Origin of the sequence: Sulfurospirillum arsenophilum NBRC 109478 (assembly GCF_000813345.1) — a bacterium.
In the GTDB taxonomy this organism is placed as follows: domain Bacteria; phylum Campylobacterota; class Campylobacteria; order Campylobacterales; family Sulfurospirillaceae; genus Sulfurospirillum; species Sulfurospirillum arsenophilum.
Map to the genome: position 1 here is coordinate 400795 of NZ_BBQF01000001.1, position 57671 is coordinate 458465.

54 protein-coding genes, 1 tRNA gene and 1 pseudogene (2 of these 56 only partly in view) are annotated in these 57671 nt (G+C 40.5%); 38 read left to right on the forward strand and 18 right to left on the reverse strand.

All coding sequences use genetic code 11. The features are described 5' to 3' along the window. The 9 genes from rpoB to SAR02S_RS02095 all read left to right on the forward strand — a co-directional run. A protein-coding gene (gene rpoB / locus SAR02S_RS02055) for a DNA-directed RNA polymerase subunit beta (RefSeq protein WP_041956453.1) crosses the window boundary here: on the forward strand, positions 1–188 show its 3' end. The gene continues 3970 nt to the left of window position 1, outside the view; 188 of the gene's 4158 nt are visible here — the last part of the coding sequence; its start codon lies beyond the left edge, outside the window; its stop codon occupies positions 186–188. Continuing rightward, on the forward strand, positions 166–4689 hold the full coding sequence (gene rpoC, locus SAR02S_RS02060) for a DNA-directed RNA polymerase subunit beta' (RefSeq protein WP_041956454.1): 4524 nt from the start codon (positions 166–168) through the stop codon (positions 4687–4689). Before rpoB ends, rpoC begins: the two co-directional genes overlap by 23 nt. Before the next feature lie 84 nt (positions 4690–4773). Then, on the forward strand, positions 4774–5151 hold the full coding sequence (gene rpsL, locus SAR02S_RS02065; protein WP_012856158.1) for a 30S ribosomal protein S12: 378 nt from the start codon (positions 4774–4776) through the stop codon (positions 5149–5151). Between the two features lie 73 nt (positions 5152–5224). Next, positions 5225–5695 carry a 30S ribosomal protein S7 gene (rpsG, locus tag SAR02S_RS02070; protein ID WP_041956458.1) on the forward strand — a complete coding sequence of 157 codons (471 nt, stop codon included), beginning with the start codon at positions 5225–5227 and terminating at the stop codon, positions 5693–5695. 79 nt (positions 5696–5774) lie between these two features. Next, on the forward strand, positions 5775–7853 hold the full coding sequence (gene fusA, locus SAR02S_RS02075; protein ID WP_041956460.1) for an elongation factor G: 2079 nt from the start codon (positions 5775–5777) through the stop codon (positions 7851–7853). Between the two features lie 222 nt (positions 7854–8075). Beyond that, positions 8076–9035, forward strand: a complete 960-nt coding sequence (locus tag SAR02S_RS02080) for a methionine ABC transporter ATP-binding protein (RefSeq protein ID WP_041956462.1) — start codon at positions 8076–8078, stop codon at positions 9033–9035. A 43-nt stretch (positions 9036–9078) separates the two neighbouring features. Then, a complete protein-coding gene (locus SAR02S_RS02085; RefSeq protein WP_156961426.1) occupies positions 9079–9717 on the forward strand; it encodes a methionine ABC transporter permease in 639 nt (212 codons plus the stop codon). 128 nt (positions 9718–9845) lie between these two features. Beyond that, on the forward strand, positions 9846–10667 hold the full coding sequence (locus SAR02S_RS02090; protein WP_041956467.1) for a MetQ/NlpA family ABC transporter substrate-binding protein: 822 nt from the start codon (positions 9846–9848) through the stop codon (positions 10665–10667). Between the two features lie 119 nt (positions 10668–10786). Then, positions 10787–10863: transfer RNA gene (locus tag SAR02S_RS02095), tRNA-Arg, on the forward strand. 3 nt (positions 10864–10866) lie between these two features. Here SAR02S_RS02095 and SAR02S_RS02100 read toward each other — a convergent pair. Then, positions 10867–11706 carry an aldo/keto reductase family protein gene (locus tag SAR02S_RS02100; RefSeq protein WP_041956470.1) on the reverse strand — a complete coding sequence of 280 codons (840 nt, stop codon included), beginning with the start codon at positions 11704–11706 and terminating at the stop codon, positions 10867–10869. A 122-nt stretch (positions 11707–11828) separates the two neighbouring features. Between SAR02S_RS02100 and SAR02S_RS02105 the strand changes: the two genes are divergently transcribed. Next, a complete protein-coding gene (locus tag SAR02S_RS02105; RefSeq protein ID WP_041956473.1) occupies positions 11829–13097 on the forward strand; it encodes a nitroreductase family protein in 1269 nt (422 codons plus the stop codon). Here SAR02S_RS02105 and SAR02S_RS02110 read toward each other — a convergent pair. Then, positions 13073–14425, reverse strand: a complete 1353-nt coding sequence (locus SAR02S_RS02110) for an MATE family efflux transporter (protein WP_041957248.1) — start codon at positions 14423–14425, stop codon at positions 13073–13075. The genes SAR02S_RS02105 and SAR02S_RS02110 overlap by 25 nt on opposite strands. 206 nt (positions 14426–14631) lie before the next feature. On the opposite strand from SAR02S_RS02110, the gene torA reads away from it, so the two are divergent. The 5 genes from torA to SAR02S_RS02135 all read left to right on the forward strand — a co-directional run bounded on the left by torA (position 14632) and on the right by SAR02S_RS02135 (position 21801). Continuing rightward, entirely contained in the window at positions 14632–17178 is a 2547-nt protein-coding gene (gene torA, locus SAR02S_RS02115; RefSeq protein ID WP_084218430.1) for a trimethylamine-N-oxide reductase TorA, read from the forward strand. Beyond that, positions 17178–17738: a hypothetical protein gene (locus SAR02S_RS02120; RefSeq protein ID WP_041956475.1), complete on the forward strand. Its 561-nt coding sequence runs from the start codon at positions 17178–17180 to the stop codon at positions 17736–17738. Before torA ends, SAR02S_RS02120 begins: the two co-directional genes overlap by 1 nt. Positions 17739–17868: 130 nt before the next feature. Further along, positions 17869–18552, forward strand: a complete 684-nt coding sequence (locus SAR02S_RS02125; RefSeq protein WP_052433503.1) for a response regulator transcription factor — start codon at positions 17869–17871, stop codon at positions 18550–18552. Beyond that, positions 18542–20140: an ABC transporter substrate-binding protein gene (locus SAR02S_RS02130; RefSeq protein WP_041956480.1), complete on the forward strand. Its 1599-nt coding sequence runs from the start codon at positions 18542–18544 to the stop codon at positions 20138–20140. Before SAR02S_RS02125 ends, SAR02S_RS02130 begins: the two co-directional genes overlap by 11 nt. Further along, positions 20137–21801, forward strand: coding sequence for a sensor histidine kinase (locus SAR02S_RS02135; protein ID WP_041956482.1), 1665 nt, complete (start codon positions 20137–20139; stop codon positions 21799–21801). The genes SAR02S_RS02130 and SAR02S_RS02135 overlap by 4 nt, the downstream gene beginning before the upstream one ends. A gap of 43 nt (positions 21802–21844) precedes the next feature. On the opposite strand, the gene SAR02S_RS13720 is transcribed toward SAR02S_RS02135, so the two are convergent. The 4 genes and pseudogenes from SAR02S_RS13720 to SAR02S_RS02150 all read right to left on the reverse strand — a co-directional run bounded on the left by SAR02S_RS13720 (position 21845) and on the right by SAR02S_RS02150 (position 24425). Beyond that, a complete protein-coding gene (locus SAR02S_RS13720; protein ID WP_439645571.1) occupies positions 21845–22186 on the reverse strand; it encodes a CZB domain-containing protein in 342 nt (113 codons plus the stop codon). Positions 22187–22267: 81 nt separating this feature from the next. Next, positions 22268–23296, reverse strand: a pseudogene (locus tag SAR02S_RS02140) (methyl-accepting chemotaxis protein); the annotation flags it as partial. After that, positions 23268–23774, reverse strand: coding sequence for a PAS domain-containing protein (locus SAR02S_RS02145; protein ID WP_041956486.1), 507 nt, complete (start codon positions 23772–23774; stop codon positions 23268–23270). The gene SAR02S_RS02145 and the pseudogene SAR02S_RS02140, both read right to left, overlap by 29 nt. Before the next feature lie 174 nt (positions 23775–23948). After that, positions 23949–24425: a hypothetical protein gene (locus SAR02S_RS02150; protein ID WP_041956488.1), complete on the reverse strand. Its 477-nt coding sequence runs from the start codon at positions 24423–24425 to the stop codon at positions 23949–23951. A gap of 88 nt (positions 24426–24513) precedes the next feature. Between SAR02S_RS02150 and SAR02S_RS02155 the strand changes: the two genes are divergently transcribed. From SAR02S_RS02155 to SAR02S_RS02190, 8 genes are read left to right on the forward strand one after another with little or no spacing between them, the layout of a single operon-like run. Next, positions 24514–26079, forward strand: a complete 1566-nt coding sequence (locus tag SAR02S_RS02155) for an NADH-quinone oxidoreductase subunit G (protein ID WP_232293971.1) — start codon at positions 24514–24516, stop codon at positions 26077–26079. After that, entirely contained in the window at positions 26076–27359 is a 1284-nt protein-coding gene (locus SAR02S_RS02160; protein WP_041956492.1) for a complex I subunit 1/NuoH family protein, read from the forward strand. The genes SAR02S_RS02155 and SAR02S_RS02160 overlap by 4 nt, the downstream gene beginning before the upstream one ends. Before the next feature lies 1 nt (position 27360). Further along, positions 27361–27855 (forward strand): NuoI/complex I 23 kDa subunit family protein, encoded by a 495-nt coding sequence (locus tag SAR02S_RS02165; protein ID WP_041956494.1) that lies wholly within the window; start codon positions 27361–27363, stop codon positions 27853–27855. Beyond that, positions 27852–28349 (forward strand): NADH-quinone oxidoreductase subunit J family protein, encoded by a 498-nt coding sequence (locus SAR02S_RS02170; RefSeq protein WP_041956496.1) that lies wholly within the window; start codon positions 27852–27854, stop codon positions 28347–28349. The genes SAR02S_RS02165 and SAR02S_RS02170 overlap by 4 nt, the downstream gene beginning before the upstream one ends. Beyond that, positions 28346–28666 carry an NADH-quinone oxidoreductase subunit NuoK gene (gene nuoK / locus SAR02S_RS02175; protein WP_041956498.1) on the forward strand — a complete coding sequence of 107 codons (321 nt, stop codon included), beginning with the start codon at positions 28346–28348 and terminating at the stop codon, positions 28664–28666. Before SAR02S_RS02170 ends, nuoK begins: the two co-directional genes overlap by 4 nt. Further along, positions 28663–30546, forward strand: a complete 1884-nt coding sequence (gene nuoL / locus SAR02S_RS02180) for an NADH-quinone oxidoreductase subunit L (RefSeq protein ID WP_041956499.1) — start codon at positions 28663–28665, stop codon at positions 30544–30546. Before nuoK ends, nuoL begins: the two co-directional genes overlap by 4 nt. 3 nt (positions 30547–30549) lie before the next feature. After that, entirely contained in the window at positions 30550–32031 is a 1482-nt protein-coding gene (locus tag SAR02S_RS02185) for a complex I subunit 4 family protein (RefSeq protein ID WP_041956501.1), read from the forward strand. Next, complete coding sequence (locus SAR02S_RS02190; protein WP_041956502.1) at positions 32028–33536, forward strand: NADH-quinone oxidoreductase subunit N; 1509 nt, start codon at positions 32028–32030, stop codon at positions 33534–33536. The genes SAR02S_RS02185 and SAR02S_RS02190 overlap by 4 nt, the downstream gene beginning before the upstream one ends. Before the next feature lie 16 nt (positions 33537–33552). Here the strand turns inward: SAR02S_RS02190 and nuoF are convergent, their stop codons facing one another. Genes nuoF through SAR02S_RS02215 form a run of 5 tightly spaced genes read right to left on the reverse strand, consistent with a single transcriptional unit; the run spans position 33553 to position 37800 of the window. Next, positions 33553–34797: an NADH-quinone oxidoreductase subunit NuoF gene (gene nuoF, locus SAR02S_RS02195; protein ID WP_041956503.1), complete on the reverse strand. Its 1245-nt coding sequence runs from the start codon at positions 34795–34797 to the stop codon at positions 33553–33555. After that, positions 34787–35272: an NADH-quinone oxidoreductase subunit NuoE gene (gene nuoE, locus SAR02S_RS02200; RefSeq protein ID WP_041956504.1), complete on the reverse strand. Its 486-nt coding sequence runs from the start codon at positions 35270–35272 to the stop codon at positions 34787–34789. Before nuoE ends, nuoF begins: the two co-directional genes overlap by 11 nt. After that, complete coding sequence (locus SAR02S_RS02205) at positions 35269–36936, reverse strand: NADH-quinone oxidoreductase subunit D (RefSeq protein WP_041956505.1); 1668 nt, start codon at positions 36934–36936, stop codon at positions 35269–35271. The genes nuoE and SAR02S_RS02205 overlap by 4 nt, the downstream gene beginning before the upstream one ends. Continuing rightward, positions 36929–37447: an NADH-quinone oxidoreductase subunit B gene (locus SAR02S_RS02210; protein WP_041956506.1), complete on the reverse strand. Its 519-nt coding sequence runs from the start codon at positions 37445–37447 to the stop codon at positions 36929–36931. Before SAR02S_RS02210 ends, SAR02S_RS02205 begins: the two co-directional genes overlap by 8 nt. Next, positions 37438–37800 carry an NADH-quinone oxidoreductase subunit A gene (locus SAR02S_RS02215; protein WP_041956507.1) on the reverse strand — a complete coding sequence of 121 codons (363 nt, stop codon included), beginning with the start codon at positions 37798–37800 and terminating at the stop codon, positions 37438–37440. The genes SAR02S_RS02210 and SAR02S_RS02215 overlap by 10 nt, the downstream gene beginning before the upstream one ends. 161 nt (positions 37801–37961) lie before the next feature. On the opposite strand from SAR02S_RS02215, the gene SAR02S_RS02220 reads away from it, so the two are divergent. From SAR02S_RS02220 to SAR02S_RS02230, 3 genes are read left to right on the forward strand one after another with little or no spacing between them, the layout of a single operon-like run. Continuing rightward, entirely contained in the window at positions 37962–39059 is a 1098-nt protein-coding gene (locus SAR02S_RS02220) for a L,D-transpeptidase family protein (protein WP_052433504.1), read from the forward strand. Positions 39060–39068: 9 nt separating this feature from the next. Continuing rightward, positions 39069–39305, forward strand: coding sequence for a hypothetical protein (locus SAR02S_RS02225; RefSeq protein ID WP_041956508.1), 237 nt, complete (start codon positions 39069–39071; stop codon positions 39303–39305). 4 nt (positions 39306–39309) lie between these two features. Further along, positions 39310–40338, forward strand: coding sequence for an alanine racemase (locus SAR02S_RS02230; RefSeq protein ID WP_041956509.1), 1029 nt, complete (start codon positions 39310–39312; stop codon positions 40336–40338). A 1-nt stretch (position 40339) separates the two neighbouring features. Here SAR02S_RS02230 and SAR02S_RS02235 read toward each other — a convergent pair whose 3' ends face one another. From SAR02S_RS02235 to SAR02S_RS13630, 4 genes are all read right to left on the reverse strand, one after another. Further along, entirely contained in the window at positions 40340–40717 is a 378-nt protein-coding gene (locus tag SAR02S_RS02235) for a hypothetical protein (protein ID WP_041956510.1), read from the reverse strand. Then, complete coding sequence (locus SAR02S_RS02240) at positions 40717–40941, reverse strand: PP0621 family protein (RefSeq protein WP_041956511.1); 225 nt, start codon at positions 40939–40941, stop codon at positions 40717–40719. Before SAR02S_RS02240 ends, SAR02S_RS02235 begins: the two co-directional genes overlap by 1 nt. Next, complete coding sequence (gene rsmG, locus SAR02S_RS02245; protein ID WP_041956512.1) at positions 40931–41500, reverse strand: 16S rRNA (guanine(527)-N(7))-methyltransferase RsmG; 570 nt, start codon at positions 41498–41500, stop codon at positions 40931–40933. Before rsmG ends, SAR02S_RS02240 begins: the two co-directional genes overlap by 11 nt. A gap of 114 nt (positions 41501–41614) precedes the next feature. After that, on the reverse strand, positions 41615–43600 hold the full coding sequence (locus tag SAR02S_RS13630; RefSeq protein WP_041956513.1) for a methyl-accepting chemotaxis protein: 1986 nt from the start codon (positions 43598–43600) through the stop codon (positions 41615–41617). 162 nt (positions 43601–43762) lie between these two features. On the opposite strand from SAR02S_RS13630, the gene SAR02S_RS02255 reads away from it, so the two are divergent. Next, positions 43763–44359, forward strand: a complete 597-nt coding sequence (locus tag SAR02S_RS02255) for a superoxide dismutase (protein WP_041956514.1) — start codon at positions 43763–43765, stop codon at positions 44357–44359. A 28-nt stretch (positions 44360–44387) separates the two neighbouring features. On the opposite strand, the gene SAR02S_RS02260 is transcribed toward SAR02S_RS02255, so the two are convergent. Together SAR02S_RS02260 and ribA are read right to left on the reverse strand one after the other, a co-directional pair. Further along, a complete protein-coding gene (locus tag SAR02S_RS02260) occupies positions 44388–44813 on the reverse strand; it encodes a GNAT family N-acetyltransferase (RefSeq protein ID WP_041956515.1) in 426 nt (141 codons plus the stop codon). Between the two features lie 10 nt (positions 44814–44823). After that, complete coding sequence (gene ribA, locus SAR02S_RS02265; protein WP_041956516.1) at positions 44824–45387, reverse strand: GTP cyclohydrolase II; 564 nt, start codon at positions 45385–45387, stop codon at positions 44824–44826. 77 nt (positions 45388–45464) lie between these two features. On the opposite strand from ribA, the gene hemB reads away from it, so the two are divergent. From hemB to SAR02S_RS02295, 6 genes are all read left to right on the forward strand, one after another. Continuing rightward, a complete protein-coding gene (hemB, locus tag SAR02S_RS02270; RefSeq protein ID WP_041956517.1) occupies positions 45465–46439 on the forward strand; it encodes a porphobilinogen synthase in 975 nt (324 codons plus the stop codon). A 1-nt stretch (position 46440) separates the two neighbouring features. After that, positions 46441–47367, forward strand: a complete 927-nt coding sequence (gene argF / locus SAR02S_RS02275; protein WP_041956518.1) for an ornithine carbamoyltransferase — start codon at positions 46441–46443, stop codon at positions 47365–47367. Between the two features lie 29 nt (positions 47368–47396). Then, positions 47397–47855, forward strand: coding sequence for a DUF2603 domain-containing protein (locus SAR02S_RS02280; RefSeq protein ID WP_232293972.1), 459 nt, complete (start codon positions 47397–47399; stop codon positions 47853–47855). Between the two features lie 8 nt (positions 47856–47863). Then, entirely contained in the window at positions 47864–49237 is a 1374-nt protein-coding gene (hemN, locus tag SAR02S_RS02285; protein ID WP_041956520.1) for an oxygen-independent coproporphyrinogen III oxidase, read from the forward strand. A gap of 3 nt (positions 49238–49240) precedes the next feature. Next, positions 49241–50503, forward strand: a complete 1263-nt coding sequence (locus SAR02S_RS02290) for a (Fe-S)-binding protein (RefSeq protein WP_041956521.1) — start codon at positions 49241–49243, stop codon at positions 50501–50503. Between the two features lie 104 nt (positions 50504–50607). Further along, on the forward strand, positions 50608–51474 hold the full coding sequence (locus SAR02S_RS02295; protein ID WP_041956522.1) for a restriction endonuclease: 867 nt from the start codon (positions 50608–50610) through the stop codon (positions 51472–51474). An 85-nt stretch (positions 51475–51559) separates the two neighbouring features. Here SAR02S_RS02295 and SAR02S_RS02300 read toward each other — a convergent pair whose 3' ends face one another. After that, positions 51560–52738: a sugar transporter gene (locus tag SAR02S_RS02300; protein WP_041956523.1), complete on the reverse strand. Its 1179-nt coding sequence runs from the start codon at positions 52736–52738 to the stop codon at positions 51560–51562. A gap of 137 nt (positions 52739–52875) precedes the next feature. Here SAR02S_RS02300 and SAR02S_RS02305 point away from each other — a divergent pair, with 137 nt between their 5' ends. The 5 genes from SAR02S_RS02305 to lgt form a co-directional block, all read left to right on the forward strand. Continuing rightward, on the forward strand, positions 52876–53277 hold the full coding sequence (locus SAR02S_RS02305; protein ID WP_041956524.1) for a YchJ family protein: 402 nt from the start codon (positions 52876–52878) through the stop codon (positions 53275–53277). A 3-nt stretch (positions 53278–53280) separates the two neighbouring features. Beyond that, entirely contained in the window at positions 53281–53937 is a 657-nt protein-coding gene (locus SAR02S_RS02310; protein WP_041956525.1) for a Crp/Fnr family transcriptional regulator, read from the forward strand. A gap of 78 nt (positions 53938–54015) precedes the next feature. Next, positions 54016–54444 (forward strand): Hsp20/alpha crystallin family protein, encoded by a 429-nt coding sequence (locus SAR02S_RS02315; protein WP_041956526.1) that lies wholly within the window; start codon positions 54016–54018, stop codon positions 54442–54444. A gap of 107 nt (positions 54445–54551) precedes the next feature. After that, the gene (locus SAR02S_RS02320) at positions 54552–56855 is read left to right on the forward strand and encodes a diguanylate cyclase (RefSeq protein ID WP_052433505.1); all 2304 of its coding nucleotides are present in this window, start codon (positions 54552–54554) and stop codon (positions 56853–56855) included. A 54-nt stretch (positions 56856–56909) separates the two neighbouring features. Further along, positions 56910–57671: the 5' portion of a prolipoprotein diacylglyceryl transferase gene (gene lgt, locus SAR02S_RS02325; protein ID WP_041956527.1), read on the forward strand. The gene runs 57 nt beyond the window's last position; only the first 762 of its 819 coding nucleotides appear in the window; it begins with the start codon at positions 56910–56912; the stop codon falls past the right edge of the window.

Below are 57671 nucleotides of genomic sequence, written 5' to 3' on the forward strand. Positions count from 1 at the left end.
TAACAGTCAAATCAGACGACGTTGAAGGCAGAATCCTAGCGTACAAAGCACTCACTAGAGGCGAAAATGTACCACAAACGGGAATCCCTGAAACATTCTATGTATTAACAAACGAGTTGAAGTCTTTGGCTTTAGATGTTGAGATTTATGACGAGGTGGAAGAAGATGAAACGACTAGAACCAATTGAGATTCACGAAGAGAGTAGACCAAGGGACTTTAAAGCATTTCAATTAAGACTTGCAAGTCCTGAGAAGATCCGCTCATGGAGTTATGGTGAGGTCAAAAAGCCAGAAACCATTAACTATCGTACGCTCAAACCTGAGCGTGATGGCCTTTTTTGTGCAAAAATCTTTGGACCCGTTAGAGATTATGAATGTCTATGCGGAAAATACAAAAAGATGCGTTACAAAGGCATCAAATGCGAGAAGTGTGGTGTTGAAGTAACCAGCACAAAAGTGAGACGTTCACGTATGGGGCATATTGAGTTAGTAACTCCTGTGGCACATATTTGGTATGTTAACTCACTTCCAAGCCGTGTGGGAACACTGCTTGGCGTTAAGATGAAAGATCTTGAGCGTGTACTTTACTATGAAGCATACATTGTTGAGCAAGCAGGCGAAGCGTTTTACGATGCAGAAAACAAAAACAAAGTCGCTTTGTATGATGTTTTAAATGAAGAACAATATCAAGCGCTCCAACAAAAATTTGAAGATACAGGTTTTGTTGCAAAAATGGGTGGAGAGGTTATTCGCAATCTCTTAGCCAGCCTCGACCTTGTAGAAGTTCTTGGACAGCTTAAAGAAGATATTAACCAAACCAGTTCAGAAGCGAAGAAAAAAACGATTGTTAAACGTCTAAAAGTTGTTGAAGCATTCCTTAATAGCGGTAATCGCCCTGAATGGATGATGATCACAATGCTTCCAGTGCTTCCACCGGATCTTAGACCACTCGTGGCCCTTGATGGCGGAAAATTTGCGGTAAGTGACGTGAATGACTTGTATCGTCGTGTTATCAACAGAAATGCTCGTTTGAAACGTTTGATGGAACTTGATGCTCCTGAGATTATTATTCGCAATGAAAAAAGAATGCTTCAAGAAGCAGTTGATGCGTTGTTTGATAATGGTCGTAGAGCAAATGCGGTAAAAGGTGCTAACAAGCGTCCTTTAAAATCGCTTTCTGAAATCATCAAAGGTAAACAAGGCCGTTTCCGTCAAAACCTTCTCGGTAAAAGGGTTGACTTTTCGGGTCGTTCGGTTATCGTTGTTGGACCAAATTTGAGAATGGATCAATGTGGTCTTCCAAAACAGATGGCATTGGAGCTTTTCAAACCACATTTGTTAGCGCGTCTTGAAGAAAAAGGTTACGCTACAACGGTCAAACAAGCGAAGAAAATGATTGATAGTAAAACCAATGAAGTATGGGAATGTCTCGCTGAAGTGGTTAAAGGTCATCCGGTTATGTTAAACCGTGCGCCTACACTTCACAAACTCTCTATTCAGGCGTTTCACCCTGTTTTGATTGATGGAAAAGCGATTCGTTTGCATCCTCTTGTTTGTTCTGCATTCAACGCGGACTTCGACGGCGATCAAATGGCGGTTCACGTTCCTCTTTCACAAGAAGCAATTGCTGAGTGTAAGATTTTGATGCTTAGTTCTATGAACATCTTGCTTCCAGCTTCTGGTAAAGCGGTAACGGTTCCAACACAAGATATGGTCTTGGGTCTTTACTACTTAACCCTAGAGAAGCCAAATGCAAAAGGTTCTAATAAAATTTTTGCAAACATTAATGAAGTACATATTGCGATTGATGCGGGATTTTTAGATATTCATGCAAAAATTAAAACACGTATTAACGATAGAGTACTCTTTACCACAGCAGGTCGTTTGATTTTAAAATCAATCTTGCCAGAATTTGTTCCTGAAGAGCAATGGAACAGAGTATTGAAGAAGAAAAATATCGGTGGTCTGGTTGATCATATCTTTAAAGAGGGTGGTATTGGTATCACTGCAGGATTCTTGGACAACCTCAAGACTCTTGGTTTTAAATATGCAACACAATCAGGAATTTCAGTCTCTATTGATGATATTCGTGTCCCTGATACAAAAGTTAAAAAGATTAAAGAAGCGAAGAAAAAAGTACGTGAGATCCAAAAACAGTTCAGTTCTGGTTTATTAACAGAGCAAGAGCGTTATAATAAAATTATTGATATTTGGACTGATACAAACAATGACGTAGCTTCTGAAATGATGAAGCTTACAGAGAGCCATAAAGGTGGATTTAACTCTATTTATATGATGGCAGACTCTGGAGCGCGTGGTTCTGCTGCTCAGATCAGACAGTTAGCGGGTATGAGGGGTCTTATGGCAAAACCAGATGGAAGTATTATTGAAACACCAATTATTTCAAACTTCCGTGAAGGTCTAAACGTTCTTGAATACTTTATTTCAACGCACGGTGCTCGTAAAGGTCTTGCGGATACCGCTCTTAAAACAGCGAACGCGGGTTACTTGACTAGAAAACTGATCGACGTTGCACAAAACGTTAAAGTTACGATGGATGATTGTGGTACGCATGAAGGTGTTGAAATCACAGAAATCAGCGAGAGTGGTGAGCTTGTAGAGTCATTGTATGAGAGAGCAACAGGTCGTGTTCTTGCAGAAGATGTTATTGATACAATCACTAATGAGGTTCTTTTCACTGAGGGAACATTGATTGATGAGAAGAGCGCACAAGCCCTTAAAGAGGCTAGCATTAAATCGGTTGTTATTCGTACACCGATTACATGTAAAGCTAAAAAAGGTGTCTGTGCTAAATGTTATGGTACAAACTTGGCAGAAGGCACATTGGTTCGTCCAGGTGAGGCTGTTGGTATTATTTCAGCTCAATCTATTGGTGAGCCAGGTACTCAGTTGACACTTCGTACATTCCACATCGGTGGTACGGCATCGACGGAATCTCAAGATCGTCAAGTTATTGCACAAAAAGAGGGTTTTATTCGTTATTACAATGTTAAAACCTATGTAACGAAAGAGGGTAAAAACATCGTTGCTAACCGTAGAAATGCAGCTGTTTTACTTGTTGAGCCAAAGATCAAAGCACCGTTTAAAGGTACTATTGAGATTGATACAGCACACGAAGAGACAGCGATTACGATTACAAGTGCAAGCGAGAATGTTCGTTATACACTTCGTAAAAGTGACTTTGCTAAGCCAAATGAGCTTGCGGGTGTTAGCGGTAAAATTGAGGGTAAATTCTATATCCCTTATGTTAGCGGTGATGTGATTGAAGCCAATGAGAGCATCGTAGAAGTTATTAAAGAGGGTTGGAACGTTCCAAGCCGTATCCCTTATGCGAGTGAGCTTAAAGTTAAAAATGGCGATCCAATTATTCAAAAAATTCATGCTGAGGCAAAAGGTGTTGTTAAATACTATAAGCTTCGTGGGGATTATTTAGATCGTATCCATGATATTGAAAAAGGTCATATTGTTAAAGAAAAAGGTATCTTTGCCGTTATCGCAGATGAGGATGACAGAGAAGCAATTCGTCACTATATTCCACGCGATTCAATCATTGATGTGAACGATAACAGTATGGTTGATTTTAAAACATTGCTTGCTTATCCATCAACAAGTGAACAAATTACGATTGCTGAATGGGATCCGTATTCAACGCCAATTATTGCTGAAGATGCGGGTACGATTACGTTTGAAGATATTGAACCAGGTATTAGTGCAACAGAACAATTCGATGACATGACAGGTCAAAGTAGACTTGTGATCAACGAGTATCTTCCAAGTGGCATGAAACCGACGATCATCATTGCGAATAAAAATGGTGAAATTGTTAAGTACCAGTTAGAGCCTAAAACAGCGATTTTCGTTCAAAATGGCGTTACTGTTGGCTTAGCAGACCTTATCGGTAGAACACCTAAAGCGATTGCAAAATCGAAAGATATTACCGGTGGTCTTCCACGTATTAGTGAACTTTTTGAAGCACGTCGTCCTAAAAATGCAACCGTTATTGCGGAGATTGATGGAACGATTCGTTTTGGTAAGCCACTTCGTTCAAAAGAGCGTATTATCATTGAAGCCAATGATGGTACAAGTGTTGAGTATTTGGTCGATCGTAATACACAAATTCACGTTCAAGCGGGCGAATTTGTTCATGCGGGTGAGAGACTCACTGATGGTGTTATCTCAAGCCACGATATTTTACGTATTATGGGCGAGAAAGCGCTTCACTATTATTTGATCAGTGAGATTCAACAAGTATACCGTGGACAAGGTGTTGCGATTAACGATAAACACATTGAGGTTATCGTTTCTCAAATGCTACGTCAAATCCGTATCGTTGATAGTGGAGATACCAAGTTTATCATGGGTGATTTGATTAGCCGTAGACGATTCCGTGAAGAGAATGAAGCGGTTATGAAAATGGGTGGAGAGCCAGCCATTGCTGAGCCAACACTCCTTGGTGTTACGCGTGCGGCGATCGGTAGTGATAGTGTTATCTCAGCGGCTTCGTTCCAAGAGACAACGAAAGTTCTAACGGAAGCAAGTATCGCAGGTAAGATGGATATGCTTGAAGATCTTAAAGAAAATGTTATTTTAGGACGTATGATTCCAGTTGGAACAGGTCTATATCAAAACAAAAGCTTTAATCTAGAGTTAAACCCAAGTAGAGGTTAAGTTAAGGTTCCCTTAACTTAACCTTTTTTTAAGCTATTTTTAAATAAAATTAGCACCTATTTTTTACAAAATAAAGGAAATAATGTGCCAACCATTAACCAACTCGTCAGAAATGAGAGAAAAAAGGTGATTAAAAAATCAAAATCACCTGCACTTGATAAGTGCCCTCAAAGAAGAGGCGTTTGTACAAGAGTTTATACGACAACTCCTAAGAAACCAAACTCTGCTTTGAGAAAAGTTGCCAAAGTCAAATTGACTAGCGGTTTTGAAGTCATTAGCTACATCGGTGGCGAGGGACACAACCTACAAGAACACTCCATTGTATTGGTACGTGGCGGTAGGGTAAAAGATTTACCAGGTGTTAAGTACCATATCGTACGTGGTGCGCTTGATACTTCAGGTGTTGCAAAAAGAACGGTGTCTAGAAGTAAATACGGTACAAAAAGACCAAAAGCTAAATAAATTTAACAGCAGGTGATGTCCTTTGTTTTGACATCATTTGAGTAAAATTTTTAAAAAATTTGAAGGAAATAGTATGAGAAGAAGAAAAGCTCCTGTAAGAGAAGTATTACCAGATCCAATCTACAATAGCAAGATTATCACAAAGTTTATCAATGCGTTGATGCTCGATGGAAAAAAGAGTGTTGCTACTAAAGTATTTTATGGTTCATTAGAACTAGCTGAAAAAAGAAGCGGAACTCTAAAAGGTATTGAAATTTTTAATGCAGCTATCGATAACGTTAAGCCTGTTATGGAAGTAAAAAGCAGACGTGTCGGTGGAGCAACATATCAAGTCCCTGTCGAAGTTAGAACAACTCGTCAACAAGCATTGGCTCTTAGATGGTTGGTTTCTTACTCACGTAAAAGAAGTGAGAGAACCATGATCGAGAGGTTGGCCAATGAACTTTTAGATGCGGCTAATAGTAGAGGCGCAACCTTTAAGAAAAAAGAAGATACTTATAAAATGGCAGAAGCAAATAAAGCGTTTGCTCACTATCGCTGGTAAGATGATGATGGGAATGTTTACATGTAAACATTCTCTCCTTCCTTCGGAACTACACTCCTAATATAACAAGGAAATTATAATGGCAAGAAATACCCCTATTGAAATGGTTAGAAACATCGGTATTGCTGCGCACATTGATGCAGGTAAGACCACAACAACAGAAAGAATCCTTTTTTACACCGGTATCTCTCACAAAATTGGTGAGGTACATGATGGTGCTGCAACAATGGACTGGATGGAGCAAGAGAAAGAAAGAGGTATTACCATTACTTCTGCTGCGACAACATGTACATGGAAAGATCATCAAATTAATATCATCGATACTCCGGGCCACGTTGACTTCACCATTGAAGTTGAGCGTTCTATGCGTGTTCTTGATGGCGCTGTAGCTGTATTTTGTGCAGTTGGTGGCGTTCAACCACAATCTGAGACTGTTTGGAGACAAGCAAATCGTTACCAAGTTCCAAGAATGGTTTTCGTTAATAAAATGGACCGTGTTGGTGCAGACTTCTATAACGTTGAAGCACAAATTAAAAATCGTTTAAAAGCAAATCCAGTGCCAATTCAAATTCCTATTGGCGCAGAAGAAAACTTTAAAGGTGTTGTTGATCTCGTAGAGATGAAAGCACTTGTTTGGGATGATGACGCTGCAATGGGTTCAAACTACCAAGTCGTTGAAATCCCAGCTGATCTTGCTGATAAAGCAAAAGAATACCGTGAGAGAATGGTTGAAGCCGTTTCTGAGACCAGTGATGAGTTAATGGAAAAATACCTTGGTGGCGAAGAACTTACCAAAGCTGAGATTAAAGCGGGTATTAAAGCAGGATGTCTTGCAATGACATTTATTCCAATGATTTGTGGAACAGCGTTTAAAAACAAAGGTGTTCAACCTATGTTAGATGCTGTTATTGATTATATGCCAGCTCCAACTGAAGTACATGCTATTAAAGGTGAGTACGAAGACGGACATGAGTGTGTTGTTGATTCAACTGATGAAGGTGAATTTGCCGCTCTTGCATTTAAAATTATGACCGATCCATTTGTTGGTCAATTAACATTCGTTCGTGTTTACCGTGGTTCATTGGAAAGCGGAAGTTATGCTTACAATACAACAAAAGATAAAAAAGAGAGAATTGGTCGTTTGCTAAAAATGCATGCGAACAAAAGAGAAGAGATCAAAGTACTTCACTCTGGTGAAATCGGCGCGGTTGTAGGTCTTAAAGACACACTAACCGGTGATACACTTGCAAGTGAAAAAGATCCTGTAATCCTAGAGAGAATGGTATTCCCAGATCCAGTTATCTCTGTTGCTGTTGAACCTAAAACAAAAGCAGATCAAGAGAAAATGGGTATTGCACTTCAAAAACTTGCTCAAGAAGATCCAAGCTTTAGAGTTGAGACAGATGAAGAGAGTGGTCAAACCATCATTTCAGGTATGGGTGAGCTTCACTTAGAGATTCTTGTTGATCGTATGTTACGTGAATTTAAAGTAAGTGCAGAAGTAGGTCAACCACAAGTTGCTTACCGTGAGACAATTCGTGCATCTGTTAACCAAGAGTACAAATACGCAAAACAATCTGGTGGTCGTGGTCAATACGGTCACGTTTACCTTAAAATTGAACCTCAAGATGCTGGTAAGGGTTATGAATTTGTTAACGATATCAAAGGTGGAGCGATTCCAAAAGAATTTATTCCAGCTGTTGATAAAGGTATCAAAGAATCACTTCAAGCGGGTGTTCTTGCTGGCTATAAAGTGGAAGACGTTAAAGTTACACTTTATGATGGAAGTTACCATGATGTTGACTCCTCTGAGATGGCATTTAAATTGGCTGCTTCTATGGGCTTTAAAGAGGGTTGTCGTAAGGCAAAACCAGTTATTCTTGAGCCGATCATGAAAGTTGAAGTAGAGACTCCAGAAGACTTTATGGGTGATGTTATCGGCGATCTTAACAGAAGACGTGGACAAATTAACTCTATGGATGACAGAAGTGGTAACAAAATTGTTAACGCATTCTGCCCATTAGCTGAAATGTTCGGTTACTCTACAGATCTACGTTCTCAAACACAAGGTCGTGCTTCTTACTCTATGGAATTCGATCATTATGATGAAGTTCCTAGAAACGTTGCAGAAGAGATTATCAAAAAACGTAACGGTTAATATATTTTACATGTAAAGAGTCGTAAGACTCTTTACATCCTTTTTTCTGCCAAAATCTCCCAAACGCATTCTTTTCTCAATCAATTAAAAATAATGTTTTTAGTCATAACTATTAACAATAAATTGCTATAATCTCGCGTTTTATTCCATGCTTGTTAAAATACTTCATAATAAGAATTAACGTACAATTTGGATTTATAAATTCTCCATAAAGGTTAAAAATTGATAGATATCAAACATCTCAGCAAATATTTTAACGACCAAAAAGTTTTAGATGATATCAGTGTACATATAAACGCTGGCGAAATATTTGCCATTGTAGGACACAGTGGCGCTGGTAAATCAACCCTTCTTCGTTGTATCAATGGTCTTGAAGGTTTTAGTGGCGGAGACGTAAATGTGTTAGGAAAAGAAGTCAAACACTTAAACGAAAGTGGACTAGGCGCATTACGAAGTCAGATTGGTATGATTTTTCAAAACTTTTCTTTACTCAATCAAAAAAATGTGTATGACAATATTGCTCTTCCGATGAAAGTATGGGGATACAGCAAAGAGAAGATTCAAAAAAGAGTTGATGAGCTTTTAAAACTTGTAGGACTGGAAGCTAAAAAATTTGTTTACCCTAAAGAGCTGAGTGGTGGTCAAAAACAGCGTGTTGCAATAGCAAGAGCCTTAACGCTCAACCCCAAAATACTTCTAAGTGATGAAGCCACATCGGCACTTGATCCTAATACAACCAAATCTATTTTAGAGCTTTTGCAAGAGATCAATAAAAATCTTGGGGTTACTATCATCATCGTAACGCATGAAATGGAAGTTGTCAAAAAAGTGGCATCACGTGCTTTACTTTTAGAAGATGGAAAAGTGATTGGCCTTGGGCGTATTGAAGATCTCTTTTTAAGACCTGATGAAAAAATGATGCGGTTTTTAGGAGAGGATGAAGAACTCCCTCAAGAAGGGGTCAATATAAGACTTTTCTTTCCAAGCAATGTCTCTTATCAACCTATTGTAACAAAGATGGCAAGGGAACTTGACATCAATTTCAATATTGTTTGGGGAAAACTTGAAAAGTTAAATGACCATGTTGTTGGCTCTTTGGTTATCAACATAGAGGAGCAAGTGGCAAGCACCATTACCAACTATCTGCAAGAAAAAACTGAAGTGATTTGGGAGATACTCTAAAATGGAACAATCAATAATAGAATTTTATGAAAAATCGATAAGCATGAAACAGGTTTTGATTGACGCCGTTATTGAGACACTCACCATGAGTCTCGTTTCGACTTTTGTAGCAACATTCATTGGATTTGCACTGGCTATTGTTTTGATTGTTACGGATAAAAATGGTATTTCACCTAATCGATATACCTATAAAATTTTAGATATTGCGATTAATATGCTACGCTCATTTCCTTTTATCATTTTGATCATTGTATTGTTCCCTGTGACAAAATTTTTGGTAGGGAAGCACACAGGAACATTTGCGATGATCGTTCCTCTAACCATTGGAACAGCGCCTTTTATCGCAAGGATGATCGAGGGGGCTTTTAAAGAGGTTGATAGAAGCGTTATCGAAGCTGCAAAGTCTTTTGGAACGAACAAATTCCAAATTATTTTTAGAGTACTCCTTCCAGAAGCATTCCCTAGCATTATTTCTGCTATTACACTCTCTTTAATCATCATTATTGGCTTTTCAGCAATGGCAGGAACCGTTGGTGGCGGAGGGCTAGGTGCGGTTGCTATGAATTATGGTTATTATCGATTTGATGGTATTTACATATTTTGGACCGTTTTTATTTTGATCGTATTGGTACAAATTTTTCAAAGTATGGGGGATCTACTCTATAAAATAGTCAAACATTAAATCGCTATTTTTTGAGAGATCGAATTCATATTCAGTCTTTCTTAATACGAATGACGTTAACATTTCAATAAGTATACTAAATTAATAGATTTACTATACATTATTTTGAGCAATTCAAAGGGGAACACATGTATAAACGTTTAGGAGCTATTTTAGTTGGAGCACTACTTACATTCAGTGGTTGCAGTGGCGATAAAAAAGTTGAAGAAAAAGCAGTTGCAAAAGAAGACAAGAGTGCAAAAATAATTGTTGTAGGCGCTACTCCAGTTCCACATTCTGAGATATTGGAAATCGTAAAACCTCTTCTAGCAAAAGAAGGGTACACACTTGAAATCAAAGTGTTTAATGATTACGTCATTCCTAATAAAGTGACAGACAGTGGTGAAATTGATGCAAACTTCTTTCAACACACGCCATACCTCGTTGAGTTTAATAAAAATCAAGGTACGAAACTTGTAAGTGTTGGTAATGTTCACATTGAGCCAATTGGAATCTATTCTAAAAAAATTAAATCGCTCTCTGAGCTCAAAGATGGTGATAGCGTTGCGATTCCAAATGATCCGAGCAATGCAGGTAGAGCTTTAGATGTTTTAGCAAGTGCTGGACTTATCAAACTCAAAGATGTTGAACTTAAAACAAAGCTTGACATTGTTGAAAATCCAAAAAATCTTAAATTTACCGAGCTTGAAGCTGCACAACTTCCTCGCGTTATTGAAGACTTTACACTTGCAGTTATTAACACAAACTACGCACTTCCAGCAGGTCTTAATCCAAGCAGCGATGCACTTGCGTTAGAGTCTGCAAATTCTCCGTATGCTAATATCCTTGTAGTAAAAGCGGGTAATGAGAATAGCGATAAGACAAAAGCACTTCTCAAAGCTGTTAAATCAGATGAAGTGAAGAAATTTATCGTTGAAAAATACAAAGGTGCTATCGTTCCTGCATTTTAATGCATGATAGCATAACGCTCTTAACCAAAGTGGCTCAAAAGCAGCACTTTGGTTCCTCCCCTTTTTAGGTTTCCTAAGTCTATTTTTGTTATAATCCCGCCACACAAAATCTCTCCAATGTCCCCATAGCTCAGCAGGATAGAGCATCAAATTCCTAATTTGAAGGCCGTGCGTTCGAATCGCGCTGGGGACACCACCCTTAATGCAACAGCAGATCAATTTTCTCAATACTACCACTATCCAATGCAAATTCAAAAATACTCAAATCCTCTTTCATATGCTGAGCTGACGTTGTTCCATTAAGCGGAATAATTCCTTTGTGTATCATATAGCGGTAAAAAATCTGTTCAGCACTTTTACCATAAGTGTTTGCAATGGTTTGGATCGTTGGAGAATGCAAAATGTGTGGATTGGCACTGAGTGTCCAAAAACTTTGATAAATAATCCCTTTCTCTTTTGCCCAAGTACGCAAAGATATATCGTAATGTGAGTCAGCATAAAAACGGTTTTGAACGATGGAAGGCTTAATGCGTGCATCTTTATAGAGTTGTTGTAAGAGTGAAAGATCATAACAGTTACTAATGCCAATTTGGCGTGTATCACCTCTCTCGCAGAGTGATTCTAAGGTTTGCCATGCGCTAAGAAGATGAGCATAAGGAAACAGGGGTGAATGCAGCAACAAAGAGTCAAGATACTCTGTATGCAGGTTTTGCTTAGAGACATTGTATGAGGTCATAATCTGTTCTTCTAAAGAGGCTTTCGCATCGTAAGGAAGACGCTGTGGATCTTGTCCTGAAAGTGGCGTAAATTTGGTTTGAATAAAAAGCTCTTCTCTTTTTCCACCTTTTTGGTAAAAACGCTTTACGCCTTCACCTACCAATGCCTCTTCGTAATGTTTGGGTTGGCATGCCGTGTCAATGCCTCTAAAACCATTCTCAAGTGCCAAGGCAACTAGATCTGCGGTGCGCTCTTTTTTCCATGCCGTACCGTAAAGCATATAAGGGATACGAACATTTTGATTACTAGTGACGTAGTCCATTTGAACTCCTTTGAATCATTATAGAAAAACAAATTTTCAAGGGTGCTTTTTTTGCAGGATTAAACTTTACATGTAAAGAGATCCATATGCATGACGCAGTAGCATACCACAAAGGAGATCCGATGTTAGCGTACCATCCCCAAACAATGCACAGCTATCTCTCTGTGCGAAATAGGTCTCATTTTATGGATTGGGACCATCAGCCTAAACAGTTTAAGATCTATCCTCAAACATTTGTGCGTATACCACTGGATAAAAAAAATCCTGAACACCGTTTTTTGTACCTTATTGGAGGGATTACAGCTCAAAAAAGCTACCCAGGTATGACCTATGCTCTGCGTACCAACCCCAGTGCTGGAGCGTTGTACCCGACTGAAATTTATCTGCAGATTCGAGATACGAAAGGTTTTGTAAATGGCATTTACTTTCTGAGTCCTCAGGAATCTGCCCTTGTTTTATTACATCCTTTAGAAGAAGAGGAAGGGGTTGAAAACTTTTTACATGTAAAGCGGGTAAGTGGTTTTATTTTTCTTTTTTCAGCGCTCTATTACCGCTCATCATGGAAATACCGTGATCGTGCATTTCGTTACTGCTTGCATGATACGGGACATATGATAGGCACTTTAGAGGCTTCGTGTACACTCAGCGATAAGTCATATCGCATCCTTTACGGCATAGAAAAAAAAGCGTTAAATGCACTCTTTGGATTTGGTGCAGAGGAGTTTTTTCTCTCATCTGTCCTTGTAGGAGAAGAGGATAAAAATGTTACATGTAAAGCGTTATCCCTGCAATTACCGTATGTTGATGGTACGGGAACATTTGAGACCAATGAACGTGTGGAAAAAGCCTACGATGAAACCTGCGAGCTCTCCAGAAAACTCCAGGTGGCAATGCCAACATTTGATTTGGATAAAGAGCGTTTACAACAAGCTATTTGGAAACGTCGTTCTATTCGTGAGTTTACGCAAAAGTCCCTTTTGAAAGAGGAGTTTTTAGAGGTGATAGATTTCATTACTCAGCCGATTCCCTCGGACTGTGATGTCGATATTGAAATTTACGCGATCATCAACCGTGTGGAGGGAATGTGGCAAGGCGTTTGGAAGGAGGGCGTTTATGTGGAATCAGGCAATTTTGCACGCAAAGCGGGTTATCTCTGTTTGGAACAAGCGTTAGGAGAAGAGAGTGGTGTTACCTTTTTCTTAGTGGGAAACGATGCGCTAAACTACCAAGCAATGGTTCAAAAAGCGGGCATTATAGGGCATCGTCTCTATCTTATCAGTGAGTATCTTGGGTTTGGATGCAGTGGCATAGGCGCTTATTACGACGAAGAGGTCGCAGCATTTTTAAAGAGTGATGGCATGGTGCTTTATGCATTAGCCATCGGTCGCTGAGGCAACTGTTTATAGGTATAGTAGAGTAAGAAAAGAGCGGAGCTGTACACAATGCAACCAAGTCCGACCCACATCCACATAAACGAGAGCTCAAAGTAACTTACGATGAGCGTGTATGCGAGCACAGGCGCTAAAATTTGGCGAAAGAAACCAACGTAAAAAATCATGGTCGGTTTTTTAATGCCTTGAAGCGTTGCGACACAGGCAAAGTGTGTTACGTAACCGCAAAAAAGAAAGAGCATGACATAGATATAGAGTGTGCCATACTGAATGACTTCATGTGTTGGGTCAAATTGGGCGACCAGCCATTTACCACTAAGCCATAAAATTCCCATGCCGGCAATGCTTATAACATAACCATAACCCAGTGCATACAAAAGCGTTTGTCGCACGCGCTCAAATTTGCCAGCTCCCATGTTGTTGGAAACGAGACTTAGTACCGCACTGCTGATGCCAAGGGCAGGGAGTAACATCAACTGCTCAACTCTATACCCAATGCCATAGCCGGCTACTGCTTGATACCCATAAAGTGTGACAAAATGAAGCGCAATCAGGGAGCCAAAGGACATCATTAACATATTTAGCCCAGGTGGTGTGGCTTGGGCAAAAAACTCTTTATAGATGCGCCTATCAGGGTAAAACTGCGCTTTACATGTAAAGCTAATCAGCCCTGTTTGCAGACTTTTGTAAAGCAGATAGCCTGCGTTGATGGCTTGAACCAAAACTGTAGCCAAAGCGATACCCGCGATGCCCATAGCGGGAATGAAACCCCAGCCATAGATAAAGAGAGGATTGAGCGCAATATTGGCAAAAAAGCCAAAGATAAGCGTGTTGCGATAGCTCTTTGTATCGCCTGTGGCAACGAGCACACTGTTAAGTGCAAAGTTGGCAAAGAAGAGGGCTGAACCTAGTAAAATGACCTCGATGAAAGAGAGTGCAAGAGAATGGTAACTCTCTTCTGTACCAATGATATGAAGCAACTGCGAGGCAAAGATGAAGCCTAATAAACCCAAAATCATTCCCACACCAATAATCAGTGCAACCCCTTTTTGTGCAATCAGCTTAGCCAGAAAAAAATGCTGCTTTCCATATGCATGACCAATGAGCGCCGTAAGCGCACTTGTTCCTCCATAGGCTAGACCAATGACAAAGAAGAAGAGAAATGAAGAAGCTGAGAGTGCGGCAAGGGCTTCTGTGGAGATGAGCCCTGCATAGTAGGTATCAACGATATTGTAGAGTGTATTAAAGAGCATGCCAAGGCTAGAGGGAATGGAGAGTTGGCGTAATAAAGAAGGGATAGGTTGGTTGATTAGTGATGTCGAATCCATGTAGGCTCTTTTTGATTTTATGATAACGCCATCCTGCTTCAAAGAAGCTCTTTTTTTGCTTTTAAAATGGTTTTTATAGCTCATTAATTACTCATTTTATTTCGTTAAGCTTCATAGTATAAAAATAAAAACTACAGTTATAGTGTAATTTTTATTTAAGTTTTGTCGTTTGCTATGAAAAAAATGTTTAACCTAAGGAGTACATAATGACAAAGAAAATGGACAGAAGATCGTTTCTTAAAGTGGGTGGTGCCGCAGCGGGTGCCGCTGTTGCAACTATCAATGCAGAAGCTATCCCTTTAGTGGGTGAGTCTTTACTGAATGATGATGAAAAAAGCTTTAGTGCATCGCACTTTGGCGCCGTCGTAACGCATACGCGCAATTCTCGTTTTGAAAGCGTGACACCGTTTGAAGGCGATGCACATCCTGTGACACTTATCGAAGGTTTGGCCGCTCGTACCTATGCCAAAGATCGCATTATGTACCCATGTGTGCGTGAGAGTTATTTGAAAAATGGTTATAAAAGTGATAAAACAAAACGTGGAAGCGACAAATTTGTCCGTGTTACGTGGGAAACAGCTTACGACTTGATCGCCAATGAGCTTAAACGTGTGTATAAGGATTATGGCGCAGACTCTATTTTTGGAGGAAGTTACGGATGGTTTTGTGTAGGAAGTCTCAATAACCCACAAGCGTTGGTTGCTAGAATGCTTGGTGTTGCTGGAGGTTATACATCACGTACATGTACCTATTCAACGCATGCTATTCGTCAAATAACGCCATATGTTACGGGTACCGATGAATCCAGCGCGCAATCAACCGTTTACCCTGTCATTATTGAAAATTCTGAATGTATCGTCTTTTGGGGATCTGATCCTATTAACACCAACCAAATTGCATGGGGTGTGCCAGATCACCAATCGTATACCTATATGAAAGAGCTTAAAGAAACAGCTAAAAAACGCAACATCAAGTTTTACATTATTGATCCTGTGTATAACAATACCGGTGTCTATTTTGGTGCAGAGCATATCCAAATTCGTCCAACAACAGACGTTGCCTTGATGTTGGGAATGGCACATTATCTTTACAGTGAGAACCTTTACAGTAAAGAATTTGTTGATAAATACACTACAGGCTTTGAAGAGTTTCGAAAATATCTTATGGGCGAGAGCGAAGATATGATTGCTAAAACACCTGCATGGGCATCAAATATTTGTGGTGTGTCGGAACAGATCATCAAAGTGCTTGCAAAAGAGTTTGTTTCTAAGCGTACTATGCTAATGGGTGGCTGGGGAACACAGAGAGCTCACCATGGAGAACAACCAAACTGGATGATGATTACTTTAGCGAGTATGATCGGACAAGTGGGACTTCCTGGTGGAGGTTATGGTATGAATTACCATTACTCTGATGGTGGTGTTCCAATGCCAGCAGCAGCTACGGGTAATGCGCTCAGTGATAAACCTCTTAATGGTTCTGTAGGTGCTGTTGCCGATACTGAAAATGTGGCGGCATCTCCTGGCCTTTCTGGTATTAGCATCAACTCTAAAGTGGATGGCCCATGGAAACAACGAAAAATCAATGTGATTCCTGTATCGCGTATTGTTGAATGTTTAGAAAATCCGGGCAAAGAATACAATTTTGATGGTAAAGCGTATAAATACCCTGATATTAAAATGGCATACTGGGCAGGTGGCAATCCTTTCCACCATCACCAAGATCGTAACCGTATGGTCAAAGCTTGGCAAAAACTCGATACCTTTGTAGTCAATGAATGCTTCTGGACAGCAACCGCGCGTATGGCAGACATCGTTCTTCCTGCAACGACGGAGCAAGAGCGTAATGACATCACAAAATCACACTCAAACAGCTACATTTTCGCAATGAAACAAACGATCAAACCTGTGGGTGAAGCGACAGATGACTTTGATATTTTTGTGAACATCCTAAGACGTTTTGGTGCCAATGAAGTCCTTGCCTTTACAGAAGGCAAAACGAAGATGCAGTGGATTGAATCTTTTTACGAAGAATCCTACACGAAAGCAATCAAATCAGGTGTCAAAATGTTGCCTTTCAAAGAGTTTTGGGAAAAAGGATTTGTGAAATTTGAGACACCTGAAAGTGCCAAAAAATTCATTAAGCACGGTAAATTTAGACAAAATCCTGTCATCAATCGTCTTGGAACACCTTCGGGTAAAATCGAGATTTTCTCGAAAAAAATTGCAGGCTATAACTACAAAGAGTGCAAAGGTCACCCAATGTGGTTTGAACCAATGGAGTGGTTGGGCAGTAAAGTAGCCAAAGAGTTCCCATTGAACTTAGTTTCTCCACATCCAAAATACCGCCTACACTCACAGCTCAATAACACATGGCTACGTGATCTTGAAGAGGTTGAAGGAAGAGAGCCGATTTGGCTACATCCGAAAGATGCCGCCAAGCGTGGTATTCAAAATGGCGATGTTGTAAGAGTGTTTAACAAACGTGGTCAAGTTCTTGCGGGTGCCGTGGTTACTGAAGCGGTGATGCAAGGTGTTGTTAGAATGCAAGAAGGTGCGTGGTATGACCCAGCAGAACCAGGAAAAGCAGGCACACTTTGTCGTCATGGAGACGTCAACGTACTCATCCCTGATGTAGGAACATCTGAACTGGCACAAGGTAACCAAGCAACGGCTTTGGTCGAAATCGAGAAATTTAAAGGCGAAGTTCCAGAAATCGGAATCTTTAAAGCTCCAAAAATTAAAGGGTTTTAATGCGATTGTTTCATCTCTTAGCGCCACTGTGCGCCGCAACAATGATGTTTGCAGCAAGTGGTTCATTTTTGAGTAAAAATGCACCTCTGTATGCAGAGGCAAGCGAAGGATCAGCTCTTGGCGAGCTGATCATCGCATCAGAAGTGAAAGAGCTCTCACAAAAGGGTTCTTTTAGTGAGGTTGAATTTGTTGGTTTTGTTCCAGAAGGTAGCAGTGTTGTCTATGAAAAAGCAGGTATGCTCATCATTGGCTTTGAGGCAAGTAGCCCTTCTGTCCTCAAAGTATTAGGGAAAAAAACCGATGAATACGGCAGTGTATGGATCAATGTTTCCGTTAAGGGTTTTGTCAAAAGCGATGCGTTGAGCGGCGATAAAAGCAAAGTTTTAAGTACAGGCAAAGCACTCTTCCAAGCCAAATGCAGTACATGTCATGCACTTCACCCTGAAAGTGAATTTGATGCCAATGTTTGGCCAAGTATCCTAGAAGCAATGGGCCCACAAGCGGGACTTGCAAAAGCAGAAAAACAGAGTATCGAAAAGTATCTGCAAAATTATAAATAATGACCCCTTCTTTGCTAAGGAATAACCACTTAGCAAAGAAGCTTCTTGAGAGACCACTGCATTTTTTCCGTTAAAATTAAAGATAAATTAGGTTAAAATCTTTACATGTAAAGTCATTCAAAGGATGAAAATGGAACTTTGGCTGGAAAAACTCAAATCATTGCGATTGCTTTACGCCGAAGATGAAGAGGGCATTCGCAAACCCATGACCAATACGCTTTCATACTATCTCAAAGAGGTGATAGAAGCGCGGGATGGTGAAGAAGGGTTGGATCTTTACTATGAACAACGACCCGACATTATTTTAACCGATCTTAGAATGCCTCGTAAAGATGGACTTTACATGGTAAAAGAGATTCGGAAAATCGATAAAAAAACACCTATTTTGATGATAACCGCACATACCGATAAAGAGTATCTGCTCAGTGCCATTGAACTTAAAATCGAAAAATACCTGATAAAGCCTGTATCGTTGGATGAACTTTTATCTTCTTTGAAATTGTGTATTCAAGAGATTGAATCGGATCGTTCTGTCACGTTTGAATGTGCTGGCTGTACGTTTGACTTTCAAAATAAACGCATTGTGAATGAAGGAAAAGAGATTGAGATGACCCATAAAGAGTCTGATTTCTTGGAACTTTTGTTGCGAAAAAAAGGGCTAGTGGTCAGTTACGAAGAGATAGAAATGAGTGTGTGGAAAGAAGAGTATATGAGCATTGCAGCTCTTCGTACATTGGTAAAGTCTTTACGCAAAAAGCTTCCAAATCATTCGATTAAAAACCATTCACAAGCAGGGTATAGTTTTGAAAGTTAGCCTTTTTCTCTGTTTACTTTTAAGCATCTTCTATGGGGCTGAAGTAGCGGAAGAAAAAGGAGTTTACCATGAAGACACAAGTGAAAAGCGCGTTTTACACGGGCGTGATCCCAGATCGCACATCAAAGTTTTTTTGCCCTCCATGTCTTACAATTACGTTTCGAGACTGGTCAATGAAGGTCTGGTTCGATTGGCAGAAAATGAGCAAGGGTGGGAGTACTCTTTGGCAACCAAAAGTACCAAACTCTCTCCCGTGTTGTATGAGTTTGAACTCCGTCAGGGTGTGCGTTTTCAAGATGGAACGCCCTTTAATGCTGACTCGGTTATCCATAATTTTAACTATTTTTTAAAGCAACCCTTTAACTATACCAACATCCATAATTCACTCAAACGTGTTGAAAAAATCTCGGAGTATAAAATTCGTTTGCATCTCTCCCAGCCTTATGGGATGCTTTTTCGTGATTTAGCACGCATCTACTTCTACTCTGAAGCATATTTGAGTAGCTTTGGTTGGGGTGGAGCAGAAACGGGTGCAAATATCAAAGCTTCAGGACCTTATGGTTTGGGACCTTATATCTTAGTCGAGGGGATGATTACAGGGCGAGAGCAGACTCCTAAAGCGATTCTCAAAGCTAACCCTTATTACTGGGAGAGCGAGTACCCTTCGATTGAAACGATTACATTTTATACCGAGCTAGCGACACCAGAAGCACTTAATTTAGCACTTTTTGAAGACGGTGGGCTTGATTTTATGCAAATTCCTTTTAATAAAAAAATAGAGACGATGCTCTCCCCGTATGCCAAACTCGTCTCCATGCCTTCAACTCATAACTTTACGATTTATTTTAATCTTCTCAAACACTATTCTCCCATAGCGCGCAAAGAAGTACGCCAAGCACTTAATTGTGCGCTCAATCAACAAAATCTGCTTGATTTTACCTATAAAAAAGAGGGAAGACTCAACCCTGCCTCCTTCAGCGAGAAGGAATGTCCTTTAGAGGCAAGTATGGTGGAGCGTACTTTGAAAGGATTGGAACTTAATGTTGTAACCCAAGATTCGTTGCTTTTTTTATGGAAAGGGATTGAGTATCAACTCTCGATGTATGGTGTGAAGCTTCATTATACGATTACCACGAGTGAGAAAGAGGTTTATAATCTAATGCAAAAAAACCATAAAAGCATACAAGCGTGGGATATTTTAATTCAAAATACCCAAGATTGGTATGGAAGGCATCCGTGGCCTGTGTTTATTCGCTATCAAGAAAATAATCCGTGGAGTTTTGTACGCTATGACACTTTGATGGAACACTACATTCATCAATTTTTTGGACTGGATCAAGAAGATCCTCTGTTTCAAACACTGTCACATAAGATTCAAAATCGAGCGAAAGAGAGGGCATACATGCTGTTTGTTCCAATGCCCAATGCAGTTTTTGCCATGAACAAAGAGTTGGTGTTTGAGCCTCTTGGTATTGGTATGCAACCTTTTTGGAAAGCAAAAATTACTGATCAGCACTGGTCGTTGCGTGGCAATAAGCCGTATCCCACTGAACTTCAAGTACCTCTTTTACCAAAGCGCTTACCATGAAAAAAATACCGATCAAATACAAACTCTTTCTGCTTTTTAGTTTCTCTTTTGTTGGTATGCTCATTCTTGCAGAGCTCTCTTTTAAACTTTCACAAGAGAATATTAGCAATGCTACGACGATTTTTGAAAATGCACGCAGTACACAGTACTTGCAAGAGAACTACATTGAGCCGACCAATGTTTTGCGCGAGATGAGTCTCTCTTTGGTCATGTCACCCAATGAGGATTATCGTAAAACGATCGAAATTGACATCCTCAAACAACGAAAGCAGTTAGAGGAGCATTTTTTAAAACTTGATAAACAGACGTATGATTTTTGGAAAATCTATGCTACCAGTGTTGAAAAGACGTGTGCGTATCTTGCTGCACACTTTGAAGAGGGTGCATTTGTCAATGTCAATATGGCGGAGAGAGAACACTACTACGCTCTTTTAAACCGTCTTAAGTCGTTACAGCATGATGCCGTAGGTCAAGCAGAACAAAACTTCGCTGACATTCAAACAAGTGCGCGAGCGCTTAAATACGAACTCTCGATAGTAGTATTTTTACTCTCGACACTGGTTTTCTTAGCAGGGTATCTGCTTTCGAGTCATATTGTCTCATCCATCTTAAAACTGCAAGAGGGGCTTAAAGAGTTTTTTGGCTATTTGGAGACCAAAAGTACTCAACCTAAACCGATTGAGCTTACAAGTCGCGATGAGTTAGAAGATATGTCGAAGTTACTCAATCGTAGCATTGCGAAAGCTTCGGCAAACATAGAGCAAGACATCGTATTTATTGAAGATGCGATTAATGTGGTGAATGATCTTAAAATGGGAAAACTCTCCTCGCGCTTGCACTCATCCGCCCAAACGCAAGAGTTGAAATTGCTCAAAGATGTGGTCAATGCCATGATCGATAATCTAGAATCCAAAATCAATGAAGAAATTCTCAAACGCTCGGAGCAGGAAAAGCTTTTAATTCAACAAAGTAAGCTTGCAAGTATGGGTGAAATGATCGGCAATATCGCCCATCAGTGGAGACAACCTCTAGGTGAGCTTAGTGCCCTTTTGATGAACATCCAAGTTAAGCATGAGTTTAACGATTTGGATGAGGCGTATATGCTTTCAACCATTCAGCAGTGCGTTAAGATCAATGCCTATATGTCAGGAACCATTAGCGATTTTCAAAATTTCTTTAAACCTTCCAAGGAAAAAGAGGTTTTTGAGATCAGCGAAGCGTGTGAGCGTGCCATTGCAATTTTGAAAGCTTCTTTAAAATACCATGGCATAGAGTTTTCATTTGATATTAGAGAGAAAATGGAAGTCCTTGGTTATCCCAATGAGTTTGCCCAAGCGCTTCTTAACATTCTCTCTAACGCCAAAGATGTTCTTAGCGAACGAGAGATTAGCAACCCCTTTATTCGGCTTTATTTGAAAAAGGGTTACAAATACATCTTAATTGTGATTGAAGACAATGGCGGTGGCATTGCACCTGAATATATTGACCGTATCTTTGAGCCTTACTTTACGACCAAATACGCTAAACAAGGTACAGGCATTGGGCTTTATATGACAAAGATGATTATTGAAAATAATATGGGTGGCATTATTAATGTCAAAAATACCGAAACAGGGGCACTCTTTACGATTAAACTACCGAGTGTTCCTGAAGTGAGTTAGCAAGGTTTTACATGTAAGGAAAATCCTTACATGTAACGTTGATTTAGGCGTGTGCGTTCTTCTCTGCGATCATGCTATCAAGGGTTCCAAAGAGGACTTTACTCTCTTTTTCCACCTCTTTAAAGTAGTTGACAATCTGCTCTTTTTCATCCAAGAGATTGGATGAGGTAGAACGAATCAGTTTTGCCACTTCAAGAACATGTGCGTGGAAGCTTTCATGTGGTTTATAAAGCTCTTTAAAACTTTGAGTATCGCCAAAGATTTTTTGACCATCTTTTTGATACCACTCGCCAAGGCTACAGGTCTCATGATCTTGAAACGTTGTATCTTTGTCGTTGACATACACGGCACTGTAGGCATTAGATTTGAAGATAGCGTGGTTCATCTTAGCAAGCGTTATGAAGATGGTTTGCTGAATCGTATTGATATTGGTAGAAGTGGTGTTGGAGTGTGCGATAAGGCTGTTAAACGTCGTACTTAATTTATCAAGTGTTTTGGTGGAATCATCGGCGTTGCTTTTCATGGCATCGGCATTGGTCTCAAGTCCTGCGGTCTCTTGTTGGAGCATCTTAATCGAAACGGCAATCTCAGCAGTTGCTTTTTGGGTGGTTTCAGCCAGTTTTCGTACTTCATCGGCAACGACGGCAAAACCACGTCCATGTTCACCCGCACGTGCAGCTTCAATAGCAGCGTTAAGCGCCAATAAATTGGTTTTATCGGCGATGTCGTTAATCATATCAACCACGTTACTGATGTCTCGGGTTCGCTGAGCCAAGACTCCGATGCTTTGCTCATTTTGATTGACAAATTCAACCAAAGAGGTGATTTTAACAATCGTATCGCGAAGGTTTTGGTAACTGCCCTTCGTCTCTTCCGCGTACACTTCACCATCATTTGCGATCTCTTTAAGACGCTCTACAATGGTGGTCAAATTGGATTGAACGGTAGAAAAGTCATTCGAGCCACTGCTGATTTGAGCCAATTCGGCATTCAGTGTGTTACGTGCGATGAACTCATGTGTTTGCTGCATTGCGTAGACGGATTGATTGACCATATTGGTTTGCTCTTTAAATTCGCCGTGCATCCCTTTTTGGAGAATTTTGCGGCTAAAATCTTCTTGAGAAGCGGCTTGAATGGTGGATTTAATCTCTTTGGTAACAAGTTCAAAATTATCTAAAAGAGAGTTCATGTTGGAACAAAGGGTTTTAAGCTCGCCTCCATCGTTGACATTGACGATTCTTCCATGCAGTTGTCCTCTGGAACTATCGTGTACAATATCTGCAAGAGCGTGAATGGTCTTTTGAACTTTGCGAATATTCACAAACATAAACCATCCAAGTGCAAAATTGGTCAGGTTGATAATTTGAATCCAATGAAAACCGTTGAAAGAGACTTCAAGAATAAATGCGAACGTAAACGCAATCAGTGAAATGAGGTTGGCGTCTTGCACCTTAGCAAGGGATGATCTATTCATGAGAGAGAATGAAGGCGTCATAACTGACCTTTAGTTGAGATAGGGTATTTTCTAAAAGAGTCGTGGATGCTTGCACACCTCCTCTCTCTTCTGCAGCAATCATTTTTTTGTACAAAGGAGTAATGATTTCAAGCCCTTTTTCACTTGGTGAACGGCGAACAGAGTGATAGCCAATGAGCTGCTTGGTTTTTGTGTCAATAATAGGTGTTACATAGGCATGCACCCAGTAGTAATAATTATTTTTCGTACGGTTCTTAACGTATGCAAAGACTTCTTTACCTGCTTGAACGCGATCCCACAAGAGTTTGAAAATAGCTTTTGGCATGTCAGGATGGCGCAAGATATTGTGCGGATTTCCGATGAGTTCATGCTCTTTAAAACCAGATATTTCAATGAAAAGATCATTTGCGTAGGTGATTCTGCCTTTAAGGTCTGTTTTGGAGACAATAAAAAGATTTTCGTCAAAGTGAAGTTCTTCACCTTTTTGGGTAATGGACACGGTGGCTACTCCTGTTCTTTCATTAGAATAAAGAGACAAGTATAACTAAAAAAATGATAACGCATCACAGTGTGAATGGTGAATTATTATTCACTTTTCAAAAGATTACCTTTGGTAACGCAAGTAGTTTTGTAAGCTTTGTTTATTCTTTCTTTTAGAATGGATTTATCACGGTTATTTATCTGTTTTAAAAGTAAAAATTGCCCCTTGACTTTGCGTTGTTTGATTGAGAATAACATTGGCTTGCCAGATCATATTGCCCATAACGCAGGTTGGAAGCATTCCCTCACCTTCATAGACCCCTTTGGAGGTTTGTGTAAGCTTTATGGTGTGCAGTCCCATGTTCATATTGGTTGCAAAAAGCTTGATTTCAATATTTGGCAGGTCAACTGCGGAAGTGACTTTAAACAAAAGCGGTTTCATCAAAGGAATGGCTTTGGGTTCAATTTCAAAAAAGAGCTTGGAGCCATCTTTGAGCGTAGCTTCGCACGCATTTACATGTAAATCGCACTTGCTGTTTGTCTGTACAAAATGGGTGTCACCTACCCACCATCGATAGACATCATGGGAGTCAATTAAAATATAAGCACCAATCAGTAAAACTGCAACGATTTCTAACGTGAGCCATTTAAAAAAGCGAAGTGAGGGCATGAGATATCCTTGAAAAAGTTGTATGTGGAGTTTAACATCTCTTGATTGAATTTTTAGTAAACTCGACGCGACAGCTATTTTAAAGTTTATGCTCGCTAGAATTGAGACATTACGTCCAAACGAGGATAGCAATTTAATGGCGCATATTACGGTAGATGGCACGGTATTAGAGGTTAAAGAGGGTGCTTTGTTGATCGAAGAACTTCTGGCAAACAACATCAATATCCCCCACTTTTGTTATCATCCAGCTCTTGGGAAAGATGGTAATTGCCGTATGTGCATGGTGGAAATCGAGGGACAAAAACGTCCTCAAATTGCTTGTGATACGCCCATTAAAGAAGGTATGATTGTTCGAACAAAGGGTGCGAATATTGACCGCGTTAAACGCTCGATTTTAGAGCTTGAACTCATTAACCATCCTATTGATTGCCCGGTCTGCGACCAAGCTGGCGAATGTTCCTTACAAAATTACTATATGGATGTAGGTTTGTATGAGAGCCGTTTAAGCACTCCAAAAACCAGAGGGCAAAAGCATGTCGATCTTGGCGCCAATGTCGTGCTCGATCAAGAGCGCTGTGTGCTCTGTACCCGCTGTGTACGCTTTACCAAAAACATTACGAAGACCAGTGAATTAGGTGTACTTTCCCGTGCCGATCATTCGGTCATTACAACGTTTCCTGGTGCTAAACTCTCCAACCCTTATGCTATGAATGTGGTTGATCTTTGCCCTGTGGGTGCGCTCACCAGCAAAGACTTTCGCTTTCAAAAACGGGTTTGGTTTTTAAATTCTAAAGAGGCGATTTGCGATCACTGTGGCAGAGGCTGTTCTATTTTTGTCGATCATCACAAAGAAAAATACAAAGATGAGGTTATTTACCGTTACCGACCACGTCTTAATGACAAAATCAATGGTTATTTTATCTGTGATGCAGGACGGCTGAGTTACCGCAAAGAGAACGATAACCAAGAGTTTCATGCCCTAATTCGTGGCAAAATAAGCGAATACGAATACGCAGAGGGAAAACTGTTACGTCTTTTAAAACGTCACCTTGGTAAAACGGTTTTTATGATCTCTTCAAGCCTCAGTTTGGAAGAGATGGTTCGGGTACAAAAACTGGCAAAATTGTATGAAATCGCTTTAAGTGCGTATGAAACGGCACGTTTTGATGCGAGTTTTGGCGATGACTTTTTAAAATGCAATGACAGATCTGCCAATGCAAGAGCCCTTCCCCTTCTTGGCATCGATGATTCAAAAGAGGGATTAGAAGAGGCTTTAAGTAAAGCTGAACTAGTGGTTTTGTTAGGGCGAAGTGATGCCAAGCTGGTCAAAGAGATGGGTTTTAACGATAAAAATATTGCGATTTTATGTTCGACCTGTGAGATTACATGTAAAGAGGTGGAACTTGTTTTGCCTATCGCTTCGCATACCAGACGCGAAGGCAGTTTTATCAACATCGATGGTTATGTTCAACACAGCCCATGTGCTATTAAAAGTGAGCACGGACACAAAACGCTTCTGAGTATTTTAGCCCCTATTATTGGCGATGCACTCTTTACATGTAAAGAGGTTTGGGAAGCCGAACTTTTCTTTTATGAAGTGCTCAAAGAGATTACGTTTGAGTCACTTAAAACCACGCCAAAGATAGCGCTATGAGTACCATAAGCGTCTTTATCGTCATCATCAATATTATCTTAGCGCTTCTTTTTTCTTTAGGTGCGGCACCTATTTTAGTTTGGATTGAGCGTCGTGTAGCAGGTCTCATTCAAGATCGTTTAGGGCCTAATCGTTGTCATATTAACGGTATTCGTTTGGGCGGGCTCATTCAGTCATTTGCCGATATGCTCAAACTTGTCTTCAAAGAGGATTTTCAGGCCAAAGCCATCAAGGAGAGTTTTTTCTTCTCTTTAGCGCCCGTCATCGTTTTTGCCTCAGCCTTTTTAAGCTTTATGGTGATGCCTTTTGCGGATGATCTCATCATTAACGGTGAGCGTTTCATTATGCAGGGTTTACCAATGGACTTAGGCGTACTCTGGTTTTTAGCGTTTGCGGGTCTTAGTGTCTATGGCATTATGCTAGGTGGTTGGTCAAGTCGTAACAAATACTCCCTTTTGGGCGCGATGCGTGCAGGTGCTCAAGTCATCAGTTACGAAGCGGCGATGGGACTCTCCTTGGTTTCGGTGCTCATTACCTATGGCTCCATTCATTTGGGAGATATTGTCACCTATCAGGGGCAATTACTGTTTGGATTTATTCCTGCATGGGGCATTATTGTCCAACCTATTGCGACACTTATTTTTATTATCACGGCGTTTGCCGAAGCCAACAGAACACCGTTTGATTTAGCCGAAGGCGAGAGCGAGATCGTAGGTGGTTTTCATACCGAGTACAGTGCGATGCGTTTTGGACTCTTTTTTGTTGGTGAATATGTTGCCATGAGCGCATCAAGCGCACTCATCGTGACACTCTTTTTGGGCGGTTATCATCTCCCATACCTTAACACGCAAACACTTCAGACATACATGCCCTACATTTTGAGTTTTGTCATCATTGCTCTTCCACTGGCTAGTTTTTACGCGATACGTTGGATCAAAAAACACAACCGCTGGCATAAAGCGAGCGATATACGAAATCAAGAGAGTGCTTTTTTACAAAAAGGGTTGATTGGCATTAACGTGTTTATCATTATAGGGCTTGGAATCGTGCTTTTCTTAGGGCTTGGTGAGACTTCGACCAATGTTGCAACAGCCGTTATTCAGGTCACAACCTTTGCTTTGAAACTACTCTTTATGAACTTTGTATTTGTCTGGGTACGTTGGACATTGCCTCGTTTTCGTTACGATCAGTTGCAAGAGCTGGGATGGAAAGTGTTGATGCCTTTGGCGATTGCTAACATTTTCATCAGCGCTATCGTTGTCGTGGTAAGGGGACTGTAAGATGGGTATCAAAATCGTACACCGTCATGGCAATACCCTCAAAGAAAAACTTTACCTTCCTGCCATTTTTGGGGGTATGAAAACAACGCTTTCGCATCTACTAACCAATCTAAGTGATACCCCAGCGATTCAGACCATCAATTACCCAGAAGAGATGCCGCATGACATCAGTGAACGCTACAGAGGGGTTCATCGTCTTACCAAGCGTGAGGATGACAGTGTGCGTTGCGTTGCTTGTTTTATGTGCGCAACGGCGTGCCCTGCGGAGTGTATCTTTATTGAAGCGGAAGAGCGCACAGATGGGGTTGACGAAAAGATGCCTAAACGCTTTGATATTGACTTGTTAGAATGTGTTTTTTGTGGTGCGTGTGTCGAAGCGTGTCCGTGTGATGCGATTCGTATGGACAGTGGCATTTTTAGTTTTATCGGCAAAAAACGCGAAGACTTTGTTCTGACTAAAGAGCAACTTTTAGCCAATGAGGAGAAAAAAGCATGACGGATATACTCTTTTTGCTGCTCAGTTTTTTCGCTATTCTTGGCGCTGTAGGCATGGTCAGTTTTCATCAACCCGTACACAGTGCGCTGAGTCTTATCTTAACGATTATTGCGCTTTCAGGGCTGTTTGCACTCCTAAGCGCTTCTTTTTTATTTATGGTGCAGATCATCATCTATGCAGGGGCAATCCTTACACTTTTTATCTTTATCATTATGTTCCTCAATGTCAAAGAGGCTAATTTACCCAAAGAGCCCAATAAAAACATCACTCTCTTTTTAGGGGCGATTGCGCTTTTACCGTTCAATTTTTTGATTTTACGCGCGTTTTATAAAATGCCACTTTTAAGTGCCCCTCTTGAAGAGGATTTTGGCAAGATTAAACCTTTGGGAATGGAGCTTTTCACGCAGTGGTTATTGCCGTTTGAACTTATCTCCATTTTACTGCTCGTTGCCCTTATCGGTGCCGTTGTTTTGGGACGAAAGGACGAAGCATGATCGCCAACTCTCTTTTTATGTATATTGCCGTTGCGATGATACTTTTTTCCATAGGCCTTTTAGGCGTCATTAGCCGCAAAAATATTTTTGTGATTTACATGTCCATAGAGCTTATGCTCAATGCGATCAATCTGATTTTTGTAAGCCTTAGCAATTATCACCACGATATGGGTGCGCAAGTGATGGCAATGATGGTCATCGCCATTGCCGCAGCAGAAGCAGGAGTCTTTTTATCACTCATTGTGGTACTTTACAAACGCAAAAAATCACTTGATTCGGATCTCTTTAGAACCTTGTCGCAAAAGGAGGCCGTATGAGTGCTATTTTAGCGGGAATTGTTTTAGCACCATTGCTCTCTTCGGTGATCATAGGCCTTTTGTATATGCTCTCCATTACTAAAATACCTTTACATAAACGATCGTTTACCCTTCCAGCACTGCTTTCTCCTTTGATCAGTTTTATCTTAGGCTTAGGTGCTTTTCTTTATGTTGCAAAGTATGATGTAGCCCTTCATTTTCAGCCTTACTTATGGCTAGGTGTGGACGAATACAAAATCTACATGGGTTTTCTAGGCGATAAACTCTCGTTGTTTATGGTTCTTTTTATCACGTTTGTGGGCTGGCTCATTCACCTTTACGCCACAGCGTATATGAGTGACGATAAGGGTTATGGCAAGTTTTTCTTCTACTTCAATCTTTTCCTAAGCTCGATGCTTTTATTAGTTCTTGCCGATGGACCACTTATTATGTTTATTGGATGGGAAGGCGTAGGGCTTTGCTCGTACTTACTCATTAGTTTTTATTTCCAAGATAACTCCAATGTCGTTGCGGGAAATAAAGCCTTCATAGTCAACCGTGTGGGAGATCTAGGCTTTTTAATCGGTCTTGCGATTCTCTTTTTTTACTGCGCAGACGCAGGCTTTAGCTATGAAAATATTGCACTCAAAATCGCTTCTATGCCTCTGTGGCTTTTAGAGATTGTGGGCATTACGCTCTTCATCGGTGCGATGGGCAAGTCCGCGCAAATTCCACTGTATGTTTGGTTACCCGACGCCATGGCAGGTCCGACACCTGTTTCGGCACTGATTCACGCCGCAACCATGGTTACAGCGGGTGTCTATATGGTCGCACGCTTCTCTTTCTTGTATGAGCTTATCCCAAACATCGGTCTTTTCATTGCCTATATTGGAGCGTTTAGTGCGCTTTTTGCCGCAGTGATCGCCACCAAACAGAGTGATATTAAAAAGATTTTAGCGTATTCGACGATGTCACAACTGGGCTATATGTTTATCGCCGTTGGACTTGGAGCCTACAGTAGTGCTCTCTTTCATGTCTTTACCCATGCCTTTTTTAAAGCGCTTCTTTTCATGGGTGCGGGTGCGGTGATCATCGCGTTGCATCATGAGCAAAATATCTTTAAGATGGGCAAAATGCGCCATGTTACGCCAGTTGTATATGTCACGATGTTGATGGCTACTTTGGCAATTAGCGGTATTCCCCCGTTTGCAGGTTTTTTTAGTAAAGATGAGATTTTATTTGTAGCTTTTAGCAGTGGTGAGTATCTTATTTGGGGTATTGCACTGTGTAGTGCTGTGTTGACAGCTTACTATATGTTCCGACTCTTTTTTGTCGTTTTTGAGGGTAAAAATGCTTTACATGTAAACCATCCGCACGATGTCTCATGGGTGATGAAAGCACCTTTAGTAGTACTCGCCGTTGGCTCACTCTTCGCAGGTTTTGTGGGCTTACCTTCGCTTTTGGGCGGAAGTCATCTCATTGGAGCTTGGCTAGGAGAGTGGGGCATGAGAGCGTTACATGTAAGCCATGAAACTGAGTTGCAGCTCTTAGCGCTTAATGTGGCGGTTTCACTTTTAGGTATGGGCATTGCCTATAAAAAATTCTATGCGTATGATCTTTCAAAACATCAAGAGGTAAAAGGCATCGTTTATCATAAATTTTACGTGGATGAAGTATATGACTTCTTATTTGTTCGCTCTATTCGAAAGCTAAGCGAGTTTATTGCTGTGGGGTTAGATGTCAATTTTGTCGATCGCTTCATTATGGGACTCAGTCACGGATTTATAAAACTGGGGCATGTGGTAGCGCTTGTGCAAAACGCGCATGTACGTTTTTATGCACTGATTATGATGCTAGGTATTAGTGCGGCATCATGCTATTTGATCTTGGTAATAGGGTAAAACATGAGTATAGGAATTCTCTCAATCATTATATTTTTACCGATGGTAGCAGCTTTCATCCTCATGGTAACGCCTTTGCCTTCACGTGCAACACGTAACGTTGCCTTTGGCGTATCGCTTGCTATTTTTGCCCTTGCCCTTTATATTTACACACATTTTGAACTCTCTGGACTCATTCAATTTAAAGAATTTTATCCTTGGATTAAAAGTTATGGAATCTCTTACAGCTTAGGCATTGATGGTTTTTCACTCATTATTTTAATGCTCATCGCTACGCTTATCCCAAGTGCGTATCTGCTTTTATGGAAAAATGAACGCTCCAAAAGTTACTGGATCAGCATGCTTTTCATCCAATCAGGTATCAGTGGAACACTTTTCTCGCTTGATTTGTTCTTGTTTTACTTTTTTTGGGAAGCGATGTTGTTGCCTGTTTTTATGATTATCGGTCTTTTTGGTTCGGGCAATCGCGTTTTTTCTACGCTTAAAATCACCATCTATACCATTATGGGCTCACTCTTTATGTTTGTGAGTATTCTTTATTTGGGCGTGGCTCACTACTATGAGTTTGGTATGTGGAGCTTTGCACTTTCTGATTTGGTGAATATTACAACCATTGCGCGTGAGCAAAAAATACTGCTCTTTTTTGGCTTTATGCTTGCCTTTGCGATCAAAATTCCGCTTTTCCCGTTTCACTCATGGCTGCTTCAAACCTATTCTAATTCACCAACGGGCGGTGTTTTCCTCCTCTCTTCCATCATGGCAAAACTGGGAGTTTATGCGCTGGTTCGTTTTATGATTCCCCTTTTCCCAGATCTGTTTGTCGAGTTTTCATTCTATTTTGTAGCACTAGGTATCTTTGGATTGGTCTATTTTGGTATAGCTGCGATTTCGCAGATGAACATTAAAAAAATGTTTGCTTATTCGTCCGCTTCGCACTTAGGTTTCATTACCGCGGGTGTTTTTGCGCTCAATCTTCAAGGAATGATGGGAAGTGCTTTTTTGATTGTCGCACACGCCATCGCAACAGGTGGACTTTTCTTGCTGGTGGGTGTGATGGAGCGCCACCTTGGTATTCGCTCACTGAGTGCTCTTGGAGGCATTGCTGAGAGGGCTCCATGGTTTACACTTTTCTTTGCCATTATGCTTTTTTGTACGGTGGGAATTCCTGGAACGAATGGTTTTGTTGCCGAACTTCTAATTGTTTTGGGCATCTTTCATTACAACCCTTATCTTGGTGTTTTATCGGCTCTTACGGTATTGGTTGCGGCAAGCTATATGTTTTGGGTGTTTCAAAAAGCAATTTTGGTTAAAAGCGATAACAATGTCTCAAACATGAAAGACCTGAGTTTGCACGAGATTTTAGGGCTGCTTCCTTTGGCGGTGCTTATCATCGCAATGGGTGTTTACCCTGATTTTTTCTTATATAAGATCGAGCCAAGTTTACAACACTATTTGATTGATATTTTACATGTAGGAGTGAAATGATGCAGTGGATACAACTGGGCTATCTTTTGCCACTCATCATTGTTGGTAGTGGAGCTATTCTTTTAATGCTTCTTTCTCCGCTTGAGCGACTTTCTATGGAGCGTTTTTCACTCTTTACTTTTCTTATTTTATTATTGGCATTAGGGGCTGATTTTTACCATTTTGGCGAACTCTTTACCTCTTTCCCGATGCAAGAGATTTTCTCTAAAATGCTCATTGTCGATAGTTACTCGGTCTATTTTGATGCACTCATCCTCAGTGGTGCGTTGGTGACATCCTTGATTGGTACACACTATTTTCAAATCAAACGTCACTTCAAAAAAGAGTTTTTTTCTCTTTTCCTTTTTTCGGTTTTTGGCATGATGCTTTTAGTTCACGCTAATGAGCTTTTAACCGCTTTTATCGCACTTGAGATCGCTTCACTTGCCCTTTACGTGATGATAGGATTTCAGAAAATTCATGACAAGAGAGTGGAAGCAAGCTATCAATACTTAGTGCTTGGCTCCATCTCAGGAGCATTTTTCCTTTTAGGGACAGCTTTCATTTACGCGGGTCTTGGCACGACCATTTTAGGTGACATCGGAAAAGCGCTTGATCTGTTGATGGGTAAAGATGTTTCGCTCATTATCATTGGAGCGACGTTTATATTGGTCACCTTTTTGTTTAAAATCTCCGCGTTCCCTTTTCAAAATTGGACAATTGATGTCTATGATGGCTCGCCTCTACCTGTAACGGCATTTATGGCAGCAACGTTTAAAGTAGCGATCTTTGGTTTTGTCCTTCGTTTGATGCTGATCGACCTTGACCCCATTCGTGACATTTGGGACACACTTTTTATCGTCATTATTTTGGCAACGCTTTTATATGGTACATTCTTAGCGATCATCCAAGAGAGTCTAAAACGTATGTTAGCCGCTTCGAGCATCGTGCATACAGGCTATCTGCTCATCGCTTTTGTCTCCATCGGCTACGCAGGCGAGAGTGCTTCTTCTTCCATCATTTACTATTTGATAGCGTACTTTCTCTCCGCCATGGGCGCATTTGGACTGATCTCTTACATAGCAGCGGATGAACACATTCGTGTCACCTATGAAGATTTTCGTGGTTTTGCGCATGTACATCCGTATATGGCAGCGATGCTGAGCATCTTTATGCTCTCCTTAGCAGGCATTCCTAGTACCATTGGGTTTGTGGGTAAGTTTTACATCTTCACTGGCGCTATTGAAGCGGGTTATACCTTCTTGGCCGTCTGTGGTATCATCGCGACCTTTATCTCGATCTATTACTACTTCAAACTCATCGCATTGATGTATTTTTACCCTGCATGTGAATCAGAATGGGACGATGTTCCAAGTTTGAGAGGTATAACGCCTATTACGATTGGCGTTATTGCTATAGCCGTTATTTGGGGAGGTATTGGCAATACCTTTATCGCCTACTTCCCTGGAGTCGACTTCTTGATCGATACGGCAAGACTTTCGTATATGTCGTTGTTTATTAAATAGCCTTTACATGTAAAGGCTATTTGAGCAATGCTTCAAACTCTTCACGGAATTTTTTAATATAACTCTGCGCAATAAAAGCCACCGATGGAGCAAAAACGCAGATGGTTTTGCCATTGAGCATATCGCACGCGTCAAGGATGGTGTCGAAGTCTTCTTTAGTCCCTTTGCCAGCTAAGATTTTGGCTAAGATGCGATCGACCCAGCCTGTGCCTTCACGACATGGTGTGCATTGTCCGCAAGATTCGTGGTGGTAAAACTCAAAGAGGTTTTTCATCACTTCAGGGATGCTCACGTCTTCGTTCATCACGATCATGCCGCCTGTTCCAAGGGATGAGCCATGCGCTTTGAGGCTTTCGTAGTCCAGCGTTATATCTTCGATTTCATCGGCTCTGAGAATTTGCACCGATGAACCACCGGGGATGATGGCTTTAAGTTTTTTGCCGTCTTTGATACCACCGCACAGATCGTAAATGACCTCTTTCATGGAAGTTCCAAAAGGAAGTTCATACACGCCTGGGTGTTCTACGTGACCGCTGATGCCAAAGAGCATCGTGCCAGGAGATTCTTTGGTGCCATACATCTGGTACGCGCCATAGCCCTCGTTGATGATGTAGGGAACACTCGCGATGGTCTCAACATTGTTCACGACCGTTGGATTACCAAAAAACCACTCCGGCTCCTTGCCTTTAGGTTTAAGTCTAGGATGTCCGCGCTTGCCTTCTAAGGACTCTAAAAGAGCGGTTTTTTCACCACAGATGTATGCACCAGCCCCTTTGTGAATTGTTACATGTAAAGCATAGTTATGCCCTAGAATGCTCTCTCCCAAAATGCCTGCTTCATACGCTTCATCGATAGCACTTTGCAAACGATGCATCCAAAAGACATATTCGCCACGGATATACACATACGCATGATGCGCGCCAATAGCATAGCTTGAGCAAATGATACCCTCAATAAGCAGATGCGGGTCAAACTCTAAAAGCTGGCGGTCTTTAAACGTGCCCGGTTCGCCCTCGTCAGCATTGATAACCAAGTAAACGGGTTTGGTGTTTTGAGGAGAGATCAGTCGCCATTTTTCACCCGTATGTGCTCCACCACCGCCTTTACCGCGAAGTCCACTTTTTTCGACTTCAGTGGTGACTTCATCGGGGCTCATTTTAAAGAGTTTTTCTAAAGAGGCATATCTGCCATTTTCTTGTGCTACGCAAAGCGTGTAGGCTTCGGGAATATCAAAATTTTTGCTTACCAGTTTAACGATCATGTGAAAGTTCCTCCAAAAGCGCATCGAGCTTTTCAAGGGTGAGGTTTTCGATGTAGTCATCATTCAGGCGCATACAAGGGCTTGTGCCACATGAGCCTAAACACTCAACTAAGGTGAGGGTAAATTTACCATCTTTGCTCGTTTCTCCAGCTTTGATGCCAAGGCGGTTTTGCAAATGTTCTTGCAAGGTTTTAGAGCCTGCAAGCATACACGAGAGTGTTTTGCACAGTTGCAAATGGTATGTTCCGATGGGTTGGAGGAGAAACATCGTGTAAAAAGAGGCGACAGAGTAGACATCCATCGCAGAACACTCCAACTTTTTGGCAATGAATTGCATCGCTTCAAGGCTGATCCATCCCTCTTGGTACTGAACCATCCACAAAGAAGGAAGCATTAAAGAGTTTTTATCGGGATAGCGTTCAAGAAGTGCGTTGAACTTTTCCTCATTTTCTTGATTGAACGAAAAGATACTCATCTATCCAACTCCCCTGCAATGATATTGAGACTGCCAAGGCTTAAAACGGCATCTGCAATCATGGTACCTTCAATAAGGCTTGGGTATGCTGCCATTGCGTAAAAACAAGGAGGTCTAACTTTAACTTTATACGGTGTGCCACTGCCATTGCTGACAACGAAAAAGCCTAACTCGCCGTTCGCACCTTCAATAGCTCTATAATACTCGGAAGTGGGTACTTTAACCCCTTCGTAAATCAGTTTAAATTGATTCATCAATCCTTCGATATTGCCATAAACATCTTTTTTAGCAGGCAAGGAGATCGCAGAGTCTTGCACGCAAATAGCCCCACCAGGTAAGCGTTGCATCGCTTGATTGATAATGCGTGTACTTTGCTTGATCTCTTCAAAACGTACCATCATACGGTCATAGACATCTCCAACACTGCCCAGTGCAATGTCAAAATCAAACGTCTCATAATGATAATAAGGTGCTGTGACGCGAAGATCGTAAGGAACACCACATGCTCTTAGATTTGGTCCTGTAATTCCCATGTTGATGGCATCTTCTTTGGTGATAATACCGACATTTTGAGTACGATCATGGAAAATACGGTTGTGTTCAATGAGTTTAAGCGCTTCTCCTACCCCTTGTTCAATCTCTTTAAGGCATACGTTTAAGTCATGCTCGAACCCATCGTACAAGTCGTGGCTCATTCCACCGATGCGCATATAAGAGTTGGTAAGGCGCGCTCCTGTCAGCTTTGAGAGAAGATCGTAAACTTTTTCACGGGGATTGTAAAGATACCAGTAATTTGTGAGTGCGCCCATATCGACTAAGATGGCAGCTAAGCAGACCAAATGGTCGATGATACGTGAAAGTTCACCGATGATAACGCGAATAAACTTTGCACGCTCTGGCAAATCAACACCTAAAATACCCTCAACAGCGTGCGCATAAGCGATGTTGTTTAAAATTGCTGAGCAGTAATTAAGCCTATCAGTATACGGAATGATTTGGTTATAGGTATGGTTTTCGCATGATTTCTCGAACCCTCGGTGTAAGTAGCCGATTTCACTGACCGCACAGGTGATGTTCTCACCATCCAGTGCCACAAAAGTGCGAATCGTTCCGTGGCTTGCAGGATGCGCAGGGCCAAGGTTGAGGAACATAAGTTCATCTTGAGACGTGTAACCTTTGGTTTTGAGGCGTGGTGTCATCTCATCCATCAGGTCATCGCTTTGATGGCACAATTGTCCTTGCGTAATGGGATAATCTTTACGCAACGGATGCCCCACAAACTCTTTATGATTTAAAATGCGTTTGAGGTTAGGGTGGTTTTTAAAATGAATGCCATACTGATCCCAAATTTCCCGTTCCGCCCAGTTGGCACTCTTAAATAAAGAGGTAATACTTTGCGTTGCCAAAGAGCTGTCGATGTAGGTTTTAAGGGTGATGAGGTTTTTAAAATGGTGATCGCGTAAAATATAGACGATGGCAAAACGCTCAGGCTGATCCTTTACATGTAAATAATCAATGGCGGTCATATCGACCAAAAAAGTGTAGTTATCTTTTTCTTGAAGTATTTGCAACACCTGTAAGATGAGCTCTTTGGGGAGAACATACGCACCATAAGCATCTAGTTTATAATGTTCTTCAAAGAGTTTTTTAAATGCATTAGGCATCAAGCACTCCTTTGAAAACTCGTTTGGCGCGATCCTCTAAGAGGCTCTGCGTTGCTTGGATTTTTTGAATTTCCAAAAGGGCGTCTAAAAAAGCTTCAGGACGAGGAGGGCAACCTGCAACATAGACATCGACAGGTATGATGCTATCAATGCCTTGGAGGGTCGTGTAGTTGTCGTAAAAGCCTCCACTGCAAGCACATGCTCCCGCACTGATGACCCATTTAGGCTCACTCATCTGATCGTAAATCTTTTTTAAAATAGGGGCTTGTTTGTAGCTGATCGTTCCTGCAATAATAAGTAGATCGGCTTGGCGTGGAGAGAAACGTACCACTTCGGCGCCGAAGCGAGAGATGTCGTATTTGCTACTTGCTACGCTCATAAATTCAATGGCGCAACATGCCGTTCCAAAAATGTAAGGCCACATGGAAGATTCTCTTGCCCAAGAAATGGCACTGTCTAGTTTGGTGGTGATGAGGCTTTCGCCAAAAATTGCTTCTGCGCCTACTGCCATGAGAGTGCCTTAATACGGTAGATGTAAATGAGTCCAAACAGAAGCAGTCCAATGAAAGTAAACATCTCAAAAAGCCCAAAAAAGCCTAATTCTCGTACATTGACTGCCCAAGGGAACATAAAAACAATTTCCACATCAAAAAGGACAAATAAAATAGCAACCAGATAAAACTTGGCGCTAAAGCGACTCTCACTGTTTCCAATAGGCGAGCTGATACCACTTTCGTACACACTATTTTTAGCTTTATTGCCAACGTTGGAGGGTCCTAATTTTTGACTGAGTAGAAAAAGAGTAGGAAGCAGTATAACCAGTAGAGCGACGATACATGAGGCCAAAATGAGTTCTAATGACATGGGCGCATCTTTTGTTGAAGTTCGATGGTTTGATAATAGCCAAAGAATTTTAAAATCCACGTAAAAAAAGAAAATCAATTTTTATTTCCTCACAAGAGGAGGTCTTAAGTCATTTTTTTATAAAATAGCCTCCAAAAATTGTAATTAGCAAGAGGGGTTGTATGCGTTATCTAGTCTTTTTATCTTTATGTGCATTTGCTTTATATGCAGCGACAGCTGAGGATATTTATAAAATTTATAAAACAAAAGGCATTAATGCCGTTGAGGATTTTCTCAAAAAAGAGTTTGAATCCAAAGAGGTCAAAGAAGCTCCTGTAAAAGAAGTTAAAAAAGAGAAAGAAGAGATTAAAGAACCCGTCATTAAACTTGGTCAAAAAAAGCTTGTTAAACCAAAAGTCCCAACAGAAAAAGAGTCTATGGCACGCGATTATTGGTTGAAACAATTTAAAAACATTGATGTTAGTTATGGCTATTATGAAGATGTCGAATCACTCATCGTGTGTGAAAAAGATCGAAAGCGTTGTGAAGTTTATCACAATGAAGACGATGGTTTAAAATTGATTCGTGGACACGATGTCATCATGGGTAAAAGTGGTGATAAAGTCAAACGAGGCGATCTTAAAACGCCTGTTGGTGTGTATGAAATCACGAAACGTTTTAAACCGATGGATCAATTTTACGGACCTTTAGCATTTGTGCTTTCGTATCCTAACCTTTTTGATAGCCTTAGAGGTAGAAATGGTGATGGTATTTGGATTCACGGTATGCCAATTGATGGCAAAGATCGTGATGATCGTACCAAAGGATGTGTTGCATTTGAAAACAATAGCCTTCTTGTTCTTGATACTGAAATTAACGCTGAAAGTGCCATGATCATCATTGGTGAGAGTAAAGTTCCAAAATTGACCAAAGAGGCAGTGGCTTCTGTTATGAGTGAAGTCTATAAATGGCAACACGCATGGAAAATCAATGACATTAATGCGTATTTGAATTTCTACTCGAATGATTTTAAAAAATCAGATGGATCAGGCAAGCTGCAATTTTCCAATATGAAAAAACAGATTTTTTCACGTAAAGAGAACAAAACGATTGTTTTTGAACATATTGCTATTGCTCCGTATCCAACACTAGACGATCGCAAACTTTTTAAAGTTTCATTTTTCCAAACGTATAAAAGCCCTTCTTTTGGTTCAAAAGGTGAGAAAGAGCTTTATATCGAATTGGTGGGAGACAAGATGCAAATCTTGGCAGAGAAATAAGGATACATCATGAATCCACATGAGATAGAGATTGACAAAGAACTCGATAAGCTTCTCGATGCGAGAGATGCTTTTATGGCTTACATCGATGCGAATGTTCCAAAAGAGAAAAATGGTATCGCCTTTGATTTTTCCAATCATCCAACGTTGGATGCGAAAGCTATCTATGAGCATTTTTATAAACTCGATTATCAAGCCCGTAAAATTCGTGGTTTTGTAATTCGTAACCTTGGGGTGAAAGCGTAAAACAATGGCATTTATTACGATTAACAAAGCGCATTTCTTCCACAATCTTGATGTGTTATGCGCTAAGGCTGGGGGAAAAACGAAGCTTATGGCGGTTTTAAAAGACAACGCTTATGGGCATGATCTGAGGCTTATGGCTTCTCTTGCTTCGGAGTATGGCTTAAGCAAAGCAGCGGTTAAAAATATCGAAGAAGCCGAAATGATCGCCGATCTTTTTGAAGAGGTCTTGGTCTTAGTCGATCACCCAACATCTCAAAAACTCTCCCCTTCCATCTCTTTTGCGGCACACTCATATGAAGCACTCCAAGCTCTGCCTATTGGTACTTCGATTCATTTAAGCCTAGATACTGGAATGCACAGAAACGGCATTAAAGAAGATCAAATTGATGAGGCAATGGCACTTATTCATGCTAAAAAGTTACGCTTAAAAGGTGTCTTTACACACTTTAGAAGTTCTGATGAACTAAGCAGTGAATTTTTTTGGCAACGTGCCAATTTTGAGCGGTTTAAAAAACGCATTAAAGCACTTATTGAACAGTATGGATTACCTAAAACTTCATTTCATTCGTGCAACTCAGCAGGCTTACTTCGTACGCACTCTTTAGGCGATGATGACTATGCTCGTTCGGGCATTGCTATGTATGGTTACACAACACTCGATCCGTTAATTGCTACGTTTGATCTTAAACCTGTTCTTGCTCTTTGGGCGGAGAGGCTTAGTACGCGCATCCTCAAAAAAGGTGAACGTGTAGGGTATGGCGGTGTTTATGAAGCAAAATCAGATGAGCTTATCTCAACCTATGACATTGGTTATGGGGATGGTTTCTTTCGCTTTGATGGATTTGACCCTGTGGTAATGGCGGATGGAAGCTTGAGCAAAGGACGCATGTCGATGGACAGTTTTTGCCTTGGTGGTGATGCACCAAACGTGTGTATGTTTGATGATGCCAATCCTTTAGCGCAACAGTTTCATACCATTAGTTATGAGATCATCACCAAGCTATATCCGGCGTTAAAACGAAAGATTATTTAGCTTATAGGCTTACGATACCTGCTTCAAAAAGAATGCCATCGATGGCATGAGATGCTGCAAATTCGATCTCATTGTCATCATTGCTAAGAAGCAATACTTTACCATCAAAGAGATAATCATCAGCAATTTTTTGTGCATGCAATGCTAAGCTTTTATCGACAATGAAATACGTTGCACCTAGCGCATTTGCCAAAACAAGCTCCTTAATATGCTTTACATGTAAAGCAAACGAAACGTTTTGTGACACACAATAGGCTGAAAGTGTCGGTTCAAAATCAAATAAAACCACCGCATTTGATGGTGTTTTAGCAATCTCTTCGATAGATGCAACACGGTAAAAAGGCTCGCTAGGGATAAGTTCATGACCAATGAGTAACATTAGGGTAACCTCGCACACTCTTTCGAGCAGTAGAAAAGGCCATCTTTGATGATTGCCTCTTTATGGCTGATAAAAGTTGAACACGTTTGGCACTCTACCATCGTTTCACCCTCTAAGACTTTTTTAGAAGCACTTTTTTGGATATCTTCCTTACGACTATTTTTGAAAAAAAACATATAGATTAGAAAAATTATAACAGCAAATAGTGCAATTTTAAGCAGCATCAACATCCTTCATAACAAGATAATAGCGTTTGTCACGTTGGTAAACCTGACAATTTGATAACCCTTTGATCTCTTCTTCCACCAATTCACCTTTGTAAAAAAGAAGTGTTGTGGAAGGATCAATAAAATGTTTGCATAACTTGACCAACATTTTAGTATTGGTGACCGCTCGAGAACTGATGAGATCGACTTTAAAAGGGGCGACCTTCTCGACTCTGTTTGTGGCAATATCGACATTTTTAAGTTCAAGTGTTGTCTTAGCAAGGTGTAAAAAAGCGCTTTTTTTCGCAATGGGTTCAAACAGCGTAAAATGAACATGTGGCAAGGCAAGTGCTAAAAGCAATCCTGGAAATCCAGCCCCTGTTCCTATGTCAATAGCGCTTTTAATTTCGTTTACATGTAAATATTCTAAAGGATAGATGCTATCTTCAACATTTTTCAGCACTACTTCTTTGCTCTTAGCACCTGAAATATTGTGAGTTTGGTTGTACTGAAGCAAAAGTGTCGTAAACGTATCGACGTCTTGCCAAAATGTATCAGGAAGCGAATATGCAGCCATGCCTAAAAACCTTTCATATGAGTTAAAGGTATATCCTACCCAAATGGCGATTAATGAGCGATTAATATTTCAAATTGTGCCTATAAGCTCGAAAGAGAGCCTATAGGCAAAGATTTACTGAATGCGAAATCGTCTGAGCTCAACATTAGCACTTTCTGCTTTTCCACAGAGGTGATTGGAAATTTCTTTAACTTGTTCACCTAGTGTGTTGTTGTTTTCAGAGAGTGTTGTCACATCATCAATATGTTTCATAAACATTTCAACGGTTTGTGCAACAGCGGTATGTTCTGAAGTTTGGTGTTGCGAAATTTTGATGGTATTGCTGAGTTTTTCAGAAGTATTTTGAGAGTCAACAATGAGAATATTGGTCTCTTTTGAGAGATGGTAAAAAGACTGAGAAATGCTCTCTGTTTCAGACGTGACATCGTGAATGGTTTGAACGATAATATTGGTTGTTGCGCTGATGTCTGAAAGCGAGGTTTGGGTACGCTCCGCCAATTTTCGTACTTCATCGGCAACAACGGCAAAACCTCGCCCGTGTTCACCTGCACGCGCAGCTTCTATGGCGGCATTGAGTGCTAGTAAATTGGTCTGATCGGCAATGTCACCGATGATGCTTAGAACATCTTTGATTTGCGTTGCTTGGCTTGAAAGCGAGTCGACTTTTCCGCCAAGGTCATGCTGCTTTTGAGCACTTTGAGCGATGAGATCGACGACTTTACTCATATTGGTGACAAATGCGTCAAGAACCTCTTTGGTCTGCTCAAGGTCGCCAAATGTTTTAAAAGACATCTCTTTCATGGCAAGTTCTTTCTCTTTAAGCGATTGCATTTCGTATTGAATGCTATGAATGGAGCGGTTTTGCTCTTCAATATTGGAAGCAAGGTTGGAAGAGACATTACTCAGTGAATTGCTGGCTTCAACACTTTGATTGGAAGTGTCGAGTGCTTTGCCGATGGATTCTTTAAAATTAAAAATAAGCTTTTGTACCTGTTTCATGGTATCGGAAATCTCATTGTCACTATCAAGAGCTAACGATTGGGTGAGGTCGAGATTGGATGCAATGGATTCTAGTTTTTTGCCTGAAGTCGTAATCGCACGAATGACATCTTGAAATGTTGTATAGAGTAAAATGATGATAAAAAAGGTGATAGCAACAAGTCCACCACCTTCAATGAGCATTTGGGTACGTGCACTGCTTTTGAGGGCTGAAAGGGATGCCGAAATCTCTTTGGCAAGTGTGTCATCGACCTCTTTTAGGAGATTTATTTTACTGGTAATCGTATCAAACCAATGGGTTGCATCGACACCAAAATTACCGACACTTGATTTTTCAATGGCAATGGAGCGCATCTTTTGCACTTCTTCCACAAGAGGAGCACGCATCGTTTTTTCATAAAAAGCAATGGATGTAGGAGATGCTGTTCCTGTAAAAGAGTCAATATACGAGACTTGTTCTGAAACCAATGTTATGAGCTTAACAAACATATTAGGCGCAAATTGCCCAGCGGCAAAAGTGTTAGAAAGAACAGCTCGCTCAATGCCCGTTCGCTCTTTTGCTTTGAGAAAATTGGCATAAGCACCAAGTTGTTTGACAATCTCAGGATCGGAAGAGAGGAGTGCCGTAGATGCAACAATATCTAAAAGGTGTTTGTTCAGTAATGTGTAATAATCCACTTGCTCTGAAGCACTGATATTGAGGCTATCAATACGACTACGAATGGAAGAAAGTTTTTGTAGCATTTCTTCAATCGTTTTGATTTTATCACTTAGAGATTGTGGGTAATTTTTAAGTTCAATCGCTTGGAGTGCTTCTTTATAGCGTTGGTGCTCTTTGTCGGTTAGTTGGCGCTGAGGAGCTAATTTATCTGCAAATTTTTGGCCCTTTGAGCCGATAAATCCAGCACTCGTTCCTCTCTCTTTTTGGCTCTCATGCACAAACAGACTAATGCTGGTTGAAAGCGTGACAATGTTTTGCAAATCGTGGATATTACGCAGTTTACTCTGCCCATCCATCATGGTTTTAATACCAAGCAGTAATGCTACAAAAACGACGACAATAGAGACTAAGGTTAATTGTCGCTTGATGGTTCTTCGCATCTAATTCTCCTACGTAAAATAAATATAAGTTTCTATTATTCATTGGTTTCAAAAAAAAAGCCATGACATAAGTCAAGATAATTAGTTTCAGTTATTTAACATTCATTTATCAAGACGGAGTAGAATGGAAGTATGAACAAATTTTAGACAAAGGAGTTTTTTATGGCTATTACTTTACCGGCACTTCCTTACGAGGCTAATGCATTAGAACCTTATATTACAGCCAATACCCTTGGATTTCATTATGGAAAGCATCATCAGACTTATGTTACCAATCTGAACAATCTTATCCAAGGAAGTGAGCTAGCAGATGAGAGTCTTGAAAAGATTATTGTAGCGGTTGCCAATAAACCTGAAAAAATAGGTATTTTTAACAATGCTGCGCAAGTGTGGAATCACACCTTTTACTGGAACTCTATGAAAAAAGGTGGCGGTGGAGCACCAAGTGGTGCTATTGCTACTAAAATCACAGAAGATTTTGGAAGTTACGAAGCGTTTGTAGATGCCTTCAAAAATGCGGGATTGACACAATTTGGTAGCGGTTGGGCCTGGCTTGTGCTAGAGGGTGGAAAACTCAAAATCACTAAAACTGGCAATGCTGACACACCATTAGCACACGGTCAAAAAGCGATTTTAACGGTAGATGTGTGGGAACATGCCTATTATCTTGACTATCAAAACAAGCGTGCAGATTATTTGGATATTTTCTTGAAAAATCTTGTCAATTGGGATTTTGCAAACGCAAATTTAAAAGCGTAAATGAAAGGCGAGTTTCGGCTCGCCTTCTTTACATGTAAAGATTTTTGATGAAATATTTGGGTGATTCTATGTACCCATGTCGCTCGTAAAAACGGTGAGCATCTTTTCGTCTTTCATGACAATGCACTTCGATGCGGTCACACGCTCTTTCTTTAGCAATTTTAGTTGCCAAAGCTTCAAGTTCCGCTCCAATTTCACGTGATCTTACTGTTTCATCCACCACAAAATAACTGATGCGTAAAAATGAACCAAAAAGTGCAATTTGAGGGATTACATGTAAAGAGAGAAGGGCAACGACTTTGCCCTCAGATTCATAGAGAAAAAGCATCGCATCAGGGTTGTCTAAAAGCTCTAGGATGCGGTTTGGCATAAAAGATAACGTCTTCTCATAGCCAAGTTGAGTAAGAAGTTCAGCAATAACGTCAGCATCTTCAACTTTCGCAGTACGTATCATGGTTTATATCCTAAAGAAGATGTCCCATCTGCTCTTTTTTCGTCTTCAAATAGCCTGCATTAAACTTATTGGAAGGGATGATGACAGGAACTCTCTCGACAATTTCAATATTTTTCAAACTCTCAATTTTTTTCGGGTTGTTGGTGAGAAGCTTGATCTTGGTGATCTTAAAATAATCCAACACAAATTCGACCATTTCATACGTGCGCTCATCGTCCAAAAAGCCTAACTGATGGTTAGCTTCAATGGTGTTAAAACCTTTGTCTTGCAAAGCATACGCATTGACTTTATTGAGCAGTCCTATGTTTCTGCCTTCTTGACGTAAATAAATAACCATTCCACCATTTTTTTCGATGGTTGTAAGCGCAAATTCGAGCTGATCGCGACAGTCACATTTAAGACTTCCCATACTATCACCGGTTAAACATTCACTGTGAACGCGTACCAATGGAATCTCTCCTAAAGGCTCTTTAAATACCACAAGATGCTCTTTAATACCTTGTTTAAACGATTGGATTTTGAACGTCCCAAAACGTGAGGGAAGGTTCGCAACCTCGGAAATTTCTATTTTCATTTTCTTTTATATCCAGTTATGCTAAAATCACTACTTTTTATAACGAGGTCTAATTTTAACCAAGATAAGGCAAAAGAATGTTTAAAAGATTTAGAAGACTTAGAATGAATGCAACACTTCGTTCCTTAGTACGCGAAACAACACTCAGCATGGATGATTTTATCTATCCGTTATTTGCTAAAAGTGGCGTAGGCATTAAAAAAGAGATTAGCTCGATGCCTGGTGTGTATCAGATGAGCATTGATGAGATTGTTAAAGAGTGTGGAAGTTTGCAAGAACTTGGCATTAACTCTATTATTTTATTTGGAATTCCTGAGGTGAAAGACAGTGTGGGAAGTGACGCGCTGTGCGAACATGGCATTATTGCTAGCACTATAAAAGCCGTAAAAAAGGCATACCCAAAAATGTTTGTCGTCACCGATCTTTGTTTTTGTGAATTTACTGACCATGGACATTGTGGCATTTTAGACATCGAACATGAGAGTGTCAACAACGACGCTACACTGGAAATTTTAGCCAAACAAGCTCTCGTTCACGCACACGCTGGAGCGGATATGATAGCCCCTTCAGGCATGATGGATGGCATGATCGAAGCGTTACGCGACGCCCTTGATAGCGAAGGGTTTGTAAACTTGCCGATTATGAGTTATTCGACTAAATTTGCAAGTGCTTACTATGGACCATTCCGTGATGTGGCAGAATCTGCTCCTTCTTTTGGAGACCGTAAAACCTACCAGATGGACCCAGCAAATAGGAGAGAAGCGATAGCAGAATCCGTGGAAGATGAGATGCAAGGTGCAGACATTTTGATGGTCAAACCAGCCCTTGCATACCTTGACATCATTCGTGATGTACGCAATGCCACCTCGACCCCTTTGTGTATTTATAACGTGAGTGGCGAATACGCGATGCTCAAGGCCGCAGGTAAAGCGGGTGTGATTGATTATGAGCGTGTGATGATGGAGACCATGATTGCGTTTAAACGTGCTGGGGCTGACATTATCATCAGTTATCACGCGAAAGAAGTAGCAGAAGTATTAAGGAGAAGATAGGATGAGACATTTTTTAACACTCAAAGATTTTAGTAAGAAAGAGATTTTAGAGATGATTGATCTTGCTATTGCCATTAAAAAAGAGGCAAAAGCAAAAAATTATGTGCCTTACCTGAAAGATCAAACATTAGGTATGATTTTTGAAAAAAGCAGTACCAGAACACGCGTAAGTTTTGAAGTGGGTATTCATCAGCTTGGAGGTGTAGGTTTGTTCCTCTCTTCCAATGACCTTCAATTGGGACGTGGCGAGCCTATGAAAGACACGGCACGTGTGATTAGCCGTATGGTTGACATGGTGATGATTCGCACGTTTGCTCAAAGCACTCTTGAAGAGTTTGCAGCGTATTCACGTGTACCCGTCATTAGCGGACTAAGTGATGCGTACCATCCTGTTCAATTGATGGCAGACTATCTCACGATGGTTGAGTATAATAAAGCGACCAATCCGATCGTAGCGTATGTAGGCGATGGCAACAATATGACCCATTCATGGCTCATGCTGGCTTCCAAACTTGGTTTTGAGCTTCGTGTTGCTACACCAAAAGGGTATGAGGTTGATGCTAAAATATTAGCGGAAGCCCTTGCTTTTGCAAAAGAGAGTGGTGCGGTCATTAAAATCGGCAATGATCCAAAAGAGGCGATCAAAGGTGCTACGGTTGTGACAACAGACACATGGGTTTCCATGGGGCAAGAAGCGGAAAAAGCTGCGCGTGTGGCAGCATTCCAAGGATATATGGTCGATGATGCGATGATGCGCTTGGCAGAAAAAGATGCGATGTTTTTACACTGCTTGCCAGCATACCGTGACTATGAAGTAAGTGAGAGTGTCTTTGAAGCACATGCGGATGAGATTTTTGATGAGGCAGAAAACAGACTTCATGCCCAAAAAGCCGTGATGGTATGGCTCGATAGGCATAGAAACAGCTAATGGAATTTAAACGAAAAAAAGAGTTCAGGATGATAGAAAAAATTTCTAAGGGCCTCAGCCTCAGTAAACAAAAAGAACAGACGGTTTTAGAGATTGTGCCAAGTGAAGAAGAAAACGCGAAGCTTTTACGCCTCAAAAATGGCGCATGGGATAATCTAAAAGAGCCATGGTTAGTGTACGATGAGAAGCAAAAACTTCATGCACTGCTTTCTATTGACACACTCACTAAAATGATAGAGCACTTTAAAAAAGCGGAGCAAGAGACACTTTTTCTCAAATTAGAGAAAAGCATTTTGCAGCAATTGCCACTTGATTTTCAAGACGTTTGGACAGTAGCAACAGAAGAGATCAAAAAGAGTAAAAAAAGCGAAATTGATTTTGATAAATTGGTCAAAAAGATCAAAAAAGATCATCCAAATCTCTTTTTAGACCTGAAAGATCTCTATTTGCCTGAAGGGGCGAGTATTATCAGCGCGATAGAGCGCTAGGATGAAGCATGATTGATTTTGATAAATTTGCCAAGTACTCCAAAGCGGGTCCAAGGTATACAAGTTACCCAACAGCGCCCGAGTTTCATGAAGGATTTACGCATAAAAGTTATGAGAGCATCTTGGCAACCCAAGATAAGAGCCGTAAACTCTCACTTTATTTTCACCTTCCTTTTTGCCGAAGTGCCTGTTACTTCTGTGGGTGTAACGTCGTTTACACCAGTAAGGAAGATAAAAAAGAGCGCTACATAGACTATCTTGAGCGCGAACTCGAACTTCTCTCCAAACACCTCGATACCTCTCGCGAAGTGATTCAGATGCACTTTGGTGGTGGTACGCCAACCTTTTTTAACACAACACAGCTAGAGCGCATTATTGGCTCCATCAAACGTTATTTTAAAAACTTTGCGAAAGATGCTGAAATCAGTTGTGAAATTGACCCACGTTTTTTAACCAAAGAGCAGTTAAATGTTCTGACAGGTAATGGGTTTAACCGCATTAGTTATGGGGTTCAAGACTTTAACGATGAGGTTCAAAAAGCGATTCACCGTATCCAGCCTTACGATGTGACGGGCAATGCCGTGAAAATGGCTAAAGAGGCAGGGATTAAGTCGATTAACATGGACTTGATTTACGGACTTCCGTACCAAACGTTTGAGAGTTTTCAAGAGACCCTTCGTTTGGCAGTTTCACTTGATCCGACACGTTTAGCGGTTTTTAACTACGCCCACGTACCGTGGATGAAAAAGTCCATGCGCAAGATCGATGAGACCACGCTTCCGCATCCGAGTGTCAAGCTTGCCATTATGCGCTACACCATCGACTATTTGGAGTCAAATGGCTATAAAATGATCGGTATGGATCACTTCGCAAAGCCTGATGATGAGCTTTTCTTGGCGATTGAAAAAGGGGAGTTGCACCGCAATTTTCAAGGTTATACGACCAAAGGTGGCGCAGATCTTATTGGCATTGGTTTGACGAGCATCGGTGAGGGTTTGAAACACTATGTGCAAAACTTCAAAGAGATGGACGAATACGAAAAAGCCATCGATGCAGGTGTATTGCCAGTACATCGTGGGCTTACACTCAATGATGATGACGTGCTGAGAAAAGCGGTCATCATGGAGATGATGAGCAACTTTAAGCTAAACATTGCCGGCATTGAGCAAGCATTTGGCATTAACTTTTTCGACTATTTTGCAGACGCTATTAAAGCGCTTGAACCATTTGAGCAAGAAGATTTGGTTGTGGTTGATAGAGTTTCTAAAAAGATTTTAGTCAATACAACAGGCACACTGCTGATTCGAAATATCGTGATGCCTTTTGATGCGTACCTCCAAAAAATACCTGAAGACAAACGACGCTTCAGTAAAACGGTGTAACAGATGTTTAAATTCAATGTAACGAGTGATGCCTGTGTCAAGTGCGGTAAGTGTATTCCTGTTTGTACGATTCACGAAGTTAACCGTGATGAAGTTACTTCTCCAAGAGGTTTTTTAGACCTTCTCGGTGCGTACCAACGAGGTGAACTCGAACTCGATAAAAATGCTAAAAACATTTTTGAGAGCTGTTTTTTGTGTACGAATTGTGTGGATGTCTGTCCGAACGATTTACCTGTGGATATGCTCATTGAGCAAGCGCGCAATGACATTCGCAAAAAATTTGGGCTTGCTTGGTACAAAAAACTCGCCTTCTTCTTGCTTCGCAACCGTAATATTATGGACGTTTTGGCTCGTTTTGGTTACATGTTTCAAACCTGTGGTTTCAAAATGGTCGAAAAACAAAAATCAATGTATTTGCGTAATTTTCCGATCATCAAGATGGACAGACTCTTTCCAAGTTTGGCAAAAAAGACCTTCTTAAACTCACATCCCGATGTCATTCATAACGGTGGCAAAGGCAAAGTGGGCATTTTCATCGGTTGTTTAGCCAATTACATGTACACCGACATCGGCAAGTCTTTACTTGAGATTTTAAAAGAGTTACAGATAGACGCTTACCTTATTAAACAACAAAAATGCTGTGGTGCCCCTCAGTACTTCACGGGTGATTTTGACAGTGTGGACTTTCTCGCGAAGTTTAACATCGAGTACATCGAAGGTTTTGTGGGCGAACTTGATGCCATCATCATTCCTGAAGCGACCTGTAGCGCGATGATCAAAGCAGACTACGTTCACTTTTTCCACGACCAACCTGAGTGGCAAGCAAGGGCTAAAGCGATTGCCCCACACATCTTTATGGCTACAGAATACCTAGAGAAAAAGACAAATTTAGCCGAGATTTTAGCCAGTAAATCTCGTAGATCCGAGACGATCACCTACCACGACCCTTGCCACGCGCGCAAAATGCAAGGGGTTTGGAAAGAACCACGAAACTTACTCTCACAAAATTATGTGATGAAAGAGATGAGCGATCCGAACCGTTGTTGTGGTTTTGGTGGTGTCACCATGCAAACAGGCAATTACCGTTTTGCCAAAGCCGCAGGACTACCAAAAGCCGCGATGATTAAAGAGACGGGTGCTGAGTATGTGAGTGCAGAGTGTAGTGCGTGTCGTATGCAACTGGGCGATGCGATGCACGGGCAAAAAGTCGATGTCATCTTCAAAAACCCAATCGAATTGATTGCTAAAGCGCTTCGAGAAGGGTAAGTCAAATGTTTACATGTAAGGCTGAGAGGTTTTACATGTAAAATATCGCAAAGCAATTAATTCAATTCTCTCCTAAACTTTAAATGACCGCATAAAGGATATGGATGGCAAAAATGGGAAGTAATTATGAACAATTTGTTCAAATATTACAGCAAGCACTTTTAGATTCTGAACCATTTGCAAAACAACACAATATTGAAGTGGAACGAAACAAAAAAATTATTGATAATAATGGAATAGAACGAGAATTTGATTTATATTGGGAATATGAATTAGCAGGCATAACATACAAAACAATTATTGAGTGTAAAGATTATTCTTCAAAAATATCGATTGAAAAGATAGATGCTCTTATCGGGAAACTTCATGATTTACCAGATATCAAACCTATATTTGCGACTAAAATAGGATATCAAAGTGGTGCTGAGGCAAAAGCACGTCAAAATAAAATAGATTTACTCATTGTTAGAGAAGAAAATTCCAATGACTGGCAAGATGAAAACGGTAATCCACTTGTCAAAATCATTGAAATACATATACATGTATTATCTCCAGCAAAAATTACAAATTTCAAGCCGTTTATAGACAAAGACTGGGTTCAGAAGAATACAGATGTTGATGTGTCAAAACCATTGAATTTTAGAGCTAATAACAACGAAATATTTATTGAAAATTATGAAAATGGAGAAAGATATTCATTGCATGATTTAGCTAATAGATTAGATTCTAAAAGCAATCAGTATGGAAATTTTACAAATCAAGAGAATTTTGAGGATGCTTATATACACTATGGTACTACGAATTTTAAACTTCGTGCCTATACAGTAGATTATGAAATTATGCCGCCACAGAAACTTATATTTACTATTGATTATGCTCAAGAGCTCATAGGCGTCATTGAATATCTCCATCAAGGAAACATAACAGCGGTTTTCAAAGATAGAATAATAAAAGATTGGAAAAAGAAATAATATTATAAATACTTAGTTGATACTATTTTAAAAGAAAACCTTTTGCGGGGTTTAACTTAATATTCAATTCTTTACATGTAAACCTCTAATTTCGGATCAAAAGATACCTCTTCCAAATCCAAATCGCCAACACAAGCGCCACACTTCCAAACAAAGCTCCGAACATCCCCACGTTTGCCATTGAACTCTGAGATATAACCAAACTTCCCACAAAAGCGCCCCCGCCAATGCCAATGTTATAAATGCCCGAATAAAGGGACATTGCAACATCGGTGGCATCAGGGGTGAGTTCTAAAACGGTGACTTGAAGAATGAGGCTAATGAGACAAATCGCAATGCCCCAAAGAAGGCACAAAAGACTAAAGGGAATGGTGTGTGGTGCAAGTGGGAGCATCAAAAGTAACGATAAGATGAGTGCTCCAAGTGAACTTACGATGATCGTAAAGGGGTATTTGTGTTTGAAATGCGCAAAAATCGTACTGCCAAGCATTCCTGCAATACCGAAAATAAAGAGCGTTACGGTTGCAAAGTCAGCACTTAAAAAGGCGATTTGTTGCACGAACGGCTCGATGTACGAGTAGGCTGTAAAATGCGCAGTAATCGCTAAAGCGGTTAAAAGATAAACGCCCATAAGCGCAGGTCGTTTGATCAAAAGCGGTAAGCTTTTTAGAGAACCTGCATTGACACTGGGAAGTTGTGGTAAAAGTTTCATGAGAAAAAACATCATCGCAAAGGCGACTAAAGCGATGCAGGCAAAGGTTGTACGCCAGCCCAAACTCTGACCGATGAGGCGACCAAGAGGCAAACCCAAAACGATGGCAAGGGATGTGCCTGTCGCTAGAATGCCAAGGGCGCGTGTTTTTTTACCTTGTGGGGCTAAGCGGTAAGCCAGTGAAGCGGTTATCGACCAAAAGATGGCATGAGAAAACGCTATACCAATGCGTGAGAACATCAAAATCCAAAAATTCCATGCGAGGACAGAGAGTATATGGCTAGCAATAAAAAAAGAAAATAAAAGCAGAAGTAATTTTCGGCGTTCCATATCTTTGGTAAGAAGCATCAATGGTAACGATGTTGTGGCTACGACCCACGCATAAACGGTCATCATAAGCCCAGTCTGAGCTTCGCTAATGTTAAAATCACTCGCGATGTCAGTGAGTAAGCTAATAGGAGCGAATTCGGTGGTGTTAAAAATAAATGCTGAAATAGTGAGACAAACGACTGGAAGCCATGGTTTCCATGAGAAAAAAAGCGAAGCAAACATACTAAAAAAGCCTTTTGGTAAATGAGCGGTTATTGTAGCCAAACACTCACTAGAAGCAGTTGAAAGGGTGCAATTGCAGAGGGGATTTAACGAAATATTTGTATAATAATCGCTTACATGTAATCAAAAGAGGACGAATGAAAGAAGAAAATCTCTGCCCTTGTGGTAGTGAAAAAACCTATGAAGCGTGTTGTGAGCCGTACCATAAACATCATAATGCTCCAACTGCCGTTGCATTGATGCGTTCACGCTACGCTGCGTATGTATTTGGATTGGTGGATTATCTGTTTGAAACCACGCATCCAAGCCATCGTGCAAAAAATCTCAAAGAGGATATTGCCTTTACATGTAAAGGTTTAGCCTGGACAGAACTTGAAGTTTTAGAGACGTGGCAAGGTGGAGAAAAGGATAAAGTAGGCAAAGTCTCTTTTCGTGCTTCATTTGTGCAAAATGGTGCGAAAGGTTTGCATGAAGAGCATTCACGGTTTAAGCGATTTGGTAAAGCGTGGATGTATGTCGATGGCGAAGTCAAAGGTTAGGTTATGTACGCACTTGACGTTATACAGCAAGAACTCAAAGACGACATAGAGCATTTTGGTCGTGTGGTGCATGTTAAAAAGGGTGAAATTCTGATGCGCCCTGAAGAGTGCATGGAACACTTTTTTGTCATCTTAGAAGGGCGTGTCAAAATCTCGCAGATCAACTTTGAAAATGGCAAAGAGCAGATACTTTATCTACTCACCAAAGGTGATATGTACGACATCATTACCCTTTTAGATGCCAAAGTGCATGAAAATGTGGCGATGGCGCTCGATGATGTGACACTTCTTGTTTTTCCCATTGAGCTTTTTCGTGAGTGGATCGAAACAAAGCCTTCCTTTAACAAACTCTTCTTACCGTATGTTGCGAAACAGCTCCGTGATGTTGAAACCTTGGCAGCAGATTTATCGCTTTATGACACTACTACACGCTTGGTGAAGTTGATCGCTAAAAACATTGAAAAACAAGGAGATAAGCAGACACTCAAACTTATCAATAATCTTTCGCATGAAGAGCTAGCAAGCCTTGTGGGCACAGTACGAAAAGTGCTCAATCGCAATTTACAATCGTTAAAAAAGCAAGGGCTTATTGATGTCAAACGCAAAGAGATTTTCATAAAAGACTCTCAAAACTTGCTTGAACATCTTCCTGAAGAGTAGCCATTTTATGCCACTTAAGTGGCAGACAAACGTTTTTACATGTAATAAACTTCTCCCATAAAATTTAAGGAGTTTAACATGTTAGTTACACGATTTAATCCGTATAAAGAGCTTAAAGAGTTGGAGAACAGGCTGTTCAATTATTATCCTGCTGAAAGTGATGAAAGTGGCATCTCAGCGTTCAAACCTACTGTGAGTACACGTGAGGGCGAATTTGCTTACCATGTTGAAATTGACCTTCCTGGTGTTAAAAAAGAGGACATCAGCATCGATGTTAAAGATAATCAAATCGTCATTTCAGGAGAGCGAAGTTTTAAAGAAGAGCGACAAGAGAAAGACTACTACAAAGTTGAAAGCAGTTACGGTAAGTTCCAACGCAGTTTTGCATTGCCTGAAAATGTTGATGTTGAAAATATCGAAGCAAGTAGCCAAGATGGTGTGCTTGAAGTCGTGCTTCCAAAACTGAAAGTTGAAAAAAGCGAAGTGAAAAAAATCCAAGTCAAATAAAAAGACTTTGAGGCAAGGGTAAACTCTTGCCTCTGCTGATATGCGGTAGATTCCTTTTCCTAATTTACGCTACAATCTTCTTTAATAATCGGGGCAAAGGAAGTTTCTTGAGACGCTTGTGGGAATCTACACTCTTACCATGGGTTTTCTTATTCTTAGGGGTAGCATTCTCCTTGTTTATTGCATGGAAAAGCGCTCTTTGGATTAAAGAGACAGAACAGATTCGCTTTCAAGCCGCTTCAAATCATATATCAAGTTTAATTCAAAAAGAGCTCAGAGCACATATTCAACTCTTACGCAGTGCCGCAGCTTTTATGAATGCTTCTGACGATGTATCGCGTGAGGAGTGGAAACATTATGCCCTTTCAAACCATATCAATGAGCAGTTTTTAGGTTTTCGTGCATTTGGTTATGCACCTTTAATTCAACCCCATAATCGTCTCAAACATGAAGAAAGCGTTCGTGAAGAAGGGTTTTCTCACTACACTGTTTTCCAAATCAATGCCTCATCAAATTCTGCACTCTTCCCCGTAACCTATATAGAGCCTTTATCTGAATTAAATGAAAAAGCCTTTGGATTAGATTTGGCTTCTGAGGGCATACGAAAAGAGGCATTGTATCAATCTTTGATGCGAGCAGATGCGACACTCTCTTCTAAAATTGATTTGCTTCAAAAATACATTACCGACCATCAAGCTGGCTTTCTGATCTTTTTCCCTTTATACCAATCACGAGAAATTCCATCTTCAGAAGAAGAGCGTTTGAAGGATGTAAAAGGGGTTGTTTATGTCGCTATTGATTCTAAAAAAATGTTTGAACAACTCTTACAAAGTAATTATATTTTAGTTGATTTTGAAATTTACGATGGAACTGTACCTTTAGCGCAAAACCTTCTTTATAATTCCAATCCTGATCTGATTGAGCCAAGATTAAGCCAGTATACCTCTTTGGAAATTTACGGAAAGACATGGACGATTCATTTTAAAGCCAAAGATGTGTTAGAAATGAGCAACAGTCATTACTTTCCATGGTTCCGAATGATTTTTGGTCTGCTTTTATTTAGTTTACTGAGCGGATTGATTTATGTGCTTCAGCATACACGAAAAAAAGCATATGCAATAGCCGATGAAAAGACAAAACTTCTTGCTCAGTCCGAGGCTGAAATCCGCTCCATTTTTCAGACAATGCAAGAGGGTGTGGTGGTTTTGAACGATCAAGGCATCGTTGCAGAGTGTAATTTGGCTGCACAAGAGATGTTGAAGGTTGCTAAAAGTGACATTGTTGGTAAAGTGGGTAGCGATACTAAATGGAATGCTGTTCATGAAGATGGTTCGGTGTTTGACATAGAAGAGCGTCCCTCTTTTAAAGCATTTCATACGGGAGTAGCACAAAATAATGTCATTATGGGAATTAGGCGAGAAGATGGTTCTCTTTTGTGGGTTCAAACGAATGCTCAGCCCATTTTTTCGGATGATTTTGACAAAATTACATCGGTGTTGATTACGTTTAGTGATATTACTGCGTATCGTAAATCAAAACATGAACTTGAAAAATACCTTCAAATTATTGATACGCATGTGATTACTTCGAGTACAGATTTGAAGGGGATTATAACGGATGTAAGTGAGGCATTTTGTAAGATTTCAGGGTATACAAAAGAAGAACTTATTGGGAAAAGCCACAATATCGTCAGATACCCAGATATGCCTATAACTCTTTATCAAGAGATGTGGAGTACGTTGAAAAAAGGTATTTCGTGGAGTGGGGAGATCAAAAACAGACGTAAAGATGGATCTGTTTATTGGATGGAAACGATTATTGAACCTCGGTACAATGAAGAGTATTATTTAGTAGGGTACACTGCCATTCGACATGATATTACCGATAAAAAAAGAGTTGAAGAACTTTCTATTACCGATCGTTTGACAGGCTTGTATAATCGTCTTAAACTCGATGAACTCTTTGCCTATTACCTGAGTATTGCCAAACGTCATCAGACACCTCTTTCGATTTTACTCCTTGATATTGATAAATTCAAATCGGTTAATGACACGTATGGGCATCAAGTAGGCGATAGTGTATTGCAAGAGATAGCAAAGCTTTTAAAGGCAAATGTCCGCTTGGAAGATGCTGTAGGAAGATGGGGTGGAGAAGAATTTTTGATTCTTCTTCCAAGTAGTAATGTTGAAGAGGCACATTTATTGGCAGAGAAACTTCGTGCTGTCATTGAAGGAGAAGATTTTGCGTATGCAGGGAGTCGTACAGCCAGTTTTGGTGTGGCAACGTATCATTTAAATGATGATGAAACAAGTATGGTTGCACGAGTGGATGAGTCACTTTACCGTGCAAAAGAGAATGGTCGCAACCGTGTTGAAGTAGAGGTATATGCGTGCAATCTACCTTCTTCCTAAACTCTCTCTTAATGTAAACGCAGTAGAATATCTTTTTTACATGTAAGGATTTGAATGCTTTTTTGGAATAATATTTACAGCCAATTTGACCCTGTTGCTTTTAAATTAGGACCTATTGCCGTTCATTGGTATGGGCTTATGTATATGCTTGCCCTTCTTGGAGCGCTTTATGCTGCAAAATGGTTTGTCAAACGTGACAATCTTGGCTTTACGAATCAAATTTTAGAGAGTTATTTTATTTGGATTGAAATTGGTATTGTTTTGGGTGCACGCATTGGTTACATTCTTTTCTACGATCCGCATGTGGATTATTACCTCTCCAATCCGTGGCAGATGTTTAATCCTTTTATGGATGGTACGTTTGTGGGCATTCGTGGTATGAGTTATCATGGTGCAATTATTGGATTTTTTCTTGGTACTTGGTTTTTCTATCTCAAACATAAAATCAATGTTTGGAGACTTCTTGATGTGGTAGCCCTAAGCGTTCCTGTGGGTTACATCTTTGGACGCATAGGTAATTTTCTCAACCAAGAACTTTTCGGCAGACCAACCGATGTGGCATGGGGTATCTATGTTGATGGTGTGCTTCGTCACCCTTCGCAACTCTATGAAGCACTCTTAGAGGGATTGATGGTTTTTGTGGTACTCTATTTTTACCGAAACTTTAAAAAATACGATGGTGAGCTCATCGCACTTTATGGCTTTTTCTACTCTTTGGGACGTTTTATTGCAGAATTTTGGAGAGAACCAGACTTTCAAATCGGTTTTGTGTACGGTGAATGGATGAGTAAAGGTCAAGCGCTTTCTATCCTTATG

Excerpts from the sequence above, each read along its gene's own strand:
- rpoC (WP_041956454.1), top strand. The coding sequence starts at position 166 with ATGAAACGACTAGAACCAATTGAGATTCACGAAGAGAGTAGACCAAGG.
- rpsG (WP_041956458.1), top strand. The coding sequence starts at position 5,225 with ATGAGAAGAAGAAAAGCTCCTGTAAGAGAAGTATTACCAGATCCAATC.
- fusA (WP_041956460.1), top strand. The coding sequence starts at position 5,775 with ATGGCAAGAAATACCCCTATTGAAATGGTTAGAAACATCGGTATTGCT.
- SAR02S_RS02085 (WP_156961426.1), top strand. The coding sequence starts at position 9,079 with ATGAAACAGGTTTTGATTGACGCCGTTATTGAGACACTCACCATGAGT.
- SAR02S_RS02090 (WP_041956467.1), top strand. The coding sequence starts at position 9,846 with ATGTATAAACGTTTAGGAGCTATTTTAGTTGGAGCACTACTTACATTC.
- SAR02S_RS02100 (WP_041956470.1), bottom strand. The coding sequence starts at position 11,706 with ATGGACTACGTCACTAGTAATCAAAATGTTCGTATCCCTTATATGCTT.
- SAR02S_RS02105 (WP_041956473.1), top strand. The coding sequence starts at position 11,829 with ATGTTAGCGTACCATCCCCAAACAATGCACAGCTATCTCTCTGTGCGA.
- SAR02S_RS02110 (WP_041957248.1), bottom strand. The coding sequence starts at position 14,425 with ATGGATTCGACATCACTAATCAACCAACCTATCCCTTCTTTATTACGC.
- torA (WP_084218430.1), top strand. The coding sequence starts at position 14,632 with ATGACAAAGAAAATGGACAGAAGATCGTTTCTTAAAGTGGGTGGTGCC.
- SAR02S_RS02120 (WP_041956475.1), top strand. The coding sequence starts at position 17,178 with ATGCGATTGTTTCATCTCTTAGCGCCACTGTGCGCCGCAACAATGATG.
- SAR02S_RS02125 (WP_052433503.1), top strand. The coding sequence starts at position 17,869 with ATGGAACTTTGGCTGGAAAAACTCAAATCATTGCGATTGCTTTACGCC.
- SAR02S_RS02135 (WP_041956482.1), top strand. The coding sequence starts at position 20,137 with ATGAAAAAAATACCGATCAAATACAAACTCTTTCTGCTTTTTAGTTTC.
- SAR02S_RS13720 (WP_439645571.1), bottom strand. The coding sequence starts at position 22,186 with ATGAACCACGCTATCTTCAAATCTAATGCCTACAGTGCCGTGTATGTC.
- SAR02S_RS02150 (WP_041956488.1), bottom strand. The coding sequence starts at position 24,425 with ATGCCCTCACTTCGCTTTTTTAAATGGCTCACGTTAGAAATCGTTGCA.
- SAR02S_RS02155 (WP_232293971.1), top strand. The coding sequence starts at position 24,514 with ATGCTCGCTAGAATTGAGACATTACGTCCAAACGAGGATAGCAATTTA.
- SAR02S_RS02160 (WP_041956492.1), top strand. The coding sequence starts at position 26,076 with ATGAGTACCATAAGCGTCTTTATCGTCATCATCAATATTATCTTAGCG.
- SAR02S_RS02165 (WP_041956494.1), top strand. The coding sequence starts at position 27,361 with ATGGGTATCAAAATCGTACACCGTCATGGCAATACCCTCAAAGAAAAA.
- SAR02S_RS02170 (WP_041956496.1), top strand. The coding sequence starts at position 27,852 with ATGACGGATATACTCTTTTTGCTGCTCAGTTTTTTCGCTATTCTTGGC.
- nuoK (WP_041956498.1), top strand. The coding sequence starts at position 28,346 with ATGATCGCCAACTCTCTTTTTATGTATATTGCCGTTGCGATGATACTT.
- nuoL (WP_041956499.1), top strand. The coding sequence starts at position 28,663 with ATGAGTGCTATTTTAGCGGGAATTGTTTTAGCACCATTGCTCTCTTCG.
- SAR02S_RS02185 (WP_041956501.1), top strand. The coding sequence starts at position 30,550 with ATGAGTATAGGAATTCTCTCAATCATTATATTTTTACCGATGGTAGCA.
- SAR02S_RS02190 (WP_041956502.1), top strand. The coding sequence starts at position 32,028 with ATGATGCAGTGGATACAACTGGGCTATCTTTTGCCACTCATCATTGTT.
- nuoF (WP_041956503.1), bottom strand. The coding sequence starts at position 34,797 with ATGATCGTTAAACTGGTAAGCAAAAATTTTGATATTCCCGAAGCCTAC.
- nuoE (WP_041956504.1), bottom strand. The coding sequence starts at position 35,272 with ATGAGTATCTTTTCGTTCAATCAAGAAAATGAGGAAAAGTTCAACGCA.
- SAR02S_RS02205 (WP_041956505.1), bottom strand. The coding sequence starts at position 36,936 with ATGCCTAATGCATTTAAAAAACTCTTTGAAGAACATTATAAACTAGAT.
- SAR02S_RS02210 (WP_041956506.1), bottom strand. The coding sequence starts at position 37,447 with ATGGCAGTAGGCGCAGAAGCAATTTTTGGCGAAAGCCTCATCACCACC.
- SAR02S_RS02215 (WP_041956507.1), bottom strand. The coding sequence starts at position 37,800 with ATGTCATTAGAACTCATTTTGGCCTCATGTATCGTCGCTCTACTGGTT.
- SAR02S_RS02220 (WP_052433504.1), top strand. The coding sequence starts at position 37,962 with ATGCGTTATCTAGTCTTTTTATCTTTATGTGCATTTGCTTTATATGCA.
- SAR02S_RS02225 (WP_041956508.1), top strand. The coding sequence starts at position 39,069 with ATGAATCCACATGAGATAGAGATTGACAAAGAACTCGATAAGCTTCTC.
- SAR02S_RS02230 (WP_041956509.1), top strand. The coding sequence starts at position 39,310 with ATGGCATTTATTACGATTAACAAAGCGCATTTCTTCCACAATCTTGAT.
- SAR02S_RS02235 (WP_041956510.1), bottom strand. The coding sequence starts at position 40,717 with ATGTTACTCATTGGTCATGAACTTATCCCTAGCGAGCCTTTTTACCGT.
- SAR02S_RS02240 (WP_041956511.1), bottom strand. The coding sequence starts at position 40,941 with ATGCTGCTTAAAATTGCACTATTTGCTGTTATAATTTTTCTAATCTAT.
- rsmG (WP_041956512.1), bottom strand. The coding sequence starts at position 41,500 with ATGGCTGCATATTCGCTTCCTGATACATTTTGGCAAGACGTCGATACG.
- SAR02S_RS13630 (WP_041956513.1), bottom strand. The coding sequence starts at position 43,600 with ATGCGAAGAACCATCAAGCGACAATTAACCTTAGTCTCTATTGTCGTC.
- SAR02S_RS02255 (WP_041956514.1), top strand. The coding sequence starts at position 43,763 with ATGGCTATTACTTTACCGGCACTTCCTTACGAGGCTAATGCATTAGAA.
- SAR02S_RS02260 (WP_041956515.1), bottom strand. The coding sequence starts at position 44,813 with ATGATACGTACTGCGAAAGTTGAAGATGCTGACGTTATTGCTGAACTT.
- ribA (WP_041956516.1), bottom strand. The coding sequence starts at position 45,387 with ATGAAAATAGAAATTTCCGAGGTTGCGAACCTTCCCTCACGTTTTGGG.
- hemB (WP_041956517.1), top strand. The coding sequence starts at position 45,465 with ATGTTTAAAAGATTTAGAAGACTTAGAATGAATGCAACACTTCGTTCC.
- argF (WP_041956518.1), top strand. The coding sequence starts at position 46,441 with ATGAGACATTTTTTAACACTCAAAGATTTTAGTAAGAAAGAGATTTTA.
- SAR02S_RS02280 (WP_232293972.1), top strand. The coding sequence starts at position 47,397 with ATGATAGAAAAAATTTCTAAGGGCCTCAGCCTCAGTAAACAAAAAGAA.
- hemN (WP_041956520.1), top strand. The coding sequence starts at position 47,864 with ATGATTGATTTTGATAAATTTGCCAAGTACTCCAAAGCGGGTCCAAGG.
- SAR02S_RS02290 (WP_041956521.1), top strand. The coding sequence starts at position 49,241 with ATGTTTAAATTCAATGTAACGAGTGATGCCTGTGTCAAGTGCGGTAAG.
- SAR02S_RS02295 (WP_041956522.1), top strand. The coding sequence starts at position 50,608 with ATGGCAAAAATGGGAAGTAATTATGAACAATTTGTTCAAATATTACAG.
- SAR02S_RS02300 (WP_041956523.1), bottom strand. The coding sequence starts at position 52,738 with ATGTTTGCTTCGCTTTTTTTCTCATGGAAACCATGGCTTCCAGTCGTT.
- SAR02S_RS02305 (WP_041956524.1), top strand. The coding sequence starts at position 52,876 with ATGAAAGAAGAAAATCTCTGCCCTTGTGGTAGTGAAAAAACCTATGAA.
- SAR02S_RS02310 (WP_041956525.1), top strand. The coding sequence starts at position 53,281 with ATGTACGCACTTGACGTTATACAGCAAGAACTCAAAGACGACATAGAG.
- SAR02S_RS02315 (WP_041956526.1), top strand. The coding sequence starts at position 54,016 with ATGTTAGTTACACGATTTAATCCGTATAAAGAGCTTAAAGAGTTGGAG.